Consider the following 56,945-nt stretch of genomic DNA (forward strand, 5'->3'; position numbering starts at 1 on the left):
TTTATCGGGTGCGGCGTAAGGCGGCTGCGGCCCCGGCCTAGGCCGGGGCGACGGCTCACGCATTCAGAGTTGCAAACGCCCAGTCGAGCCAAGGTGCAAGGGCCTCGATATCAGCTGTATCGACGGTCGCGCCGCACCAGATGCGCAGGCCCGGGGGGGCATCGCGATATCCGGCGATATCATAGGCCGCACCTTCGGCTTCCAGTAGACCGGCAAATTTCTTGATGAAATCGGCATCGGCGCCTTCGATCGACAGGCAGACGCTGGTTTTCGAACGAATGCCGCTGTCGACAGCCAGATGGTTCAACCAGACACGGTCTGCAACGATCTTGTCGAGCGCATGGGCGTTGGCATCGCTGCGCGCCTTCAGGCCTGAAAGACCGCCAATGGATTGCGCCCATTCCAATGCGAAAATGGCATCTTCAACTGCCAGCATCGAGGGTGTGTTGATAGTTTCACCCTTGAATATACCCTCAGCCAGCGCGCCTTTCGACATCAGGCGGAACAGCTTGGGAAGCGGCCATGCGGGGGTATATTCCTCCAACCGCTGCACAGCGCGGGGACCGAGGATCAGAACGCCATGCCCGCCCTCTCCGCCCAGCACTTTCTGCCAACTGAAAGTGGCGACGTCGATCTTGTCCCAGGGAATGTCATAGGCAAAAACCGCACTGGTTGCGTCGGCAAAGGACAGGCCTTCGCGGTCATCGGGAATCCATTCACCGTCCGGTACGCGCACACCACTGGTGGTGCCATTCCAGGTGAAAAGAACATCGTCATTCCAGTCGACCTTCGACAGGTCGGGAAGCTGGCCATAATCCGCGCGATGCACCTTGGGCTCAAGCTTCAACTGCTTGACTGCATCGGTGACCCAGCCTTCTCCGAAGCTTTCCCATGCAAGCGCAGTCACGCCGCGCGCGCCAAGCATCGTCCACATCGCCATTTCAAAGGCACCGGTATCCGATCCCGGTACGATACCGATGCGATGGGTTTCCGGAAGGTCGAGCATCTCGCGCATCAGATCGATGCAATATTGCAGGCGCGTCTTGCCGATCTTGGCACGATGTGAACGGCCAAGCGATTCGGTTTTCAGTTTTTCGGAGGTCCAACCCGGCGGCTTTGCGCAGGGACCGGAAGAAAAATAGGGGCGCGCCGGTTTGGCGGCTGGTTTACTCGTCATGTCATTCTCTCCTTGCAGAGAGCTCGCGCGGCGTTGGGACCGCGTGGCCCGGAGCCGCGTTTAGGCGCAGCCCCGGGAATGTCAACGACTGTTTAGTAACCTTGCTTGCGGAACAGCACCTCGCCGCGGCGCGCGACATAAAGCTTTTCTAGCGTGACCGGGTGGAAATAGGCCTCGACGCGATCGCCTTCGGGAGTAGTGCCATATACTTCATAGCAACCGCCATCGACCTTGGACTTGCGGACAGTCCAACCTTCCTTGACGAGCTTTGCCTTGAGCGCGTCCTGCGACTTCCAACTGGCCTGCGGCGTCGGCTTGCACTTGATTGCGCCCGTGGCAGAGGCGGGCGATGTCGGAACGAGGGCAATAATGGCGCCGGCAAGCGCGAGGGGCAGCAGATTACGCATATTCATACTCCTTGGGGTGTCAGGGGGATAAGTGGTTTTTTGATAAAGCGGGCCAACAGCACAAGGCCCAGCGGCACGAAATGCGCCAAGGCAGCGGTGTAGCTGTTATGCACCCAGATCCAGTGCAGCAATGTCAGGACGGCGGCCGGATAGACAAGCCGTTGCAGTTTTTTCCATCCTGCCCGCAGCAAACGCATCGACCTGTCATTACTGGTCAGTGCAAGCGGCAGCATGAGAAGGAAGGCGGCCCATCCGGTCCAGATACCCGGCGCCAGCCACTCGGCAAGGATATCGTCCAGATTACCCATGTCGATCAGGTAAAAGACCAGATGCAGAACCGCATAGATAAAGGCGGCAACACCAATGGCACGGCGGCGGACAACCAGCCATTGCAGCCATTTCTGCGCGCCCAAAAGCGAAACGAGCGGAGACAGGATCATCGCGAAGATCATCAGCCGCGCCGACCATTCTCCGGTGGGGTGGATCATGTCCATCATGTCGATCCGGCCCAGCGAAAATTCAAACAGCAGCGCCAATGCCGGCAGACCCAGCACTATCCAGAACAGAATCCTATTATTGATAATCGTTCTCATTAGCGCATCGCTAACCCGCTCCCGCCTTGCGATCAAGCCTTTTTCGGCATTTACCATTTGTTAACCAAGAATAGTGCAGGAATGCCGTCATGTCGCGTAGCATCGCCATTCTTTTGCTCGCCCTTTTGGTCACCGCTTGCGGCGGCCGTTCAGATCGCGAAACGGTCCGGCGCGACAATGATGCTTTCCGCACTGACTTGTCCCGACAGTGCCTTGCATCATTGAAAGCGGCAGAAGTGCGTTTCACGCCGCTTCCAAACCAGAACTTCGCCGGTGGATGCCGCACGATCGACACGATCAAGCTCATGTCCTTTTCGCCCGAAGCGACCAATTTGGGTCCAATGACCTGCCCTTTGGCTGCCAACTTCGCGGCCTGGGCAAAACATGCTGTCCGCCCCGCCGCCCAAGCCTATCTGGGCAGTGAGGTCGTGCGGATCGAAACCATGGGAACCTATAACTGCCGCAACGTCAATGGCGGCCGCAGCGGCAAGCTTTCCGAACATGCTTTTGGCAATGCCGTGGACATTTCCGCCTTCATATTGCGCGACGGCCGGCGCGTTTCTGTGCTGAACGGATGGAACGGCCGCAGTGACGAACGCGCATTTCTGCGTCGTTTGCATCAATCCGCCTGCAAGCGCTTTGGCACGGTATTGGGGCCCGATTATAACAGCGCGCATGCCAACCATTTTCATTTCGACATGGCGCAATCCATGAATGATGGCAGTGCTTATTGTCGATGACAGGGTGGATATTGCCAACCAAAGCGCTTATCTCAACCAAAATGACACAAAAAGATTTGCAAGATCGCCGCTTCTACAAAGCGAAACAAGAAGCCAAGTTTGCCAAAGACCTAACGCCGGAAACTCCGCAAACCCTCAGTAAATCCTACAAGCTGGCATTTCAGGACAGTGAATTTCTGCTCCGCGAAGAATTGAGGCCGGTGCGCTTTCAGCTCGAGTTGCTGAAACCCGAAATGCTTCTGGATGAAGCGGCTGTTGCCTCCACCCTCGTGATTTACGGGTCCGCCCGCATCCCCGCGCCCGATGCTGTTGATGCACTTTTCGTCAACGCGACCGATGACCGCGAACGGACCATCGCAGAGCGCATGAAGGAAAAGTCACAATATTATGAAGAGGCCCGAAAATTAGCCCAATTGGCGAGCAGCAGCCACATCAAGGACGAAGATGGCAAACGCCATTTCGTAGTCTGTTCCGGCGGAGGGCCGTCAATCATGGAAGCTGCAAATCGCGGCGCGCGCGATGTGGGCGCAGACACGATCGGGCTAAACATCGTCCTGCCGCACGAACAGGCACCCAATGAATATGTGACTCCGGACCTCAGCTTCCGTTTCCACTATTTTGCGCTGCGTAAGATGCACTTCCTGTTGCGCGCCCGCGCCGTCGCGGTCTTCCCGGGCGGATTTGGCACCTTTGACGAATTTTTCGAACTGCTGACACTGGTCCAGACTGGCAAGATCGAACCGATGCCGATCCTGCTGTTTGGCAAGCAGTTCTGGGAACGGGTGGTGAATTTTGAGGAATTGATGCTTGAAGGGGTGATCAGCCCCAAGGATCTTGACCTTTTCCAGATGGTCGAAACCGCCGAACAAGCGTGGGCCGAAATCGTAGCGTTTTACGATCTGGAGGAATGCGACTGATCGCAATCAATACCCTCCCCCATAAGGGAGGGGGCAACGCTTATTTTTGCGCGGCCAAATAATCGATCAAGATTTTGCGCTCTTCGGCATTGTTGATGCCGGCAAATGCCATCTTCGTCCCCGGAATCGCCTTACGCGGATTTTCCAGATACGCATCGAGCGTAGCAGCATCCCATACGCCGCCATGCGTCTTCATCGCCACGGAGTAATTATAGCCGTCTGCGGAACCGACTGCCTTGCCGACAATGCCGTGCAGGTTCGGGCCAACACCATGCAGTGCGTCCTTCTGAACCTTGTGACAGGCGGCGCATTTGGCGAAGCTCTTTTCACCCGCCATTGCTGTCGACGCAGCAGGATCGGCGCCGGCGGTTGCCGACGCACCGCCTTCAGGCGCTGCGGCTTCCTGCTGACCGCCACCGCCACAGGCCGCAAGAGCCAGTGTGAGTGCGACGACCGTCAGCCGGACCTTCATTTCGCGGGAGCCTCTGCAGCAGCGGGAGCGGCAGCAGCAGCCTCGGCTTCACCCTCGGCAGGAGCAGCGGCAGCCTCACCTTCAGCAGGTGCAGCAGCCGGCGGCGGCGGGAGTGGCAGGTTCGAGCCCTGCGCGTTCAGATACAGCAAGAGTGACGCGCGCTCTTCAGGATTGCCGAGGCCGGCAAAGCTCATCTTGGTGCCGGGGGCATATTTTTTGGGGTTGGCCAACCACCTGTCCATATTTTCCCAGTCCCACATGCCGGGTGCCTTCAGCAACGCTTCGGAGTAAGCGAAACCGGCAATATGACCATGCTTCTGTCCCATGACAGCGTAGAGGTTGGGACCGATGCCATTGGCACCGCCTTGATTGATTGTATGGCAGGCCATGCACTTCTTATAAATGGCTTCGCCTTTCGCTATGTCGGCAGAGGCGAGCAAAGTGGCCAAAGGCACGGCAGCTTCACCGCCGCCTTCACCGCTCTCGACGCCCTGGATCACATAACCCTGCTTGCCCTCACCGGGCACATCGCCGTGGATGATCTTGCCGAACAGGATGGAACCACCGAGTGCCACGATGCCCGCTGCCAGCACCCAACCTGCGATGGTATTGTTGCGATCTGCCATATGAGAATTACCCTGATTTTCCGATATGGGCCCCGCGAAAAGCGGCCCTGATTGATTCCCTCGCTCCTCTAGTGCGCCAACCCCGCGCGTGCAATAGGCCAAATCCCGCTTGCCCGCCTGTTATTGCTCGCCTATCGGCCTGCCATATCATGGAAAGCTATCCAAAGAGCGCTCTCAACCTTGTCCGCGAAATGACGGCAGAGGCAATTGCAACCCCGGCGCGCGCAGTTGCGTTTCAGGGTGCGCCAGGGGCAAACTCGCATCTAGCGGCACTTGAAGTTGATCCGGATTGCCTTCCCTTACCCTGTTTTTCGTTCGAGGACGCCATTGACGCAGTGAAGGAAGGCCGCGCTGATCGCGCTGTCATCCCCATTGAAAACTCGCTGCATGGCCGCGTTGCCGACATCCATTTCCTGCTGCCGGAAAGCGGGCTTTCGATCATAGGCGAGCATTTCATGCGGATACGCCACTGCCTTCTGGCTAAAAGTGCGGATGCCAAACTCACCACAGCGATGAGCCATCCGCAAGCGCTGGGCCAATGCCGCCATTATCTTCGGGCAAAGGGGATCACGCCTATTGCCTATGCCGACACAGCTGCGGCCGCCGCCTTTGTTGCCGACGGCGATGATCTGGGCGCTTCGGCTGTCGCTCCGCCCATCGCGGCCGAATTATATGGCTTGCACATGATCGAGCATGGCATCGAGGACGATGATCGCAATACCACCCGTTTTGTTGTGCTATCGCGCGACGCCGCTGTACCAGATCAAGATGCGGGCCAGTTGATGACGACATTCATCTTTGAGGTGAAGAACATTCCCGCCGCACTCTATAAAGCAATGGGCGGCTTTGCGACCAACGGCATCAATATGACCAAGCTGGAGAGCTATCAGAATGGCGCGAGCTTTTCTGCAACCGAATTCTTCGCGGATATCGAAGGTGCGCCCGGGGACCCAGCGGTTGACCGCGCGCTTGATGAATTGCGTTTCCATTGCAACAAGGTTCGCCTGTTAGGCACCTATCCGCAGGCCCGCAAAAGGGGCTAGGCCACCAATTCGTCCGCCTTTGTCTGCGCCTTTTCCGGTTCGGCAAAGGCCATCACCGGCTTCCCGACCATCTCATGCGGCTCAGGAAAACCGGCAGGGCGATTCTTGTCGCGTTTCTGGACGTTCCAGACCAGCCCCATCTTGCCCAGCGTTTCGATCGTCCAGCCGTTGAAATCCAGTTCCCACCAGCCGACCCGATTGGAGGCCGCGCGGGGCTGTGCGTGATGGTTATTGTGCCAGCCATCGCCCAGTGTGAGGATGGTGATGAACCAGTTGTTCGTGGCCTTGCCCACATCATGATAGCGGCGATAGCCGAAATAATGCGCAAGGCTGTTGGTGCCCATCACCCCGTTCAGGAAAATGAAGGTGCGTAAAAACCCGCCGATCAGCACGGTGCCGACGACATGTTCCGGTCCGCCAAAGGCAAGTGCCCATGCAGCGGGCAGAAGGACCAGTGAGAAGGCAACCCAGAACCAGCGGGTGCGATGACAGAACTCTACGACGGGATCGCCGACCAGACCCTTACCATAAAGACGCATGTCGGTGTGGGCATTATCCCATAACCAGCCGAGATGCGAAATCAGCAATCCCTTGAACGGGCCCATCCGCCTACCATGGCCGTCAACATGCGGGCTGTGCAAATCGCCCACTTCATCGGAAAAGGCATGGTGCCGCCTGTGGTCGGCGGCCCATTTCTTGACAGACCCCTGACAGGCCATTTGCCCGCAAATGCCGATCAGATAGCGCATCCACAGGGATGTTTCGAAGGAGCGGTGTGTGAAATAGCGGTGAAAACCGCAGGACAACCCATAATTGATGATCAGATAGCCGGAAATGAAGGCCGACCATTCCACCCACCCGCTTGGGTTTGTGAACAGCCACCAGACCGCCGCCAAGGCACCTCCAACCTGCAAGATCGCAAGAATGCTATATTCAAGCTGTTTGGATCGCGCAGTAGGGCCGCCAATCAATACGCCCGGATGGGGCTGCCCCTTGTCGGCAAGTTCCCACTGCCGATCAGTCGGATAAAGTCCCGTGGTGCCTTTCGGCATGAGCAAACCCCCCATTTGAGACGCCACCAACGTCTAAAGTGCTATACAAGCAGCGCTTTTGTCAATCCTATTCACATATGACGACGGTCGAACCGATATTGACTGAGATGGCAAGCTGTATTATACAGATAATACACATGGAGGTAAGGCTTGTGAAAAAATGGATCGCTATTCTCCCGCTAGCGCTCTGCCTGGCAGCATGCAGCGGATCGGATGAACCGGAACAGGGCACGTCGTTAAACGTCGACGCCACGACCGAAACAGGTTCGACAGTCGAGATTTCCGCCGATGGAAAAACAGGGAATGTCGGCGTCAAGGTTCCCGGCTTCGATGCCAATATCCGCCTGCCCAAAAAGCTGCTCAACGACAGTGATTTCGACATTGACGGGGTGAAGCTCTATCCTGGATCGACGGTCGAAACCGTCAATATTGCTGCCCATGAAAAGGGGGACAAGCGGCAATCCGATGTACGCGTCGGCTTCACATCACCTGCCGAACCGGCGAAGGTGGCCGGCTGGCTGCGCGAACAATTTGCCAAGCAGTCGATCCCGGTTTCAGGCGATGCGGCAAGCCTTTCGGGCAAGACGAAAGACGGCGAAACCTTTACAATCGACCTGGAACCGTCGGACAACGGCAAGACCAGCGGGACGGTGAATATCCGCGAATGATCAGTTGGCGCCTGGCTGTTGCGTCACGCGCAACAAATTGACGTCATAACCCAAGGTCGCGGCCCGCTGCTTCATCGCATCAAGCGCAGCCTCGCCCGGTTTTGGCTGGCGATGCAGCAGCCACAAATAGCGCCCGCTCGGCTCTCCAACGATCGCCCAGCTATAGTCATCAGCCCGGTCGAGTACCCAATAATCGCCATAAAATGGGCCAAAAAAGGAAACGCGCAATTTGGCATTGCCCGATCCTTCGACGATTTTGGCCTTGCCTGTCGCGCTCGTCAGCTTTCCGCCAAGGCCGTTCTTGCGACAGCTGTTGAGAACCTTGATCTGCCCGGGGCCAGACAGGCTGTAATCCGCCGTCACGCCTTCGCAGCCTTTTTGAAAGCCGGCCTCATAGCGGGCAAGTTCGTACCAGCGACCGAGATAGCGATCGAGGTCGACTGCCTTGGCAGGCTGCGGCACGGCCGTGTTGCCGACTGGCCCAGCCTCCAGCGTTGAACAGGCAGCGAGAGGCAAGGCAAGGAGCAGAAACGCGAGGATTTTTTTCATCATGGCACAACCTGCGCCGCCACCATAGGTTCCGCGATAGCGGATTTATCCCTAATGGGCCGCGCCCCAGCTCGGCCCTGTCCCGATCTCGACACCCAGCGGGACGGTCAGTTTGACCAGCGGTTCGGCAGCATTGGACATCACCGTTTCAATCAGCTTGCGCGCAGCAGGCACATCGCCTTCAGGCAGTTCAAACACCAGTTCATCATGCACCTGCAAAAGCATCTTTACATTGGGAAGGCCTGCTTCGATCAGCGCCGGCCCCATTCGCACCATCGCCCGCTTGATAATGTCGGCGCTTGTTCCCTGAATCGGAGCGTTGATCGCCGCGCGCTCGCTGCCCTGCCGTTCGGCCTGGTTCGGCGACGTGATCCGCGGGAACCAGCATTTGCGACCAAACAAGGTCGTCGTGAAGCCGTTTTCCTTCACGTCGGCCAGTGTTTCCTGGATATAGGCGCTGATTCCGGGGAAGCGGGCGAAATAGGCGTCGATCAATTGCTGCGCCTCTTCGGGCGTCGATTCCAACCTTTTGGCAAGGCCCCAGCGCGAAATGCCATAAAGGATCGAAAAGTTGATCGTCTTTGCCCGGCCGCGCGTGTCACGATTGACCTCTCCAAACAATTCGCGCGCGGTACGGGCGTGGATGTCCTCGCCTTCGGCAAAGGCTTCGCGCAATGGCCCGACATCAGCGATATGCGCCGCCAGCCGCAATTCGATCTGGCTATAGTCAGCCGACAGAATGACATTTCCCGGCTCGGCGACAAAGGCGTCGCGGATCTGCCGACCCATTTCGGTGCGGATCGGAATATTCTGCAAATTGGGGTCGGTCGACGAAAGGCGACCGGTCTGCGCGCCGACCAGACTGTAGCTAGTGTGCACGCGCCCGGTGCGCGCGTTAATCTGTTCCTGCAGCGCATCGGTATAAGTCGAGCGCAGCTTCGATAGCTGCCGCCATTCGAGCACTTTGCCGGCAATCGTCACCCCCTGCCCTGCCAGATCTTCGAGCACGGTGACATCGGTAGAATATTGCCCTGACTTTCCTTTCTTGCCGCCCTTCAGTCCCATTTTATCAAACAGGATCGCTCCCAGCTGCACCGGGCTGCCAATCGAAAAGGGCTGGCCGGCAAGCTCGTGAATTTCCTTTTCGAGCGCCGCACCCTGATCAGCAAATTCACCTGAAAGCCGGGCCAACACCGTCTTGTCGACCTTGATACCGGCACATTCCATCGCCGACAGTATCGGCACCAGCGGCCTGTCGACCATTTCATACACCTTTGTGACCTTTTCTGGCGCCAGCCGCAATTTGAAATGGTGCCAAAGGCGCAAGGTGACATCGGCGTCCTCGGCCGCATAACGTGTGGCCTCGACCAAGGGCACTTCGGCAAATCCGATTTGGCTTTTGCCGGTGCCAGTGAGCGATTTGTAGGTGATCGGTTTGTGGCCGAGATAGAGTTCGGACAATTCGTCCATACCATGGCCCTGCCGCCCGGCGTCGAGCGCGAAGCTCATCGCCATGGTATCGTCGAAAGGTGCGATGGTGATGCCATGCTGGCGGAGCACCGACATATCATATTTGAGATTCTGCCCGACCTTCAGGACGCTTTCGTCCTGCAACAGCGGTTTCAGCCGCGCCAAAGCGGCTTCGGTCGGGATCTGATCCGGACGCTCTGCAAACATATCCGTCCCGCCATGGCCAAGCGGGACATAGCATGCCTTGCCAGGTGCGGTTGCCAGACTGAACCCAATCAGCCGCGCGGTTACGGCCTGCAAACTGTCGGTTTCGGTATCAAAACCGACCATACCGGCACTGCTGGCCTCTGCAATCCAATGATCCAGCCGTTCGATCGTGGTGACGCATTCATAGGCATCAAGATCCATCGGCGGCATTGCCATAGGAGATGCAGCCTTGCCCGCTTCGGGCGCGGCGACGGCGCCATTGCTGCTGCGCTCCATTTTCGGCTGACCCGCAATCGCCTTATTGGCAGCAGCCGTATCGCTGGTTTTTCCGATACGGTTCAACAACCCTCGAAAGCCATGCTCCTCCAGAAAGGGACGCAAGGGGCCTTCGGGGATCGGGCGCAATTCCAAATCGTCCAATGCAATGGGCAAGGGACAATCGTCTTTCAGCGTCACCAATATCTTCGAAAGCCGCGCCATGTCGGCTTGCTCGACCAGATTGTCGCGCATTTTCGAAGGCTTCATCGATGACGCAGCGGCCAAGGCACTTTCCAGATCGCCATATTCGGTGATCAGCTTGGATGCCGTTTTCGGGCCAATCCCTGCGATACCCGGAACATTATCCGCAGTGTCACCCATCAGCGCCAATACGTCACCGACCTTTTCAGGACCAACGCCGAACTTCTCCATCACCTCGTCGCGACCGATGCGCTTGTCTTTCATCGTGTCGAACATGTCGACGCGATCACCAATCAACTGCATCAGATCCTTGTCTGACGAGATGATAGTTACGTCCCATCCCTGTGCGCGCGCTTCCTTTGTATAGCTGGCGATCATGTCATCCGCCTCAACATCGGGTTCCTCGATCATCGGCAGCGAGAAAGCACGTGTCGCATCGCGGATCAGCGGGAATTGCGGACGCAGGTCTTCAGGCGCTTCGGGACGGTTCGCCTTATATTTGTCATAGATCTCGTTGCGGAAACTGGTGCCGGACTTGTCCAATATCACCGCCATGTGCGTCGGCCCGTCGGCCGCATGCAGGTCGTTCGCCAGTTTCCACAGCATGTTGGAATAGCCGGCGACCGCGCCCACGGGCACGCCTTGCGGATTGGTTAGCGGCGGCAGGCTGTAATAGGCCCGAAAAATATAGGCGGAACCATCGACCAGATAAAGATGCTTGTGATCAGACATGCAGGTCGGATAGCAGCGAGACAGAGCGAAGTCTCGCCAAATTGAACCGGAAGAACCGGCTATATAGGCAAAGACAGCTGCATCAGCGGCCGGGCCCCGCGATCAATCCGCACAAGCTTTGGCCGACCCTGCGCCATGAACTGCCACGGACCCACACGGAAAATCATGATGTGGCCGACGACCTGCGATTGCATGCGTTTGTGCGAGAGCAGCGATGGCAGATTATAATCTGCAATCCAGCTCATCGACCATTGCCGGCCATGGGCGTGCAGCCAGTCTGCAGTTCCCGCCCACAATGCCGAAAATCCTCGACCCAGCCTATGCTCTGGCGGTATCCAAAGGCCGGTATCCCAGGCGGCAGCCTCTGGCACTGCAAAGCGCAAATGCACCATGATCTCGTCAAAGGGCCCGGGCCCGAGCCAATTGGCCCCGACGCATTCATCCTTGGAATTAAAAGCAACCAGACATTTCATGCCTTGGGCGAACCAACGCTCCTGCTCTTCCTTGCGCACATTGATCGGCAGGTCACCAAGCTGATCAAGCGACATATTCTCCACCCGGTAACCGCGCGGCATTTTGGGCATGCCTGTCACCGGCACAGCAACCAGCGTGTATCGGCTGTAACCAATCAGCCCTGTCTTGGCGACGAGCCGCGCCGCGCCATAAGACAGCAGCCCAGCAAGGCCCAGCAACTGCAAAGTGGTGATGGCTGACAATTTCTACTCCATTCGGTTATCGCGAAATACAACCAAAGTAGGAAAGAAATAGTGAAAGCCCGGATGGCCAAATAGACGGATTAAGGGGCCTCCTCGCCCCAAACCCGGCTGGCTTCAATATATCCGATGCGACCTGTGATATCGAGGCGGCACCAGCCCTTTTGGCAATCGTCGATTTTGCCGATCACGCCTTTTTCTACGCGCCAGGATATGCGCGCCGTTCCCGACGGGGCATCACGCAATTCCGAAATGCCCGGCGCAATCACGATGGCCGTGCGCGTCGGGCTTAACAGACGGACATGCATCCAACCCTGATCGCCATCCGGATCTTCGACCTTTCGCCAGACTTCGTGCACAGAGATCACCTTCACGGGCAAATCCTGACGCTTATACACCCATTTCACAGGAAATTCCGTACTGGGGCCAGTGCGCATACGCGCCTCCGGTTCCTCGATCGAGGCCCAGTAAGGCGTCTTGCGCACGGTCTGAGCTGCAACGGCTGATGCTGCCAGCGTCAATGCTCCGAGTATGAGCAATTTTACATTATTTTTCATAATATTGGACCGCCTGTATCCAACCCCCAAGCCCCCTATAGTGTAAGCGGCATCGACAGTTCAAGACCGATGTCTTGACGCCCGCGCGTGAAGCGCCCTAGGGATTGCTGCATGACCCAATTCCAACGCATCGAACGTCCCCGCGTCGCCGTTACCCGCAAATTGCTTCCCCAGATTGAAGCGCGGATGAACGAATTGTTCGATTGCCGCTTCAATGCAGAGGATCGGCCGCTTTCAGCAGACGAAATTGCCGCATTGATGCAGGATGCAGATGTGCTGGTACCTACCGTAACCGACCGCATCGACGTTGCCCTTATAGAACGGGCACCACCCTCGCTTCGGCTCTTCGCCAATTTCGGCGCAGGCGTGAACCATATCGATCTTGCCGCTGCAAAGGCGAAGGGAATTCTTGTCACTAACACCCCGGGGGTGTTTACAGAGGATACGGCCGACCTCACCATGGCCTTGATCCTCAACGTTCCGCGCCGGCTGGGCGAAGGGCACAGGCTGATGCGGTCTGGCGAATGGCAAGGCTGGACGCCGACGGGCATGCTGGGCCACCGGATCGGCGGCAAAACACTGGGGATTATCGGGTTCGGGCGGATCGGAGAAGCCGTTGCGGTACGCGCCCGTGCCTTTGGCATGAACATCCTCTACAACAAGCGGCACCGCCTGCCCGCCAGCGTCGAAGAGGAACTCGGCATTGCTTTCGAGCCCGACCTGGATCGGCTTGTTGCGCGCGCAGACATCGTAACGCTGCATTGCCCGCTGACAGCGGAAACCAACCGGATCATGAACCGGCAGCGCATCGGCTTGATGAAACGGGACGGCTATCTGATCAACAGCTCGCGTGGCGAACTGGTTGACGACGATGCATTGATCGAAGCGCTTCAGCGCGGACGGATCGCGGGTGCGGGCCTCGATGTCTATAACCACGAACCCGCAATCGACCCGCGCTTCCTTTCAATCCCCAATGCCGTGCTTTTGCCGCACCTTGGCAGCGCCACTTATGAAGGGCGCGAGGCATCGGGCGAGAAGGTGATCGCCAATATCCGGATATTCAGCGACGGTCACAGGCCGCCCGATCAGGTACTCGATGGTTGGGCATGAACAGATGGCCAATATCGCCAATGCAGTCATTTAAGGTTTGAACACAGCAATTTGCTGGCTTAGACGACGACGTTCGCGGAGCGTTTTACGGGGGAAAAGAAGTCATGCGTCACGCAATCAAGGCTACAGCAATTTTTACGGCACTGGCACTTGCCGACCCGGCGCTCGCGCAGGAAGTGGTGGCAGAGGCCGCACCCGATAGCGGCGATACAGCCTGGGTGCTCACCGCATCCGCGCTGGTGCTGATGATGACGATCCCTGGCCTTGCGCTGTTTTATGGCGGATTGGTTCGCGCCAAAAATTTCCTCTCCGTGCTCATCCAATGCGGTGCGATTGCGGCGATCACGTCGCTGATCTGGATTGTTGTGGGTTACAGCCTCGCTTTTTCAACAACCGGTGGTTCGGTGATCGGCAACCTGCAGAATGTCATGTTCTCGAACATGTTCGCGATGCGCGACGGGCAGACAATCGGCGAACTGGTGTTCGGCCTGTTCCAGATGACCTTTGCGATCATCACCCCTGCCCTGATCGTTGGCGCATGGGTGGAACGGGCCCGCTTTGGCTGGGTCGTTGCGTTCAGCGCGCTCTGGTCGCTGCTGGTCTATGTGCCCGTCACGCGCTGGGTCTGGGGCAACGGCTTTCTTGCCGAACAGGGCGTGATCGATTTTGCCGGCGGCATCGTGGTCCACACCACGGCAGGCGTTTCCGCACTGGTAATCGCGCTGATGCTGGGCAAACGGATCGGCTTTCCCAAGACGCTGATGCTCCCGCATAGCCCCGCCTTGACGGTCGCTGGCGCTGGATTGCTCTGGGTCGGCTGGTTCGGGTTCAACGGCGGATCGGCGCTCGCAGCAAATGACGATGGTGCGGCAACCGCGATTATCGTCACTCATCTGGCCGCGTCGGTCGCTGCCCTTGTCTGGCTGCTGCTGGAAAAGATGAAAGTCGGCAAGGCAACTGCCGTCGGCTTTGCCACTGGCGCGATTGCGGGGCTGGCGACGATCACTCCGGCAGCTGGCTCCGTCGGGCCTTTGGGCGCGGTCATCTTGGGTGCGTTGGCCGGGCTTGTCTGCTTTTACGCGGTCCATTTTGTTAAGGGTCGACTGCAGATCGATGACTCGCTGGATGTGTTCGCCGTCCATGGTGTCGGCGGGATCATCGGATCGATATTGCTCGCCATTTTGGCAGCCCCGTCGTTTGGCGGCAACGGCTATGCCGAAGGCATGAGCATGGGCAGCCAGCTTTGGGCGCAGATCAAGGGCGTAGGCATTGTCGGCGTCTATTCCGCGGTCGTGACGCTGATCGTAGGCTATATGGTGTCGATGATCTTCCCGATGCGGGTCAGCGAAGAGGAAGAGCGCGATGGCCTCGACATTTCGAGCCATGGCGAACGCGCCTGGGACCTTGATTAACCCCGCATCAGCGTAAGCGAACGGAAGACGCTGCGGTCAAGCCGGCTGTCGAAACGACAGCCGAGCTTCCCATCGCGATGCCATATGACCGAAGCCCGGATCATCTCGCCAGCGGGGAGGCGCAGCGAGAGGCGGTCCCCTTCTACAAAATTGTCGGCGATTGCGAGGCGGCAGCCGTAAACCGATATATCTTCCAGCTCGGCCGTGATCGGTTTCCGGCCAGCACGGCTGACGCTCGCGCCTTTGACCAGTACCGATTGACGCGGAACGGCACGCTGCTCAAGCCGAGCAGGCTCGACGCGTCGATACGCTGTTGTTGCTAAACCCATGAAATGGCCCTCGCGGAGAGCCTTTGTATAGGGCCGCGAGGATCAATTTTTGGTAAATCAGTCGCCCGTCAGGATGCGGTCGATCAACTGCTTTACGGTCGGGACAAAGCCGTTCGAATAGAAAGGATCACGTCCGAATTCATAAGCCGAATGGCCAGCAAACATCAGATTTTCGTCGATCGGTTCGCCATGGGCAATATTCTGCAGGCTTTTCTGAATGCAGAAGCTGCGCGGATCGGCAAGCCGGCCCGTCGAATTATTGTCATGGTCTTTCCACGATGAAAAACCGCAATGCGACAGACAGCCCATGCACTCAGCCTGATCCTTGCGGATGACATTGGCTTCATCAGGGGCCGTGAACACCAGCGTGTTGTCCGGCGTTTTAAGTGCCGTGGTAAAGCCCCGTGCATCCCATTCACGCGCACGTTGCAGATCATGCGGCGTGACCCAGAAATTCTTGCCGCGAACGCCGCAATCGAGCTGCGCGGTGTGATCGCCTGCACGCTCCGTCGAATAGGGAATCTGCCGGTCAGACCGCGACTGCAAATGGCGCAGGAACGGGTTGATAACTGCACTGGAGTAGAAACCGGTTGGCGAAAATTGGTGCAAAAGCACGCCGCCTTCGGGGATCTTGGTAAGATGGTCTTTCCAGCCCTGCGGGATCGGGCTTTCCTGCGTCAACAGTGGACGGGTACCGAACTGGAAGGCAATCTGGCCAAGTTCCGGATTATCGACCCAGTCATTCCAGTCACGCAGATACCAGACACCACCGGCCATCACGATCGGCACTTCATCGCTGATCCCTTCAGCGCGCATCGTATCGCGCAGCGCCTTGACCCGCGGATAGGGATCTTCGGGCTTGGTCGGATCTTCGGCGTTCGACAGACCGTTATGGCCACCGGCAAGCCAAGGGTCTTCATAGACCACTGCGCCCAGCCATTCGGGAACCTTGTGATACGCACGCTTCCACAGCGCACGGAAGGCACGGGCCGAACTGATGATCGGCAGGTAATAGACACCATATTGCGCCGCGATTTCGGAAAGCTTGTAGGGCATGCCTGCGCCGCAGGTGACGCCGGTTACCAGCCCCTTCGTCTTTTCCAGGATACCGTGCAGGATGCGTTGCGCCCCGCCCATTTCCCAAAGCACGTTGATGTTGATCGCGCCGGCAGGGCCAGCAATGTCATAAGCGCGTTGCACTTGGGTGATGCCGCCGCGAATGCCATATTCGACCAGTTCTTCATGCCGTTCAGTACGGGTGCGGCCCTTGAATATCTGCGGAATGAAATCGCCATTATCGTCATAGCTGTCCGCATTGACAGCCGACACCGTGCCAATCCCGCCGGCAGCTGCCCATGCGCCACTGCTGGCATGGTTGGTGGCGGCAACACCTTTGCCGCCCTCGATCAAAGGCCAGACTTCGCGACCGCCATAGATAATGGGTTTCAGACCCTTGAACACTGCAGACTACCCCTAAACAAAAAAGCCGTCCCCCGACGGTCTCCCCTATAGCAGAATCGCTAGACGAATGCCTCAATCTTGTCGCGCAAAATCGGCGCGCCGCATCGTCGCCCCATATAATTGCTGGTATCGGGCAAGCATATCGCCCTCGCGATATTCGGCCAAGGCCCGCGCGAAATTCGCATGGCCCAGATCAATGCGCAGCGTTTCATTGGCTGCCAATGCGGCGATTGCCTGGGCCAATCCAGCCTCGTCACCGCGCTTCACAAGAAGAGGGCGATTTTCACGCGAAATCATGTTGGCGATATCACCCACATCGGTCGCCACAATCGGCCTGCCTGCCGCCATTGCCTCAATCATCGAGATCGGGAATTGTTCGCTGTCAGACGATAACGCGAAGATATCGAACAAGGCCATGAACCGCGCCGGATCCTTCAGAAAGCCGGGCATGATCAGCCGGTCGGCAAAACCCAGCCTTTCTGCCTCTGCCTGAATCGCCGCCCGTTCGGGACCGTCGCCGGCAATCGCAAGACGCATATTAGGCCCCGCGGCCGCAACCGCCCGGACCAACATCGGCAAATTCTTGACCGCGCGTAGCCCTGCAACGGTACCGACGACAATCTCACCCTCGCGCTTTACCCAACCGGGAAACGCCCCGCGCTGCGGCCTTTTCTGGTAACGATCGACATCAACGCCATTCGGAAAGCGGTAGATTTTTTCAGGTGGCTGATGCCAGGCCTGTTTCGCGATCTTTTCAAGCGTACGCGACGGCACAACGATACCAGCCGCGCGCTGCAAGGCGATGATGCGGAACCAATTGCGTTTCCAGTTCAGCGTTTCGGCCTCATCCTCGTTAAACCCATCCTCATGATGGATTAACGGCGGCAGCCCCATTGACGCGCCGAGCAGCGTCCGCGCCATCACCCCGTCCATCGCGCCCCAATTATAGCTGAGTATGAGGTGGAAGCGTTTCATATATTGGCCAAGCCGGCGGTAGCGCCCCATGCTAGGCCTGCCGTAAAGCGCGGGGGCATCCTCTCCGGGAAAATCTACCTCGATCCGCTTATCGATCGCCTCGCGAGCGCCAATCGCGGTGGGCATCGCCGTAAGGATACTATGCTTTGCCTTGTCCCCGAAATGGTTGATCAGCCGCACTGCCCGGGCTTCCTTGCCGCCCAGATCAAAACTGCTGAAAAGATGGAGAATACGGACTTTGCTCATCGTCATTTGATCGTTTTCAGAAACTGCAGGATTGCCTCTTGCGCATCAGGCTCATCAAGCGATGGCGCATGGCCGACGCCTTTCACCGTCGCTAGCGCGGCCTTTTCCGACTTTTTGATCATTTTGGTTCCAACCGTCTTTTCAAGGATGTCGGATTTCTCACCGCGCATGACGAGCAATGGAACATCGGCAAGCGCGGCAAAGGCAGGCCAAAGGTCAACGCCAGCTTCGCCGCCGGGAAGCTTGAAAGGCTCCGCAATTTTCATGTCATAGTCAAAGGTTATGCGCCCATTTGCACCCAGCTTGCACGCACGCTTCGCAAATCGCAGCCATTCTTCCAGTCCATAGGCGGGATAGATATCCCCCTGCGCTTCGGCCATCGCACGCGCAGCGTGCATCCATGTTTCAAAACTGCGCCCCTGGCCAATATAACTACGAATGCGTTCTGCACCCGACTGGCCGATTTCCGGTCCTATATCGTTCAGGATCAGCCCGGAGAGCCTTTCCTTCCACGCCCCGGCCAGCAACATTGAAACGATGCCACCCAGCGACGTGCCGAGCAGAATGAAATTTTTGAGGTCCAGTTCGCGCAGCAGTACATCGACATCCTGCACATAGCTGAGCGGCACATAGCTCATCGGATCCTTGGCATAACCGCTTTCGCCGCGCCCCCGAAATTCCAGTGCCAGCATGCGGCGCTTGCCACCCAGCATTTGCGCAACCGGCTCGAAATCCCGGGCATTGCGGGTAAGGCCGGGCAGGCAAATGACAGGTGCCTTCGATTTCGGCCCCGGATAGTCGCGATAATGCAACCGGATACCGTCTCCCGACCACCAGTAGCCGTCAATATATTCGGCCATGCTTGCCTTTCCAGCGTTCCGCCTCCAGATCGGTGGCGATGAATCTCCAACCTTTACCTGCCCCCTACCTTGCCGATCCGAAAATCGCCAGCCTTGGCGCACAGATTGGCGATCCCGTTCGCGCCGCGTCATTCCCGAAGGCCGTTTTGCGGTTCCGCAATGATCGCTGGGCAGCAAGCGTCGGCCTCGACGACCTTTCAGACACTCAATGGATCGACCATTTCGGACGGTTCACTCCGCTGCCAGGCAATTTGCCCGAGCCGCTCGCGCTCCGCTATCATGGGCACCAATTCCGCGTCTATAATCCGAACATCGGGGATGGTCGCGGCTTCTTGTTCGCCCAGTTGCGTGACCATGAACACCGCCTTCTCGATCTGGGCACCAAGGGAACGGGGACCACACCTTATAGCAGGGATGGCGATGGTAAGTTGACGCTTAAGGGAGCGGTTCGCGAAATTCTGGCGACCGAAATGCTGGAAGCGCTGGGTGTCGAGACATCGAAGACTTTTTCGGTGGTCGAAACGGGCGAAGAGTTGTGGCGCGGCGACGAACCCTCGCCCACCCGATCGGCTGTCCTTGTACGACTGAGCCACAGCCATATCCGCATCGGCACCTTCCAGCGCATAGCCTTTGAAGATGATGCCGAACGAATGAGCGCGTTAGTGCATTATGTGCTGACCAATTTGTACGGTGCAACACCGGGAGAAAATCCGGCCGCGCAGTTGATGCAGCTCGCTGTCGGTCGCATCGCCGACCAAGCGGCCGCCTTCATGGTCGCAGGCTTCGTCCACGGCGTCCTCAACACCGACAATATCAACATCACCGGCGAAAGTTTCGATTATGGCCCTTGGCGGTTCAACCCGACATGGAACCCCCATTTCACTGCGGCCTATTTCGATCAGAACGGACTATATGCCTTTGCCCGCCAGCCAGAGGCGATGCATTGGAACCTAGCTCAGCTTGCCATTTCGCTGCGACTTATCTGCGATTCGGCGCCGCTGGTCGAGGCACTAGAAAGCTATGGTGCACGTTTCCAGGCAGCGCTGGTGCGGCGCTTCCTATGGCGATTGGGTGTGAAGACGAACGGCTTCGATGCCGACCGGGCGCTGGTTGAGGCAGCGGAAAAGGCGATGATCCATTCGGACATACCGATTGCCGAATTTTTCGCTCGGCATCGCGGCGGACATATTCCCGGCCATTGGAGCGGAGAATATTATGCAGGCTTCACTGCGCTGCTGGAAAGCTATCAGTCGAACATGACAGATGATGCAGACGGTTCACTTCCGACATGTTCGATGCTGATCGATGAGGTAGAAACAATCTGGGCAGCGATTGCCGAGCGTGACGACTGGACGCCGCTGCATGACAAGGTGAATGCCATTCGACAGCATGGCCGCGCGTTGCGCGAACGCTGATTTTACACGACTTTCCGCTCGGGAATTTACTTGATATAAAGCTGGTTGCAGCCATTTATGGTAAATGTGTCTCTCCACGGGCTCCAGACAGGGCAGTTAGCGCGTTGAACGAACTGGTTTCATATGAGCCGGCTACCGGCGCTGAGCTTTGGCGGGGAAAACCCAGCGACGTGGATGCAGCAGTTGCTGCTGCACGAAAAGCATGGCCACTTTGGGCGTCCAAGCCGCTAGGCGAACGCGTTGAAAAAGTAAGGCACTTCGCAAACCGCACACGGGGCGAATTGGAAAAATTCGCCGATCTGATCGCACGCGAAACCGGAAAGCCTCTATGGGAAGCGCGCACCGAGGTGGAATCGGTGATCAACAAGGTCGATATCTCGGTCAAGGCCTATGCCGACCGCACGTCGCAGCGCCGCTTCGAAGGAAAGCCCGGCACGCGAAGTGCGCTGCGCCACAAACCGCATGGGGTACTGGCGGTTTTGGGGCCGTATAATTTTCCGGCACATTTGCCCAATGGCCATATCATCCCTGCCCTGATCGCGGGCAACGCCGTCGTCTTCAAGCCTTCGGAAAAAACCCCTGCCGTGGGTGCGATGCTGGTCGATCTCTATCGCAAGGCGGGGATCAGCGAGGGCGTGATCAATATTGTTCAGGGCGGGCCCGAAACCGGCAAGGCGCTGTCGGCGCATGAGTGCATTGACGGCCTGCTGTTCACCGGATCGGCGACGACGGGCATTGCGCTCAACCGCCAGTTTGCAACGCGTCCAGACAAGATCCTCGCACTTGAAATGGGCGGAAACAATCCGATCATCCTGTGGGATACGCGCGATTTGCACAGTGCCGCGGTACTGGTGGTGCAATCGGCTTTCCTCAGCGCCGGACAGCGTTGCACGGCAGCGCGACGGTTGATCATCAAGGATGATATGTTCGACCAGTTCATGCCCGAACTGAAACGGCTGACCGACCGATTGGTGATTGGCGATCCACATGGCGAACCGCCCCCCTTTATGGGACCGGTGATAGATAATGAGACTGCCGACGGGCTGACCGAGAGTTTTCTGGCCATGATGAGCCATGGGGGGCGGCCAGTGCGCCACATGACGCGGCCGATCAAAGACCGACCCTTTATTTCGCCTGGCATCATCGACGTGACCGACATGGCCGAACGGCCCGATATCGAATTGTTCGGCCCGCTTTTGCAGGTCGTCCGCGTCTCCGATTTCGACAGCGCGATCCATGAAGCCAACAACACCCGCTATGGACTGTCAGCGTCGCTGATCGGCGGCACCACCGACGAGTATAACCAATTCTGGGCAAACAGCCGGGCCGGTATCGTCAATTGGAACCAGCCGACGAACGGTGCCTCTTCTGCAGCGCCTTTTGGCGGAATAGGCCTATCGGGCAACCATCGCCCCAGCGCCTATTACGCCGCGGATTATTGCGCCTATCCAGTGGTTTCGACAGAAGCGGAAAATCCCAAGGCCATGATCGGTATAGGCTTACGCGATGAAACCATATCCTTTTCGGGCGATGCCCCGGCACGAACAACCGAATAGCCAGCCCCAGTGAAATCCGCAGACATTTTCGAATTTTACCGGCGGCTTGCCGAAGCCAATCCGTCGCCGGAAACTGAGCTGGCCTATGGCAATGTCTATCAATTGCTGGTCGCCGTTGTCATGTCAGCGCAATCGACCGATGTCGGCGTCAACAAGGCGACCAAAAAGCTGTTCGAAACGGTCAAAATGCCGCAGCAGATGGTGGCATTGGGCGAAGACGGCCTGAAGCAACATATCAAGACAATCGGCCTGTTCAATTCCAAGGCCAAAAACGTCATCGCCCTTTCCGAAATCCTGATCCGTGACCATGGTGGCGAGGTGCCCGCGGACCGCGATCTTCTGGAGAAATTGCCCGGCGTCGGGCGCAAGACCGCCAATGTCGTGATGAACACCGCCTTTGGCGCAGAAACCTTTGCTGTCGACACCCATATCTTTCGCGTCGGCAATCGAACCGGCCTGGCTAAAGGCAAGACCCCGTTGGCGGTCGAAAAGGCACTGGACAAGAAGACTCCCGGTCCGTTCAGGCTGGGCGCGCATCACTGGCTGATCTTGCATGGCCGCTATATTTGCAAGGCGCGTACGCCTGAGTGCTGGCGATGCCCGGTTGCCGACCTGTGCCGGTACAAACCCAAAACCCCTGCGCCCTTTACCAAATCGGTCAGCGCGGGTTAAGCTGCAACCGCATATACATCGGGCCTCTCATAAAAGGACACAGCCATGAAACAGAAAATAGTCTGGGCCGCACTGGCAAGTCTGGCAATCGGCGGCGTTGCCACGGCAGCAATTTCGGGCGAAAGCGTGAGCGACCGGCGCGCCAAGGCGCTTGCTGCCTACACCCCCGTCGGCAAGGCGAAGGATTGCGTCACGATCAGCCAAATCCGCTCAACGCGCGTCATTGATAACAAGACGATCGATTTTACGATGGTCGGCGGAAAGGTCTATCGCAACACCTTGCCCTACAGCTGCCCCAGCCTGGGCTTCGAGCAGCGTTTTTCCTATCGCACCAGCACCAGCCAATTATGCAGCGTTGATACCATTCGCGTTCTGCAGGCATTTGGCGGCGGCGTGCAGGAAGGCGCAGGTTGTGGTCTGGGCAAGTTTCAGCCGATGGAAAAAGTGAAAAAGCGCTAAGCGCCCGTCCTACTTTGATCTTGCGCAAATAAAGGCCGCCATATTGGTGGCATGATCCCCTTGTCGAATAAACAAACGACAAACAGACAAGGACGGAAAATGACCCATGTTGCCCACGAACTTCACGACGCCTTCCCGCAAGACGGCACGATCCTGCACGATCTGAAAGTCGGCAACCCCCATTTCGGAAAACTGGCTGATCGCTATCATATGCTGAACCGCGAGATCCACCGGATCGAATCCGGGATCGACGCCGCATCAGATGCGCGCGCGGAAAATTTGAAGAAAGACCGGCTTTCAATCCTTGATGAAGTCTCGGCGCTGATCGCATCGGCCCGGACGGCGGGGGCCTGACCATGGCTAGCCACCCCAACACATCGGCTATACTTGCCGCACGGCTTTCCGAACTGGATAGTCGTTCCGCCCGGATCGAAGCCGATCTTGCCGAACCGTTGAGCGCGGATTTCGAAGAACAGGCAACCGAACGGGAAGATGATGAATCGCTCGCCCAACAGCAGGCTTTGCTCGCTACCGAAATCGCTGCGGTCAAAGCTGCATTGGCCCGCATTGACGAAGGCAGCTATGGCGAATGCGTAAGGTGCGGAAACCCTGTCGGCGACAAACGTTTGGCCGCCTTTCCTGAGGCTGCACTGTGCATTGATTGCGCGCGCGAGGCCGAGGCGCACTGACCTTTTTGGTCAGTGTCGATGCAGCCCACGGCTTTCAGCGAAAATTTCCCATGCGGAAATGAACATCGCAGCGATCACTGGCCCGACGATCAAGCCGTTAATCCCCATCACACTCAAACCGCCCAACGTCGAAATCAGCACGACATAATCGGGCATCTGTGTGTCTTGACCGACAAGGATCGGGCGCAGGACATTGTCGACCATGCTGATGATGAAAAAGCCGCACAGCAAAAGCACCATACCCTGCCAAACACTGCCGGTAACCAGCAGGTAGATGCCGACCGGAAACCAGACGAGCCCGGTCCCAACCGCAGGGATCAACGCCAGCAGCCCCATCACCACGCCCCACAAAACGGCGGCGCGAATATCAAGAATCGCGAATAGCAACCCGCCCAGCACGCCCTGCACGATTGCAACGATCACACTGCCCTTCACAGTGGCGCGGATCACCGTCGTGAATTTTTCGAACAACGCACTACGCTGCTCGGCGCGCAGCGGCACGACTTCACCGATACGGCGGGTCAGATAACGCCCATCGCGCAAGAGAAAGAATGTGAGATAGAGCATGACGCCGAGCGCGAGCGCGAAGTTGAAGGCTTGCTGGCCAATACTCACCGCTTGTTGCGCGATGATCTGCAAACCGCCGGTCAACACCGAACTCAGCCGTTGTTGCAGACCGGAAATGTCGGAGACAACATAGCGCTCGAAATAGCCTTGCCATTGCACAGGGATGATCGACTGCACGTTGAGCAGCAGTCGGCCGAGGTTTATTTCCTGCGACTGCAGCGAGTTATACGTCCGCAGCGCCTCTTCGACCATCAGCGTGCCCACGGCAAAGGCAGGTACAATCACCAGCGCCACCACCATCAAAAGCGTTGCCGAAGCGACGCTGTTACGCCGCGCCGGGTTGATCAGAAGCAGTCGGTCATGCACCGGCGCAAAGGCGATGGTTACGACCAGCGCCCACAGGATCGCGCCGAAAAACGGCCAGCTGATCCACGCCATTGCAATCGTCGAAACGATCACAAACCCAAGCAGGACCCTGTCTTCGAACAGCGTCGATTCCGGTGGTGTGGTTTTGCGTTTCCGGGCTGCAGACTTTACGGGATCGCTCATAACCCGAGGATATAGCGCCGTTTCAATGACCTGTCATGCCGAGAGTGCGGCCGGCCTAACCGCCGCCATGATAATAATCATGCACCGTCTGGGCGACCGCCGCAGAAACCCCCGGCGCTTTCTGAAGATCCTCAAGGCTCGCAGAACGTACCGCACGGGCGGTGCCAAAATGCAGAAGCAGCGCCTTCTTGCGCGCAGGACCGATACCGGGCACTTCATCAAGCGGGCTGGCCGTGATCGCCTTAGCGCGCTTGCTTCGATGCGCGCCAATTGCAAAGCGGTGCACCTCGTCACGCAACCGTTGAAGATAGAAAAGCAGCGGCGAATTGACCGGCAAGGTCAACTCACGGCCATCGGGGAAGTGGAAAACCTCACGCCCTTCGCGGCCATGATCGGGGCCTTTGGCAATGCCGATGAAAGGAACATCCTCGATGCCGAGCCGGTCGAGCACCCGCTTGACTGCACTAACCTGCCCCCTGCCACCATCGATCAGGATGAGGTCGGGCCAGCTTTCATCGCGCTCGGCATTATCGTCTTCCAATAATCGCCCAAACCGGCGCTCCATCACTTCGCGCATCATCGCAAAGTCATCGTCGGTGGCGGCCTGCTTGATATTCCACTTGCGATACTGGCCCTTGATGAAGCCTTCCGGCCCGGCAACGACCATCGCCCCGACGGCGCTGCTGCCTTGGATGTGGCTATTGTCATAGATTTCGATCCGCTGCGGCGGCTCGGCAAGGTCGAACAGATCGGCAATTTCGCGGAGCAGCCTGCCCTGCGTTGTCGATTCTGCCAAGCGCCGGTCGAGCGCCTCAACCGCATTGCGTGACGCCTGCTTTACCAAGCGCACCCGGTCACCCCGTTGCGGTACCGAGATTTCAACCTTCCGCCCGGCTTTTTCCGACAGCGCCTGCTCCAGCAACGCAGCTTCTGGTAGGCCGCGATCGAGGAGGATGCTGCGTGCAGGGGGCACCTCTTCGTAAAATTGCGCGAGCACCTGCATCAACACTTCTTCCTCGCTCGCCTCCGCAGTGTGGCTGGGGAAGAAGGCACGATGCCCCCAATTCTGGCCGCCGCGAATGAAGAAAGCCTGGATGCCGACATGACCCTGCTTCGCAGCAAGCGCGAAGATATCGGCATCGCCAAGACCTTGCGCATTGATCGCCTGACTGCCCTGTATGAAGGTCAGCGCCTTCAGCCGGTCGCGTAAAAGCGCCGCACGTTCAAAATCCAGCTCCTCTGCAGCCGCCTCCATTTCCTTTGCCAGCTTGGCCTGTACGGCGATGGACTTGCCTCCCAGAAAGGCTTTGGCGTCGGCAACCAGTTCATCATAGCCGGCCGTGTCAATCTTGCCCACACAAGGCGCCGAGCAGCGCTTGATTTGGTAAAGCAGGCAGGGGCGGTCGCGATTGTTGAAAAAACTGTCGGTGCAACTGCGTAACAGAAACAGCTTTTCCAGCGCATTGAGCGTGGTGTTGACCGAACCGGCGCTGGCAAAGGGGCCGTAATAGTCACCCTTGTGACGGCGCGCACCTCGGTGTTTCTGAATGCGCGGAAAATCATGATCCGCCCGCAACAGAATAAAGGGGAAGCTTTTGTCGTCACGCAACAGGACATTATAGGCCGGGCGATACCGTTTGATCAGCTGCGCCTCGAGCAGCAGCGCCTCTGCCTCGCTATTGGTTGTGACAATCGTCATGCTGCGCGTCAGCGAAACCATACGCCGCAAGCGGTTGGGCAGACGCTCGACCTGCGTGTAATTGGTCACCCGATTGCGCAGCGCCCGCGCCTTGCCAACATAAAGCACATCGCCGCGCGCATCGTGCATACGGTATACGCCTGGTTTTGTACGTAGCGTGCGCAGGACGTTGCGGATCGCAGCGACGCCCGTTTCCAGATCGGGCTGGTCAGCGCCGCGCACGGCAAAGGTCTGCGCCTCTTCGTTGAAGCGCGATGCGGCATTGGGCAGATCGGGGCGGTCAGCTTTGGACATAGGGAATGTTTATGGTAACGGGCTGTAGCTGGGCGAGAGAGAGAGTAAATGCAAGTAGCGGGAAAAACGATTTTATTGACCGGTGGCACCGACGGTATCGGCCGCGAACTGGCAGAGCAATTGCGGGCCAAGGGTGCGCAGCTGATTGTCAGCGGGCGAACGCCGGAGCGCATAGCCGCAGCCAAGGCTGCTGGCTATGAGGTAATAGCAGCCGACCTTTCAACGGCTGCGGGCGCGGATATCGTCCTAGACGCAGTCAAGGGACGCACTATCGACATTTTGATCAACAATGCGGGTTTGGGCAGCGATCATGATTTTCGCGTGGGTGCGCCTGATCTTGGCGACAATGATCGCTGCATCTTTGCCAACCTAAACGCCCCGATCCACCTTATCGCTGGGTTGATGCCGTTGCTAAAGGCGCTGCCAGAGGCGATGATCGTCAATGTCACATCAGGCCTGGCGATTGCTCCGCGCTCTGGCGGGCCGATCTATTGCGCAACGAAGGCAGGGCTGCGCAGCTACACGCTGGCGCTGCGCGAACAGATGAAGGGCAGCAACGTCCACGTTCTGGAAGTGCTGCCGCCGGTTGTCGAGACAAAGCTGACTGCTGGGCGCGGCAGCCGCAAAATGAGCGTAAAGGCCTGTGCTGCGGAGATCGTCCAGGCGATGGAGAATAATGCCAAAGAGGCGAATGTTGGCATGACAAAGCTGTTGCGGATTGTTGAGAGCATCTCGCCTGCGCTGGCCCGGAAAATCATGATCCGGTTCTGATCGCTGATCGTTGCTGTTCGACCCTGGAAAATCAGCAGGGCGACATTTGTATATCACTTAATTGAAAAAGGCGCGTCCCTTGCGAGGCGCGCCCTTTCAATCCCTCCCGCAATCGGGAAGCGTATAAGCTCAGTTCAACTTGGCGATCGTTTCGTTCACCAGGTTCGCATCGGTCTTCGCATCATGATGGACTGCGATCAGCGCGGCAGCTGCGGCAGCTGCGGCCTGGGCAGCCGAAGCGCGGACGTCTGCAACAGCAGCGCGCTCTGCAGCGGCGATCTTGTCTTCGGCTGACTGGGTGCGGCGTGCGATCAACGCGGTCGCATCGGCCTTTGCTTTGGAAATGATGGCCTTAGCCTCTTCCTCTGCATGGGCTTTCATCGCTTCGGCATCAGCAGCGGCCTGTTTGGCCCGCGCTTCATATTCCGACTTGATGGCTTCGGCTTCCTTGCGAAGATTGGTCGCCTGATCGAGTTGCGCCTTGATGGCGGCGATCTGACTGTCAAGTGCCGCGCCAATCATGGCTGGCACTTTCTTCCAGATAGCAAGGCCGATCACAACAAGCATTGCGACCGCGACCCACATGGTCGCGTCAAGGCCGAGCGCCTTGGGCTTTGCATGGGCTTCCGCACCAGGCACTTCGGTCGTGGCGTGCGTCTTTTCAGTCGCGGTCTGTTCGACCGGAGCGCCATCCACCGTCGTGTCATCGATAATGGCCTTTTCGGCGGCCATTGCATTGGGGGCTGCAGCCTGTGTCATCAGCTCATTACCGCTTTCACTGCAGACGCTGCCTGCGCAGCGCTGACTTTTGCACCCGATACCTTGGCAACAATGTCTGCTGCCGCTTCAGCTGCGACAGTTTCAATGCCTGCCATTGCCTTATCCCGCGCCTTGGCGAGGCTGGTTTCGGCTGCGGCAAGCTTTGCCGAAATCTCCTCGTCCGCCTTTGAGAGACGGGCCTCCGCCTCCTTGGCACCCTTGGCCTTCGCCTTAGCTGCCTTGGCCTGCGCATCACTGCGCGCAGCATTCAGGGCATCGCCACCTCCGGCAACCAAACCTTCTGCCTCGGCCCGTGCCTTTTCGGCAGCAGCCAGGTCTTCGGCGATTTTCCGGTCACGAGCTTCGACATTGGCATCAATCTTTGACACCATGCCACGGCCGATCACGAAATAAAGTAGGCCGAAAACCAGCAGCAGCCAGAAAAACTGCGACGCATAGGTTTCCAGAATCTGGGCAATCTGAGGCATTGATTCCGCTCGCTTGAAGGAGGGTTTCGGATACTTAAAAGATCAGGGGGGGTGCCCCCGGCGTCAATGCGCCGGGGTGTCCTCCCCTAAGCTCGAAATTAGGCGACGAAGATCAGGATCATCGCAACGACGAACGCCAGCAGGCCGAGAAGCTCGGCAGCGGCGAAGCCGATGAACAGGCGGCCCTGCTGGCTGTCAGCAGCCGCGGGGTTGCGCAGCGCGCCCTGAAGGAACGAACCGAAGACGTTACCAACGCCGCCAGCTGCAAGGCCTGCACCGATAGCTGCGAGACCGGCGCCGATCAATTTTGCTGCTTCTGCTTCCATTTTACTAACTCCTGTCAAAATTCAGATTATGTTGAAAAAACTCTTGGAAATTCAATCAGTGCAGATTGACCGCGTCATTAATGTAGAGCGAGGTCAAAAGCGCAAAGACATAGGCCTGGATCGCGCACACCAGCAGTTCGAGCAGGGTGATGCCGATCATCAGGATGAACGAAGGCAGGGCGACAAGCGGTGCAACCCACAGCGCCTCTGCATTGAGGCCGTTGATCACAAAGCCTGCGAGAACCTTCATCAGAACGTGACCTGCGGTCATTGCGACGAACAGTCGAAGCGCGAGGCTGAACGGACGGATGAGAAACGAGAACAGTTCGATCAGCGGGATCAGCCACAGCAGCCACCAGGGCGTGCCATGCGGAACAAACAGGCTGAAGAAATGGAGGCCATGGCGCCAGAAACCGACGACCAGAACGGTACCAAAGCTGAGCAGCGCGAGTACCGCAGTGACTGTCAAATGGCTGGTCACGGTAAAGGCATGCGCGCCGGGAACGATACCGATGGGCATCATGCCCATGAAGTTGGCGAAGAGGATGAACATGAACAGCGAGAATACGAGCGGGACATATTTCTTGCCCTCGGGACCGATGCTCGAGCTCATCATGTTGTTGATGAAGCCAGTGACACCTTCGACTGCCATCTGCCAGCGGCCAGGCACAAGGTCACGCTTCATGCCGCCAGCCATGAAAATCCAGATCGCGGCGAGCACGACCAGCATGAACAGCGAGGAGTTGGTGAAGGAAATGTCGAACTGGCCAAGTTGCAATTGAGCGATCGGCTCAATCTGGAACTGGTGCATCGGATCGATTTTGCCGCTTTCGCCTGCCACTTTTTGCCAACCCTGCTTATACCAAAAGCCCCGAAAGCGGGGCCGCGTCAATATAACCGAAGCGCCCAACCAAACACCAAGGGTGTTATTCCGGACGCTCCTGCGAAATCCTGTAAATATTCCTGAAGGCGACCGCTATTCCAAGGAACATGCAGACCAACAGAAGCGCTGGCGCGGTATCCAACAACTGGTCGAACAACCAGCCGACAAGGGCACCACCCGCAGGACCGGCGATCAGTTCGGTTAAGACGCGATTTCCCTGCCGCATTCCTTTGGCCGGGGGCACATCTGAGCCCGTTCTTTCCGCCTCGGCCTTCCTGACCTGTCTCAGCTGCATGTCTAACGAATCGAGCCGAGGGTCATTTTTGCCGTTGCCATCCTGCGCGGGATCGTTGGAAGCCATGCAAATCCTCCATTTTAAATGGGGAGATCCGCTTGGTACCGAGCCAACCCCGCCAAGGCACCGGCGCTTTAGGCGGCACCACGGGCCAAGTCAACCAGCCGCGATGGCTTTTGTTGCGACGCAGTATTTTGGAGTCGCTGCAACGCGGCCACATCCTACCCGCACTACATCGAATAGGCGCCGACACCCTCCCCCAGAAAGGCATTGTTCGCCTGGCGCACCTTGGCGCCGGCCTCATCATAGAGAAAAGGCAGGAATGCAAAGCGCTGCCCGCTGGTAACGGGCAATGCTTGATGGAGCAGCGAACAAGAAAAGACAATCGCCCCACCTTTAGGCGCGACATAGGCGCGCTGTCCAAATTCGGGAAAGACCAATCCACCGCCTTCATATTCGCCGGTGTTGAGATTGATCGTGACCGCAAAACGCCGATGCGCGGTGCCCTTGGTCGTATTGTCGCGATGCGGCCGAAAATGACCGCCGCTTTCGGCATCATAACATGCGACCAGATATCGCTCCATCCGCGTAACCTCGAACTGAAAGGCACGCGCGATCATGGGGTTCACTCGGTCATGGATGCGGGACTGCAACCGGTCCCGAAGCGTGGGATCTTCGATGATAACGTCGCTGCGCCGCTTATGGCCATGATCGATAATCTGTACGGTCTTGCCGTCAATATCCCGCATGAATCCCGAATCTACGCCGCCATGTCCGTGATAAAGTTCGACCAATTGGTCGCAGAGTCCATGTTCCAGAACATTTGGCACTTCAAGGACTGGTGCCCAGCTATCCTCGGCCGCCCGTGCGATTTGCATGCGCAAATTGGCAAAGGCACGATCCTGTTCGTCCAACCGATAACGACCAACCAGCCGCAACTGGCGATCAAGCACCAGCCATTGCGGTTTGTAATGCGACGGTTCTGCGTGGCTCAACGCACCGAGCAAAATACTCAGGCTGCGGTCATAATCGATGAAGTAGCGAATGCCCGGGATACGCGGCACGACGCGTTTCTGCGCGGCATCCTGTGGGTCGACGGTGACGCCGTAAAAACAGCAATTCTGGTCATCGAACATGTCAGCATGGCGCAACATAACGTCAAGCGCAGCTCGCGCTCGCGGGTCGGTCGCGCTACCAAAGAGAAGGAACAGCATCGGACGGCCGGCCGCGGTGCTGATGGCATAATTGGCATTGCCATCCAGAATTGGTGCCTTGAACCATGGAATGGGCTGCCCCGGACGCGGCGGCATTACCCGTTCTTTTGCGCGATCAACTGCCTCCATGAAAACGCCCCTCCAGCTAGGCCGAAGGGGCGATTATGCGCACGTCTGATCGGTGCACAATTCTACCTAAAGGGTTAGACCATCAGGCTGACAGGCCGAGACACGCCTTCCGATTACGGGCATCGCGGATCAAGCGCCGGCGGGCTGGAATCGCGGGTTTTCCAACTGCGATCAGGTGCCTGATATTTCTCACCGGGAACCGTACGTTCACGGATCAGGCGGCAACCATTGGTAAAGGCGAACTCCTCCACCGTCGAACCATTTGCCACGGCCTGCTCGGTGTAGAGTTCCTTGCGCTTGATGTTGATGTCATCAACCAGTGCCTTGATTGCAGGCGTCGGCGGCACGACAAAACCCAGATAGCCGTCGGTCTTTTCACCAACGAGCCCCTCGCTGCGCGCCTGCTGATAGGCTGGGTCGCGCTGCGCATGCACCGCGCTTGTCGCGGTTGCGCCGATCAGGATGGCGGCAAGAAGCATTTCCAACCTGTCCCGCATCTTTTCACTCATGGCCATCAGAACACTTCCTCATTCTCTTCCACCAGCTTTTTCGACGGTGCATCCAGCTTGACGAGAACGTCTTGCCGGATCGCGATGTTCAGGTTGATCACGATCGGTTTGTCAGGCGCAGTGACCTGCACGCAACCGGCGAGAACCAAACCCGTCAAGGGCAGCAGAAAGAAGCCTTTCTTCATGATAGACCGAATCGCACCATTGCGACCGGCCGTCAATCTGTTGAACATATGCACCCCTTCCGCTTTCGCGATGCTGAACAGGGAATCGCGCCTCCCTATCACCTGATGAGATTCGATCATTTAGGCGGCGCCTCCTCTCCGGTCACCGGCGCGGCATCGAGAACCTGACTGCCAAAACGCTGCGCCGCATATTCCCCGTCATAGACAGAACGGAGATTTGCGATGAGCGAGAGGAATTCGGCGGCAATACGCACATTAAATTCGATTGGCAGCTTAGCCAGCTGGCGGGTGATATAGTTGCGCTTCGCAAGACTGCCCTGTTGCAGCCCACGGAAACGCACTTCAGTCACCACCTCACCGCCCAAATTGCCATCGACGCCAATCTGCATTTCTTCAAAGCGAATTGATCGCAGAGCATCAAAGGCAAAGTTGGCCATGACGCCCATATCTTTATAGCTGATCTCGCCGAGATAGCTGAGTTCGCCACCGCCCGGACGCGATACCAGCCAGCCGCCGACGATGCGTCCGCCTTCCTGGTCGAAGACCATTGGAAGAGTGCCGTCAAACACGCCCGCAACCCGCAGATTTTCAATGTCATAATTACCAAGAAATTTTTCCGCGTCGAGCCCCACCATCCGGAAGGTCAGCTCGCGCTTTGCCTCTACATCGAAGTCAAGGATCGTCGGTTCAAGGATCAGTTCGCCTCCATAAAAAGGCCAGCGCCCCTCCTCTATCTTCACCTTCTGATCGGGCAGCAACTGGTAACGGATCACGCCATCAAACGCCGGAATGCCGGGATTGACCAATGCTATCCGCGCCACCTGCCCCGGCGCGGTGACCATTCCCAGCAGATCGGTAAAGGCAATTTCGGTGCTAAGCCCGTCGACAGGCCCAAAGGCTGCAGCAAGATCGGTGCGCTCGACCGTGAAGCGCCCCGAGCTGGTCACGGCCTCACCATTCCAATCGATCCGACCATCACCGCTCAGCCGCCCTTGGACATTTGCAATGCTGCCCAATGTCAGCGGCGTGATCTGTTCGGGCTGCAACCGGTCATTGAACTGCAAGTTATCGACCGACAGCAGCGCATTGCCAATGCTATTTCCCAAATCATGCTGGATCTGGGCATTGGCCACGGTAACGCTGCTTTCAGGCTCGGCCAGATCACCAATCGCCACGATCTTATTGTCGGCCAGCGTCAGTTGGAAATTGGGTACGCGCAACCGGTTAAACCGATCAACTTCAGCGGCATCCGAGACGAACAACGTTGCATCCAGGCCTAGCACGCCATCCTGCCAACGCCATTGCCCTTCGGTTTCGCCGATCAGCAGCGGCACATTGCCTATCTGCCCTGCACCGCCGATTAAGCTGCCGGCCACGCCGTCACCTGTCATACGTCCATCAATCCGCGCGACGGTAAATCGGCTCAAACTTTCGCTCACCCCCAAATCGACCGCGACCTGATTGGCAGCAAAGCCCCGGTCGAGATCGAAACTGATCGCGCTGCCACTGGCGCGCAGCGGCGATGAACCCAAAGTGCCGACGACCGAAAGCCTCGGGATGTTAAGCGCGAACTTTGTTTGCCCGCCTCCAACCCGCAGCATCGACCCACGCTCGGGACAGGCGCGCAACCGGCCAGCGGGTAAGCGCAACGCACCCGTTTCAAGCCCCTGGTAACGGACATCTGTGCAACTGCCATTCATCGCCAGAACGCCTCCGGCAAATGTGCCGCTCACCGGCAGGCTGAGCCCGCTGATCCGACCACCCAGCAAGGGCCCGGTCATGGTCGCCTGCCCGGAAAAGCGCCAGGTACCGCCTGCCTCACTGCTGAAGGCCAAGGCCGGTATGGCAAAACTGCCCCCTCGCGCATCATAGGACTGAAGCGCGAGCGTTCCTTGCCAGCCGCTTCCGCGCTGTCGCAGACTGAGGTCACCTGTTGGGAGATCACCGCCGCGCAAACCGATTGCAAAGGGTTCGACTGCATTGCCACCCGACATCGCAAAACTGCCCTGTTGACGCAGAGTCGCCCCGCTTTGCGATCGCACGAACAGCTTTTCGAGCCGGGCTGTGGAACCATCAGGCCCCGCTGCCAGATCAAATCCAAGGGTCGCGTCAAAAGCAGAGGCAGCGCGCTGCAACGCCGGCGCAAGCCGCGCAACAACCGGCCCGATGGGCGTCGCGCTTGTGCCGTCGACCAGACTGGCTGTTGCAGGGAGCATGGCAGGCGACAGTGCAGCCCCTTCTAATGCGGCAGAGCCGCGCGCCGAAATCTGCATCCCTGCCTTGCCACTCACCAACATACCCTCGGCTTTGCCGGACACGGTTCGCACGGAAAGTTCGGGCATGTGCAATGCCAGCTGGTCAAGATCGATTGCATAGCGCGTGCGGCGGGCGCTCCCATCAAAATCAAGGCGTGCCAAAAGCTCGCTCGCCCTCATATCGTCTGACCGGATCGACGTCGCCGCAACGCCGACATCCCCCAGCCAGCGGTCGAAGGATTCGGTAAACTGGACCTTACCGGCAAAAGCAGGCGCCATTGCTGCCAGATCTTGATCTGGACAATCCGCACGGGCAGCGCTGGCCGCCCCCTCAAATGCCGGACGGGCGTTGCGGATGCTTACCTTCCCGTCATAGCGCAGGCGCTTGGCCGTGCAGCCACCGCCGCCTAGCTGCGGCGATCGCACCCATAGCCTTCCGTCGAAACGGCTGCGCAAATGGCCGCTGCCCTGGGCGGCGATGCCCACGCCGCCCCATGACGTCTCCAATGATGCAATTGCATCACGCAGTCCCAAACTGATATCGGGAATGCTGATCGGTTCCTTGCTTTCCAGATCACGGAACTTGTCGAGTTCGCCTAGGCGCAGTTGCCCGTCGACCACTCTGCCCCGCAGGCGGACGCCATTGGCACGAATGGCCGATAAGCGCGGCTGGCCAAAGCCGATAACGGTGTCGATCTCTACGGCTTTTGCCGTCAGGTCAGGATTTGCAGGATCGCCCAGCACCACGTTGCGCAGCCGTTGCGTGCGAAAGCCAATGTCCTGAATCTCGTAACTTGCCCGGACATCATATTGTTCAAGCTGCCCCTGGACGAACCGGTCCGCAATGTCGGTGCGTTGCCACCAAGCCGCCAGCAACAATATCACCAGGAAAAGCAATACTGTGCCGAACACATGGCGCTTGCCCCAGCGCCGTTTAGGCCCAGCATCCGGAAGGTTGTCCTCCATATCTGCACAAATGCGCCAAAGGCCGCTTTGTTGCAACGGCGATTCCTTCAAATGTCTTGAAGCGGCGGCAAATTTACGTGACAAGCTGAGAGAGATGGCGGCATCACGCGAAAATGAAGGGCATTATGGCGCAGGCCATCGCGAGCGATTGCGCGAACGGCTGCTTGGCAAGGGCGGCGACGCCCTGCTTGATCATGAATTGCTCGAATATCTGCTGATGCTTGCGATTCCCCGGATTGATACCAAACCGATCGCGAAACAATTGCTCGCACATTATGGCAATCTATCCGCGATTTTTGCCGCCGACAGTTACAGCCTCCTGCACCAAAAAGGTGTCGGCGAAAATGCGGTATCTGCGATCAAGATCGTGCAGGCGCTCGCCTTGCGGATGGCGTCCGAACCGGTGCGCGAACTGCCCGTCCTTTCAAGCTGGCAGGCATTGCTCGATTATCTGCGGCTCGACATGGCGCATCTTACCGTGGAGCGCGTCCGCGTGCTGTACCTCAACAGCAAGAATATGCTGATCCGGGACGAAATAGCGAGCGAGGGTTCGATCGACCAGGCGCCGATTTACACGCGCGAAATCGTAAGGCGTTCGATCGACTTGGGCGCAGCGGCAATCATCCTTGTGCACAATCACCCGAGCGGAGACAGCGCACCAAGCCGCCAGGACATTTCCATGACCCGCGAAATTATCGATGTCGGAAAAAAGCTTGGCATTGCCGTTCACGATCATGTGATCATCGGCAAGGACGGGATAACCAGTCTGCGCAGCGCGGGCCTGCTTTAACCGCAGGCCGCACCGTTATTGCACCGCTATATCAGTCGCCTTGACCGGGCTCGGTCGAGAAATATTTGTCAAACTTGCCATCAACGCCCTTGAATTCGTCGGCATCGGCCGGCGGTTCACGGCTGGTGGTGATGTTCGGCCATTCAGCGCTGTAGGTCGCATTGAGTTCGAGCCACTGTTCGAGGCCGCTTTCGGTGTCAGGAAGAATTGCTTCTGCCGGACATTCAGGTTCGCACACGCCGCAATCGATGCACTCATTCGGGTTGATGACGAGCATATTCTCGCCTTCATAGAAGCAGTCGACCGGGCAGACTTCTACGCAATCCATATATTTGCATTTGATGCAGGCATCAGTGACGACGTAGGTCATTGAACAATATCTCCCCTAAGCGGTGCAGTTTATGCACCAGTGCCTATTGTTTCTTTTGCTGCGAAGTCAACGGGGGAAATTGCCCAAGGTATCAAATTTCGAGGTAGCAAGCCTGCGCCTCTGATGCGGGGCCACGGCGCGGCGGGATGGCAACAACCCGGATGGCCAGCACGGCATCACCTCGGGGAATGGTCAGCGCGTCGCCAACTTTCACCTCAGCGCTGGGTTTTTCAACCCGCCGCCCGTTCAACCGGATATGCCCTTCCGCCACAAGCACCTGTGCAAGGCTGCGCGATTTCGACAGGCGCAAATGCCAGAGCAACTTGTCGATCCGCAGCGAAGCGAGCGCCAAGCCTAACCGCCCATCTTTTCCTTGAGCGCAGCAAGCTGCAACGCAAGCGCGGTAGGAGCAGCGGGTGCCGAGCGGGTTTGCGGAGCCTTTTCACGCGGCGCGTGCGGCTTGCGCCCCTCGCCGGGCTTGCCCCTGCCCTTCGGCTTGCCGCGCATTTGGCCCTGGTCTGGCCGAGATGCTTGCGGCCGTGGCTTGCGGATACCAATCCAGCGCCAATAAGTGAGGTTTGCCGATGAAACAGGCGCAGCCAATTCAGTTGCGGCGCTATCCGTTTCCAAAACCGGCAGGCTGTCGGGGGTTTCTGCCTCGATAACCGGCGGCATATCCTGTTGTACTTCGACGGTGTCCGCTGCCTCTTCTTCGAAGACCAGCGCTTCTTCAATGGCAGAATCAGACGCTGCGGTTTCGGCAGCTTCACCGGCATTTGCATCGTCACCGTCCGCTGCAGGCAATTCTAACGATGGTGCCTTCATCTTTCGGAAGCCGGCATCACGCATCAATGCTTCCAGCCCTTCCTCGCTGAGCCCCAGCGAAGTGGCAAAGGCCATGTCCAAACCGAAATCATTCTTGTCGCCGCGCGTCTCATGCGCCTTACGAACTACACGTTCGGCAAGGTCGATACGGACATACTCGCTTCCAACGCGGCGGTAGCCCGCATTCCGGCAGTCGGCGGCCGAAGCAAATTCCCAATCCTTCAGATGCACCGCGCTTTCGGGCGGAAGATCGGGCATCGGCTTTTCAGTCAGCGCAGAAAAAAGTGCCGCGCGCCAGCGGGTGGCCGCCGGCTTCAATATGGCATGATGATAAACGTCGAGCGCGCCGAAGACTATCCCCGCCTTGCGCGCCGCGCCGCGCGCTTCCTTGGGCAGGGCCGTCAATGTGTCAGCCAGAAATTGCCGCCCTGCAATTCCGCCTGCATCGGCAAGCCGGGCAGCAAGCGCGCGGACGACGCCATCGGTTGCAGCATCAGCAGCGAGCTGGTTCAGCGCGATCAGACCGCCCATATGCTTTGCCAATTGCGCTTGCACCCAGCCATCGGCCTTTTCAACGATAGCACGCAGGTCCTCACCCTCAAGCCCGGCAACAGCGCGCACCGGCTTGAACAGTGGCTGCAACAGGCTGCGGCCCTTTACCAGATGCCCCAACATGGCACCCTGCCAGAACAGCGCGGGCCGACCCTCAGCGTCGCGTTCGAGTGAAAATTCCTGCGTTTCGGCCATTGCCACCGCCCTCGCCCTTTGTTTCAAATATGCTGCCAGATGCCGCTCAGCGGCTGCAAGCAACAGTTTACGTTCCCCAACCCTCGCCAACGGATCGACCTTGAAAGCGAAGCCGTCAAGCGCGCCAATATGTTCGCCGTCAACAAAAACCTGATTATCGGCATCGACCTCCACCGGCAAAAGGGCATCGTCGCGCGTCGCCTTACGTAGCAGAATCGATGTCCGCCGGTCTACAAAACGCTGACGAAGCGCATTGTGCAACGCATCGGACAGCTTTTCTTCAAGCGCCCTTGTCCGCTCGGCCATGGCGACCGGATCAGCCACCCAGTCGCCGCGATGCGCGACGTAAGACCATGTGCGCACCGCCGCGATCCGCGCCGACAGCGTATCGACATCTCCTTGGATGGTATCGAGCCGCGCCAGTTCTCCAGCCACATAGCTATGGGGAAGCACACCGCCCACCAGATGTTCCCACAAGGACGCGACAAAACGGCTATGATGTTCGGCTCCGGTCTGGCGAAAGTCCGGAAGGCTTGCGACCTCCCAAAGCCGGGCAACGCTTTTCGGGCCAGCAAGCTTTGCGGTGACCTGCGACATTTCTGCAAGCCGTTTCAACACGGCAAGGTCGATCGCTTCTGGCGCGGCGCGCAGCGGCGGCCCGTCTGGCTTTGCCTCAAGATCGGCGATCAATTGCGACAGGCTTGAAAAGCGGGGCGCTGCCTCTCGCCAGTACATCCAGTCGAGCGCGGGGAAATTGTGTCCCTCGATCGCCAGCAATTCCTCTGCGGTCATCTCGCCCGCCTCGCCAGCGACAGTACCGAAGGTGCCATCGCGCTGATGACGGCCGGCCCGCCCTGCAATCTGCGCCATTTCCGATACGGTCAGGCGTCGTGTGCGATGTCCATCAAATTTGGAAAGACCTGCAAAGGCAATGTGTTGAACATCAAGATTGAGACCCATTCCGATGGCATCAGTCGCCACCAGATAATCGACCTCTCCCGACTGGAACATCGCCACCTGTGCGTTGCGCGTGCGCGGGGATAGCGCGCCCATCACCACCGCCGCGCCGCCGCGCAATCGGCGCAGCAGTTCGGCTACCGCATAAACCTGCTCTACAGAAAAGGCGACGATTGCCGAACGCGGCGGAAGGCGGGACAGCTTTTTGGGGCCAGCATAGCTCAATGTCGAAAAGCGTGGACGCGAGATGATCTCGGCATCGGGCAGCAAAGCCTTCACCATCGGGCGAAGCGCCTCTGATCCCAATATCATCGTTTCCTCGCGGCCGCGCACATGCAGCATCCGGTCCGTAAAGATATGCCCGCGCTCAGGATCGGCCCCGATTTGCGCCTCGTCGAGCGCGGCAAAGGCGAACTGGCGTTCCACCGGCATTGATTCGGCGGTGCACAAATACCAGCGTGCGCCCGGCGGTTCGATTCGCTCCTCGCCGGTGATCAGCGCGACCTCCTTGGGTCCCTTGATCGCGACCACCCGATCATAAATCTCCCGCGCCAGCAGGCGCAACGGAAACCCCATCACACCGCTGGAATGCGCGCACAGCCGCTCGACCGCAAGATGCGTCTTGCCGGTATTAGTCGGGCCGAGGACTGCTTTGATCGGGGCTTGGGGGGAGGACATTGTGCGCGGTGCCTAACAGCGGTTGTTTGAAGCTGCCAGTGCCGATTGTTTTGGCACGCCCGGGGCAGACCATAAATGGTTGCAACCGCAACCGCCGCAGGGCATTTGCCTGATGATGAGCAACCTTCCTACACTTGACTTCGCGCTTGGCGAAAATGCGGAAATGATCCGCGAAACCACCTACCGCTTTGCGACCGACAAGATCGCCCCGCTTGCGGCAAAGATCGATGCTGAGGATTGGTTCCCCCGAAACGAGCTTTGGCCGGCAATGGGCGAACTTGGCCTGCACGGCCTGACGGTTGAAGAACAGGATGGCGGGCTTGGCCTTGGCTACCTGGAACATGTCGTTGCGGTCGAAGAAGTCAGTCGGGCATCGGCATCGATCGGGCTCTCTTATGGGGCGCATTCCAACCTCTGCGTCAACCAGATCCGCCGCTGGGCCAATGCCGAGCAGAAGGCGAAATATCTTCCCCGGCTCATCAGTGGCGAACATGTCGGCAGCCTCGCTATGTCGGAAGCGGGCGCAGGATCCGATGTCGTGTCAATGAAGCTGAAGGCCGATGCTGTGCAGGGCGGATTCGTGCTCAATGGCACCAAATATTGGATCACCAACGCGCCTTATGCCGACACGTTGGTTGTCTACGCGAAAACCGCGCCCGATGCCGGATCGCGCGGCATCACTGCCTTTCTGATCGAAAAGGGCGACGAAGGATTTGGAATCGGACAGAAGATCGACAAGGTCGGCATGCGCGGTTCGCCAACAGCAGAGCTTGTCTTCAACGACTGCTTCATTCCTGAAGATCGCATCATGGGCCCGCTGCACGGCGGTGTCGGTGTATTGATGAGCGGGCTCGATTATGAGCGCGTCGTGCTCGCCGGGCTTCAGCTTGGCGTGATGCAGGCCTGCCTTGATGTTGTCCTGCCCTATGTCCGCGAACGCAAGCAGTTCGGCAAGGCAATCGGCAGTTTCCAATTGATGCAGGGCAAGATTGCCGACATGTATGTCGCGTTCAATTCTGCGCGCAGCTATGTCTATAATGTCGCACGTGCTTGCGACACCGGGCAGACCACCCGCTTTGACGCAGCAGGCGCGATCCTTCTCGCCAGCGAAAGCGCGGTAAAGGTTGCCGGTGAAGCGATCCAGGCGCTGGGAGGCGCCGGCTATACCAAGGATTGGCCGGTGGAACGCTTTTGGCGCGATGCAAAATTGCTCGACATCGGCGCCGGCACCAACGAAATCCGCCGGATGCTGATCGGGCGGGAACTTATCGGGGGGGTATGACCACTCGCCCCGTCCTTGGCGTCATCGCCTGCAACCGGCAGGTCGGCACTGAACCGGCACAGGCGGTGATGGAACGCTATATTCGCGCGGCTATGACCTATGCTGATGTCGCGGCTTTGATTATCCCCTCACTGCCTGACCTGATGACCGCGGCCGAGGTGGCACCGAGGCTTGACGGCATTTTGCTCACCGGCAGCCCGTCCAATGTCGCCACCGCACGCTATGGTGACGATGGAGGCGACGGCCCGTTTGACGAAGGCCGCGACGAAATCGCGCTGTCGATGGTCGAGCGGATGATCGACGCGCAAAAGCCGGTGTTTGGCATCTGTCGCGGCTTTCAGGAAATCAATGTCGCACTGGGCGGAACGCTGCGCCGCGATGCCAGCGCCAATGACGATCTCATCCGCCACCATGCGCCTGATGATGTATCCTTCGACGCGATGTTCGACCATCGGCACCCGGTAGAACTGGAGAGCGGAGGCTGGCTGGCCAGTGCCTATGGCAAGCCGGCACTCGATGTGAATTCGGTGCATTATCAGGGAATCGGCAGGCTGGCCGACGGCCTTTCGATTGAAGCCCGGGCACCCGACGGGCTGATCGAGGCCTATAGCGCAAGGCCCAATGGCGCGCCGCTGCTGGCAGTGCAATGGCACCCCGAATGGGGCACCGAAAAGGATCTGGATTCGCAGACCTATTTTCACTTGCTCGGAAAAGCGTTAAGAGGCGCGTTATGAACCGCTGCATCACCCGTTATAATCGCTACCAAGCGCGGATCGGCTTTTCGCCCTGACGGTCTCGTCGTACCTGCGAAGGCAGGGACCACAACAGGTTTAAGCCATTCTGGCTGCATAAACCGCCAACGGCCCCTGCCTCTGCAGGGGCGACGCTCAGTATCAGGAACGACTACATGCCCCGCAATTACGACATCGCCGAACTCCGTCGCCTCGACATCGCCCACCACCTTCCCGCCCAAGCTGACTGGCAGGAAATTGAGGATCTGGGCGGCAGTCGCATCATCACCCATGCCGATGGCTGCTACATCCATGATGGCGATGGCAACCGCATCCTCGACGGAATGGCTGGTCTGTGGTGCGTCAATGTCGGTTATGGCCGCGATGAATTGGCCGATGTCGCCGCCGAACAGATGCGCGAGCTGCCTTATTACAACAGCTTCTTCAAGACGGCGAACCCGCCAGCCGTATTGCTTGCCGACAAAATTGCCAGCCTGACCGGTGGTCGGCTGCCGCATGTGTTTTTCAACAGTTCGGGTTCGGAAGCCAATGACACGATCCTGCGGATGGTCCGCCATTATTGGCAAGTGAAGGGCGAAACCAGCCGAACAATCTTCATCAGCCGCCACAATGCCTATCATGGTTCGACCGTAGCGGGCGTCAGCATGGGCGGGATGAAGGCGATGCACAGCCAGGGATTCCCAGCACCGGGAATCCTGCCGCTTGCCGGGATCGAACATGTCCGCCAGCCTTATTGGTACAATGAAGGCCGGGACATGAGCCCGGAAGATTTCGGTACAGCTTGCGCGCAGGCCATCGAAGACAAGATCCTTGAAGTCGGCCCCGAAAATGTCGCGGCCTTCATCGGTGAACCGGTGCAGGGTGCTGGCGGCGTAATCATCCCGCCCGCCAATTACTGGCCACAGGTCGAGGCTATCTGCCGCAAATATGGTATCCTGCTGGTGTGCGACGAAGTTATCTGCGGCTTTGGCCGTACCGGCAATATGTGGGGCCATGAAACGATGGGTGTAAAGCCCGATATGATCGCGATGGCCAAGGGTCTGTCGTCGGGTTATCTGCCTATTTCTGCCGTCGCGGTTAGCGCCGAGATCATCAAGGTTCTGAAAAGCGGTGGCGATTTCGTGCACGGATACACCTATTCGGGCCATCCGGTAGCGGCGGCCGTGGCCCTCCGCAATATTGAGATCATGGAACGCGAAGGACTGGTCGAGAAAGTCCGCAACGAAACCGGGCCTTATCTGGCCAAGGCTTTGGCGAAGTTAAATGACCATCCGTTGGTGGGCGAGGCCCGCTCGGTCGGGCTGCTCGGCGCGGTTGAAATTGTCGCCGACAAGGCAAGCGGCGCGCGTTTCAACGGAGCCGAGGGCACTGCCGGGCCAATGGTGCGCGACATCTGCATCCGCAATGGCCTAATGGTCCGCGGTATCCGCGATAGTTTGGTGATGTGCCCACCGCTGATCATCTCGACACAGCAAATCGACGATCTGGTCGGGATCATCCGCCAATCGCTTGACGAAGCCGAACCATTACTCCGCGCGCTATGAAGGGTTGACGGCGAGTCCCCCCTCTCCCATCTTGGGGGCATGAGCGATATTCCCGACGACACACCGCCCGACAATGAAACAATGCGCGAAGTAAAGCGCGCCAAGGCCAGCAAGGAAGCCGCAGACAAGAGCGGCGGGCTGGGCTGGAAGACTGCTGCCGGGATCGGGATCGGTTCCGCAGCGCTTGCAGCCGCGCTGATCTATGCGAGCAAGGCACGCAAGAAAGACAGTTGACGGCTGCAAAGCTGCACTGGACTTTTGCGCCGCTTCGCCTACCTCTGGCGATCATGAACAGCCTGTTTAGCAGCGCCGCGCTTGGCGGCATATCACTGGCGCTTCTTGCGCTTCCCGTGACCCCGGTTCGCGCTGCGCAAGCGAAGCCTGCAGCGCCGGTTTTGACCTGTAAGGTGAAAGCCGCTGATGGGCTTTCCTATACAGTCATCAAGCCCGGCAGTGGCGAAAAGGCGGCGGTCAATTCCCGCGTAGAAGTGAATTATACCGGACGGCTTGCATCCGACGGCAGCGAATTTGATAGCGGCAAGTCGATCAAGTTCAAGGTTGGCGAGGTGATCCCCGGATTTGCGCAGGGGCTGCAGTTGATGCAGCCAGGCGGCAGCTATCGCCTGTGCATACCGGCAGCGCTTGGCTATGGCGCAGAGGGCGCAGGCACTATTCCGGCCAATGCCGACCTGGTGTTCGAGGTCGATCTGCTATCCTTCACAACACCGCCGCCCAAGCCAGTGATCGCGCCTGCCGATCGCAGTTGTCCGCAGACCACGGCGTCGGGGCTGGGCTACGCGATCGTCACCCCCAGTCAGGGCCGCACCCCGACCGATGCGGACATGGCGCTGGTCGACTTTTCGCTGTTTGATGCCGCGACTGGCATTGTTGACCAACAGCGGCAATGGGAAAAAATCCCGCTGGCAATGGCAACGCCGATTTTTGCAGAGGCGCTGAAGATGATGCCGCTGGGTTCGACCTACCGTTTCTGCATGCCGGCCAATGCAGATGCGCCTGCAGATCCGGTCACCAACATCATCGTAACGCTGATCGACCTGCGCACTGCGCCGCCGACCGACGAGTGATGCTTAACTCAGCAGCACCACCGGGCTGTCCGCCCGCCAGTGCATGCTGACGCGGTCATCCCAGGTGAAATCCTCCTGATCGTGGCGCGACATGTTCGGCCTTGAAACGCGGATCATGTCGCCGCTGTCGAGGCGGATTTCATAAAGCGTGATGTCGCCGAGATAACTCATCCCCTTGATGACGCCGCGTGCGAAATTATGCCCTTCAGGGGCATCCTGCGCGGCAGCGCGTACTGCCTTTCCTTCGCCGGGAACATGCAGGTAGATTTTTTCAGGACGCAGCGCGATCCAGACGTCGGCTCCGTGCGGGCCGGTGACGCCATGGTTCAGATAGACCTTGCCGACGCCGGGGCAGTCGACCGCTGCTTTGTCGGGCTCATCCAGCGTCAACTTGCCTTCGAAGATATTCACCGAGCCGACAAAATCGGCAACAAAGCGGTTGGCCGGATATTCATACAGGTCTGATGGCCCAGCGAGTTGGGCCACTTCGCCCTTGTTGATCACCGCTATGCGGTTTGCCATCGACAATGCCTCGTCCTGATCATGCGTCACCGTGACGAAGGTAATGCCGACCTGATCCTGAAGGTCCGATAGTTCGAACTGCATCTGTGCGCGCAGCTTGGCATCCAAGGCGGAGAGCGGTTCATCAAGCAACAAAACCTTGGGCCGCATGACAAGGCTGCGCGCAAGCGCCACGCGCTGCCGCTGGCCGCCCGACATCTGGTCAGGCATGCGATCCTCAAATCCGCCCAGCTTGACCAGTTCGAGCGCCTCGCGCACACGGTCCTCACGCTCGCCGCGACCGACGCCGCGGATTTTCAGGCCATAGGCGACATTGTCCGCCACCGACATATGCGGGAAGACAGCATAGCTCTGGAACACCATGTTGACCGGTCGTTTGTTCGGCGGCACATCGCTCATGTCCTGACCATCGATCAGGATCTGGCCTTCGGTCGGCAGTTCAAAGCCAGCGATCATCCGCAGCAATGTTGTCTTGCCGCAGCCCGATGGACCAAGCAGCACGAAAAATTCGCCCGCCATGATGTCGAGCGTGACATTGTCCACCGCGGTCACTTTGCCAAAACGTTTGGAAACGTTGCGGATCTGGATAATGGGTTGCTTGTCGGTCATGTATGGCTTCCGGCAATGGCTTTGACGCCCTGCAGTTTGAGGGCGATGGCGGTCAGAACGATGGTGAGGATGATGAGGATGGTGGAGGCCGCATTCACCTCTGGCGTCACCGAAAAACGGACCATTGAATAGACCTTCACAGGGAAGGTTATCGTATCCGGCCCGCTGGTGAAGAAGGTGATCACGAAATCGTCGAGACTCAAGGTGAAGGCCAGCAATGCGCCAGCGATCAGCCCAGGCTTCATGTGCGGCAGCAATATGTCACGGAAGGTCTGCCATTCGGATGCGCCCAGATCCTTGGCCGCCTCCTCTTCCTCGCGATTGAAGCTCTCGAGCCGCGATCGCACCACCATCGCAACAAAGGGGAAGCAAAAGGTGATGTGCGCAATCGTGATCGCTGACAGATTAAGCGGCCATGGCAGCCCTGTCGGCCAGTCGATACGCGCGAAGAAGATCAAGAAGGCGACGCCGAGACAGATTTCCGGAACGATGATCGGCAGAGACATAGTGCCTTCAACCGCGCCCTTGAACGGGAAGCGGAAACGCCAAAGCATAACCGCCGCCAGCGCGCCGAGCACCAGACTGAACGCTGTCGCCAGCCCGGCAATGGTCAGTGAATTGACCATCGCCTCTACCAGCGATTCATTATTGAACGCCTTTTCATAATATTTGAGTGTGAAGCCCTTCCAGACGACATTGCGCTTTGAATCGTTGAAGCTGAAAATCATCAGGATCAGCAACGGCGCATAGAGGAAGAACATCGTCGCGCCGACCCATCCGCGCATCCATGCCTTGCGAGTATATTCAAGCGGGGCAACTGGGGTACGGTTAAACAGCGGCATCAGCGCGCCTCCCCGCTTTTTTCGCGCCGCATCGATTGCAGTGCGATCAGAATGAACATCGCGTAGATCAGCAGGAAGGAAAGCGCCGCGCCAAACGGCCAGTCATTCGCGCGCTTGAATTGCCGCTCGATCACATTGGCGATCATCTGGCTTTCGGTGCCGCCCATCAGGTCAGGCGTCAGATAGGCACCCAGTGCAGGGATCAGCGTGATCATCACTCCCGCCAATATGCCCGGCCCGGCAAGCGGAACAACAATCTTCATCAATGTGCGCAAATGCCCTGCGCCAAGATCAAGGCTTGCCTCAATCAGGGATTTGTCGAGCCGGTCCAGCGCGGCATAGAGCGGCAACACCATGAAGGGCAGATGGACATAGACCAAGCCCAATACCACCGCGAAATTATTGTACAGCAGTTGCACCGGCGTCCATGCCTCCAGCGGCTGCATGCCGACAACAACGCGCAGCCAGCTTGCCCCCTCCCACAAGGCGCCCAACCCCATATTGGCATAACCGTTGGTGCCCATCAGCATCATCAGCGCATAGGTGCGGATCAACAGGTTGGTCCAGAAGGGCAGCATGATCCCCAGCAGCAGCCAAGGCCGCCATTTGGGAGAAGCGAAGGTGATCGCCATAGCCACCGGAAAACCGATGATCAGGCAGATCAGCGTGACCAGTGCCGCAACAGCAAAACTTTTTAGGAAGATTGAGATGTACAGCCATTCGGTCGCCCGTTTGTAATTTTCGAGCGTTCCTGAAATAGCAATGTCGGCAGGGCCAGCATTTTCCCCGAAACTGTAAAGCCAGACGATCGCCATCGGAACGATGAAAAACAGCGCCAGCCAGAATAATGGCACGCCGGCAATCGCGGCGAAGGGCCGCTTATATGCTTTCCAGTCCTGTAGAGGGCCGGCCATTATGTCTCCCACTTCCTCGCCCAGCCTGCCAATGCCGGGAAACTTGTAAAATGGCCGCCGCTATAGTGTCAGCTAAAACAGCGGCGGCCGATATTCTGCCGATCAGGCCGCGCGGACACGGGTGAAGGCCGCCTCATATTTGGGCTGCAGATCGGGGTTATATTTCGCATATTCACATTTGGCGAGAATGTCTGCCGGCGGGAAAATCACCGGATTATTCTTGTAGCTTTCGGGCATCAGCGCCTTGGCCGCCGCGTTGGGCGTCGGATAGAGGATCGTCTCAGTTATCTTCTTGCCGGCTTCTGCATCCAGCAGATAATTGATGAAGGCATGGGCATTTTTGGGACGCGGCGCGCCCTTTGGAATGCACAGATTGTCCGAATTGAGTTGGCTGCCTTCCTTGGGAATGGCAAAACCAATATCTTCATCCTCGGTCATGATCTGCGCGATATCGCCATTATATTCGAGCACCAGGTCGACCTCGCCCTTAAGCAGCAGATCCTGGCCATTATCTTCATGGAAAGCTTTGATGTTAGGCTTTTGCTTGATCATCATGGCTTCGATCATGGCGATATCGGCGTCAGTCAGGGCGTTCACGGATTTACCAAGATATTTGCCGTATAGGCGGAACATATCCCCCGCCTCTGAGAGCAGCGCGATGCGGCCCTTATACTCGTCGCTGTCGAACAGCACCTTCCAGCTATCCGGCACGCCTTTGACCTTGGACTTGCGATAGCCGATACCCAGCGCCAGCCAAGTATAGGGCATCGAATATTTCCTCTTCGGATCGTAGGGCACGTCCTTGAATTCGGGGGCAATATTCTTTTCGAAATTAGGGATCAGGCTGTGATCAAGCGGCATCAGCATGTCGGCAGCCGCCATGCGCTCGACAAAATCATTTGACGGGACAATTACGTCATAGCCCTGGTTGCCGGCTTTCAGCTTGGCGAACAGTTCGTCATTGCTGGCGAACAGGGTCATGTTCACATCAACGCCGCTCGCACCCTTGAAATCTTCAAGCGTCGTTTCGCCGATATAGGTATCCCAATTGTAGAAGTTCAGCTTGCCATCTTCGCCATTGGCAAGCTTCTTTGCTTCTTTCTCTCCGCAACCGGAAAGCGCACCTGTAAAGGTCAGCCCAACAGCCGCGACGCCCATGCCTTTCAGCAGCGAACGCCTGTTCTGTGCGTTATCGAGAAGTGTTTTGAAATCCATGCTTTTGCTCCACCTTCTTTAGGGCTCCCTCGAGTCCTGATGCTGGCGCAAAAACCGCGTTTTTCCAAGCGCTTTTTTGTGTCAGGCGTTGCGCAGATACCAGTCATAATCGAGCCGGGGAACTTCGCTGAAATAGCGGTCCTGTTCGACACGTTTAACGATAGAATACATGTCGACGAAACGCTCACCCAGATAGTCGCGCATCACCTTTGACCCATGGAAACGATCAACCGCCGCAAACCAGTTGCTCGGCGGCTTGTCATCCCCAGAAGAGTCGCGATCATAACCATTGCCGACGACGGCCGGACCGGGATCGGACTTGTTCGTCATGCCGTGATGCATCCCTGCCAGAACCGCCGCGACGGCCAGATAGGGGTTTGCGTCGGCCCCGCAGGCGCGATGCTCCACATGGCGGGTTTTGGGTGCGCCGGCAGGTATGCGGAATGATACCGTTCGGTTATTGACGCCCCAGGTCGGAGCCACGGGCGCATAGCTGTTGGCCTTGAACCGGCGATAGCTGTTGGCATTGGGCGCAAAGATGGCAAAACTATCCCCCACATTGGCGATCATCCCGCCAATGGCATGGCGCAGTTCGGGCGAGCCTTCGGGGTCTTCGCTGGCGAAGATGTTGTTGCCAGCGGCATCGTTGACCGAAACATGGATGTGCATGCCGCTGCCTGCCTGGTCGGCAAAGGGTTTGGCCATGAAAGTCGCCTCCAACCCATGGCGCTGGGCGGTCGCCTTCACCAGTCGCTTGTACATGATCGCATCGTCACAAGCGCGCAGCACGTCGGGCTTGTAGCAAAGCGTCAGTTCAAATTGCCCGGGTGCAAATTCGGAAATCGCGCTTTCCAGCGGCAGCCCCTGAACATCGGTAAAGGCGTATAGATCGTCGAAAAAGGGACGGAAATCTTCCAGCTCGCGCAGTCCATAAACCTCGACATTGCGCGGGCGATCATTGCTGTAGCCTGGAGCAGCCGGGCGAACACTGCCGTCACGCGCACGCTTCGGATCAACAAGGTAAAACTCCAGTTCGACGGCAACCGCGGGGGTCAGACCGTCGGCGGCAAAACGATCGGTGACCAGGCCCAGCACATGGCGCGGGTCAAGATCGTGGGGCGTTCCGTCTAGTTCATAGAAATCGACAAGGAATTGCGCGCTCCCTTCCCCCGCCCATGGCGTGGGCACAAGCGTGCCCGGAATCGGCTTCATCGACCGGTCGGCATCGCCGTCTTCCCAGACAAGGCCGGTTTCCACCGTGTCCTGTCCGGTAATGTCCACAACCGTAATCGATCCCGGGAACATGCGGCCCGTTTCATAAACAGCGAGCACTTCATGCTGACGCAACCGTTTACCGCGCGGCACCCCACCCATGTCGGTATAGATCATGTCGATCGCATCGATATGCGGATGGGTCGCAAAAAAGGCTTCGGCTTCGCTCTTCGGCGCAATGACTGCCGAGGATTTGGCACGCTGTATCAAGATAACTACTCCAGTAACTCGCCGACGGCTTCGTTCAGGACAAGGACCAGCCGGTCGACCTGCCCCTCCTGCGTCACGGGCGACAGCAACATCATATTGTGGAACGGCGCAAGCAAAATGCCGCGATTGGCCAGATAGAGATGAATTGCCGCTTCCAGCTTCGGGTGCATAGCCGCCCGCGCCTCATTGCCATTTATCGGCGGCCTTTCGGCACAGACAAACTCAACACGTGCACCGATATTCGTCACATGCCAAGGCAGTTGGTGCGCCGCGATCACGCCTGCAATCCCGTTCACCAACCGCTGCGCAAGCAGAAGCATATGGCCATAAGCATCATGGCTGATCACCTTGCCGACCATGGCGTGCATCGCGCTGATCGCGAGGGCATTGGCCGAAAGCGTCGTGCCGATACCGCTGTGTCCTGCAGGACGGCTGGCATTCACCTGAGCCATGCGCCCCGCAATTTCATCACTGAAGCCATAGACCGCGCAGGGCACCCCGCCACCAATCGACTTGCCGATCACCATCATGTCAGGCTTGGGGCCGAATGCGTTACTGTGTCCGCCATAGCCAGAGGAAATGGTGTGGGTTTCATCAAAGACGAGGATTGTGCCGGTTTCGCTGCACAATTGGCGTAGCGTTTCGAGATAGCCCGGTGCGTCACGCACCATACCGACATTGGTCATCACTGGTTCTGCCAGCACGCAGGCAATGTCACCGCAGCGCAATTCGCGCTCCAATGCGACGACATCATTGAACTCGATCACGCTCGTCGTCGGCAGGATATCATGAACCTGCCCGATCAGGCTGGCGCGAATCCTAGGTTCCCAACCTGCAGCATGCGCGCGCAGATCGACAAACACATCATCGACCGCACCATGATAACAGCCATTGAAGATCAGTATCTTCTTTCGGCCAGTCATCCCGCGGCACCAACGAATGACCGCGCGATTGGCTTCGCTGGCAGTTGTGGTCACCTGCCAGCGTGGCAGGCCGAACATCGCGCTGAGCATTTCGCCCAATTCGACGCCTTTTTCGGTGGGCAGCATATAGCTAAGCCCCTCACCTGCCTGCATGGCGAGCGCCTCGGCAAGCGGGGCAGGCGAATGGCCGAACATGCTGGCAGTATCGCCGAGGCAGAAGTCGTCGAGTGTACGGCCATCAACCGTGGTCAGCGTTGCGTCCTTGGCCCCGGCGGCAACCAACGGCACCGGACTGGGCCAATCGAGCATCCAATGAAACGGCACGCCCTGAAACCAATTGGTGGCGGCGCGCTTTGCCAGTCCAAGCGATTTGGGATTGGCAGTGCGAAAAGCCTGCGCCTCGCGCGCGGCGATCCTTTCTATGGCTGCTTCGCTGATCATAGCCGGTCTCTTAGCGCGTACCAGAGCAACCCCAAAGTCGCGAGTGGCTGGGCGAACAGCTTACCGCCTGGAAAAGGCCGGTGCGGCAGTTTTGCAAAGACGTCAAACCGGTCCATCGTCCCCGTCACCGCCTCTGCCAGCAATTCGCCAGCGAGTGTCGTCACCAGCGCGCCATGTCCGGAAAAACCATGGGCAAAGAAGACATTTCCTTTGCGTCCGATATGCGGCAGCCGGTTCATCGTTACCCCGACTGCACCGCCCCAAGCATAGTCGATGGATGCATCGGCGAGAGAAGGAAAGACCTCAATTATATGTTTCCGCACGAATGCGGCGATGTCAGCGGGCGGCGCTTGCACATATTTCTCCCCGCCGCCGAAGATCAGCCGCTTGTCGGCGGACAGGCGGAAATAGTTAAGCACGAAACGGCTGTCGGCGACAGCGGCATCGCTGGGTAGATAATCCTGCCAATTGGTCAGTGGCGCAGTGGCGATGTTATAGTTCATGATCGGGATGGTGTAGCGGCCCAATGCAGGATCAAGATCTTGCATCCAGTTGTCGGTCGCCATGATCGTATAGCGTGCATTGGCATCGCCGAGCCAGAATGGGCTATGTTCGAATATCTCGACACCCGCATCCTTCGCCACCCGCGCCAATCCCAGCGCATAATTCAGCGGATGGAAATGCCCCCCTTGCGCGTCATAAATCCCGCCATGATAGCCGCCGCCGTTGATATGGCGCCCTATATCCTTGGGCTGCACAATCTCACTTTCCCAGTCAAATTCCTTTGCCAGAAATTCCGCATCGCGCTGCATCATATCGAAATGGGCTGGTTTGTAAGCCGCTTCCAGATGCCCAGCCTTCAAGTCGCATTGAATGTCATGCTTGGCGATCCGGCCTTTCACCTTTTCTACCGCACCATAAGCCAGATCGAAGATTGCCTGCGCGCGTTCGCGGCCAAACTCCTCGTCAATCTCGCGCATCGACCAGCGCAGGCCAGGGATCAGCTGCCCGCCATTGCGGCCTGACGCGCCGAAACCGATTGTCTTGGCCTCCACCAACGCGACCTTCAGTCCCTTTTCCGCGCAGGCCAATGCAGCAGACAACCCCGTAAACCCACCGCCGATGACCGCGACATCATATTCACCCTCACCTGCAAATGCAGGCTGTGTATCCCACGCATTGGCGGTGGCGGCGTAATAGCTGTTGTTGAGCGGGTCGGGCATCACACCCGCAGCAGCAAATGCTCGCGTTCCCAACTGCTGACCACCGACTGGTAATTGAACAGCTCATGATCTTTCACGGCATAGTAAATGTCGAAAAACTCCTCGCCCAAAAGGTTGCGTACCGGCTTACAACTGGAGAAGCGGTCGAGCGCCGCCTCCAGCGTCCGCGGCAGGGTACGGGCACGGTTATAGGCGCTGCCTTCGATGGGTTTAGGTGGGACCATGCGATCGACCATGCCGACATAGCCGCACACGAGCGATGCTGCGATCGCCAGATAGGGGTTGGAATCCGCCCCTGGCAGCCGGTTTTCAACGCGGCGATTGCTGCGGTCAGACACGGGCACACGAAAACCGCAGCTGCGGTTGTCGACGCCCCATTGCACGTTGATTGGCGCCGCGCTGTCGGGTCGCATACGACGGAAGCTGTTGACATTGGGAGCCCAGAGCGGGGCAATTTGCGGCATGTAGCGGGTAAGACCGGCGACATAACTGCGGAACAGAGCACTGTCGCGGCCATTGGCATTGGCGAACAAATTTTTGCCGGTTGCCGCATCGACCACCGACTGGTGGATGTGCATCGCGCTTCCCGGCTGGCCCGCCATCGGGTTGGCCATGAAGGTCGCATAGACGCCATGCTGGCGTGCGACATTGCGGACGACCCGTTTGAACAGAAACACCGAATCGGCGAGTTGCAGCGGGTCGCCATGAATGAAGTTCACCTCCAACTGCGCGGCACCCATTTCGTGGATCATCGTATCGATATCGAGCCCCATCAACTCGCAATCGTCATAGATATGGTCGATGATCGCCTCATATTCGTTCATCGCTTCCAGGCCGTAAGGCTGGCTGGCGGTTTCGGCCCGGCCGCTCGACCCCGTCGGCGGAACAAGCGGAAAGTCGGGGTCGACATTCTGGCTAACCAGATAAAATTCAACCTCTGGCGCAATGATCGGTTTCCAGCCTTTCGCTTCATAAAGGCTGAGCACTTTTTTGAGGATGGCGCGCGGGGCGATTTCAACAGGTGTACAATCGCCATGCAGCGCATCTGCGATCACGAACGCGGTCGGTGATTTGAAGCCGGGCGCGACGCAGATCGTATCGAGATCTGCAATCAATGTCTTGTCGGGATCCTTGTCCCAGATATCGGCAATGTCTTCGGGATAATGTCCATCGATCGTGCAGATGAAAACGCTTCCCGGAATGCGCAGCGATTTGTCCCGCACTGATGACAGAAACTTCTTGGCGGGCAATACCTTGCCGCGCTGCACCCCGTTAATGTCGGGTACGATACATTCGACTTCGTCGATGTTATGCTCGGCAAGCCAGCTCGCCAGATTAACAGCCATTGTTTTTCACCGGTTTAGGGCCGGAATTGGTCCGCTCATATAAGGACATGCCGGGCTTGATCCGTCAAGCCCGGCATGTCGAATGGATAGTCCGGCGCGCGGCCGGAACCTGATCAGAACGTATAGCTGATCGAGAAAATCGCGCCGGCTTTGCCGAGTCCGCCGACGAAGCGGTTGGTATCGACATAGGAGGCACCAAGTGTGAAGCCCGAAACCTGAGCCGTCATGCCGAGCGACCAGTCGAGCTTTTTATCGCCAAACGCGCCATCTTCAAATCCGAGCGAGCCGGTGAAGGTAATCGGCGAATCCGGAACGGCGACCGAAGCGGTAGAGCCAACATAGACATTGTCTGTGTTGCCAGTGCCATCCTGGCTGGGTGCATAAGCAAAGATGCCGCCTAATGTCACAGGGCCGACAGTCGTGCCAACCTTGCCAATGATTTCAGCATAATTGGCCGAAGAAAGGCCCGGATAGGCATAATAAGTGACGCCCAGATCATAGGTGACCGCATCACCGCCTGCGAAACCGGCATAGAGGTCAACCTCAAGGTCATCGCCCGCATTATCGGCAATGTTGGAGCCCCAGGCACCGACATAGAAACCCGATTCATGGCTGATGGTGATGGTCGGCTGGAACGCGAAATCCTTGTCCGAAAGCGATACGCCGCGGAAGCGATAGTCGGAAACCACTGCTACGCCGCCGGTTACGCTGATCGGCCCTTCAGCCGCTTCTTCTTCCTGAGCAAAAGCAGGTGCAGCTACTGACAGGCTGCCCATTACTGCGCATGCTGCCGCAAGCTTGAGAATCGATTTACGCATGATTTTTTGACCTTTCTTCACGTTAACTCGCTGACAGCCGGCGCGATGGCCAGTGCCCCAAAATTTGCTGTTCGTTCCCGCGAGTTCTGCCAGCTAGCTCTTTATTTTTTTGATGCTGCCAACAGTGTGCAGGTGCACAAAATCATCAAAGCGCAGCGGTGACAAGCAATTTTGTGACAGCTTGGCTGTCGTTTTTTAAACCTGTGACAATATGAACACAGTTGCCGCGATGGCACCGCCCAGACGGCCAGTTTCCGTGACGCGCAGAAATGATCCGTCCGCCACCCTTTCGATGCCATTCACAGCCAATCTCAATGACTAGACGCATCTCCGGCAACGCGTCGCCGCACAAGACAGGTAACAGCAGGGAATGGAAGGTTGCCGGAAACACAATCTTCGACGGCACGCATTGTCTTTGGTTTAGCAATGCGGAAAAGCATGGCGCCAATGTTTCGGCCCTTATGCCTACGCCCTCGGGTGGCACATACCCTGAGGTTCCAATCCTGCGGTCATCCTAATAACCGCGGCGGTACCGTCCGGTTTACGACTTCGCGCAACGCAAAGGCGGTTTCGATCCGGGCGACACGCGGCAGGCGGGCAATTTCCTGTCGGTGGACATGTTCATAATCCTCGATAGAGGTCGCCCGCACAGTGAGCAGATAATCATTACGTCCGCTCATCAAATGGCAACGAAGGATGGACGGGCTACCGCTGACCGCCGCTTCGAACGCTTCCATCGCTTCTTCGCTTTGGCTGTCGAGCGTGATTGTCACCATTACTGTCGCACCCATGCCAAGCCGCGTCAGGTTGATGTCAGCCCGGTAGCCCCGCAATATGCCTGCATCCTCAAGCGCCTTTTGCCGGCGGGCTGCAGCGCTTGGTGAGAGCCCGGCAGCCTCGCCTAGTTCATGCTGGGTCGCACGGCCATTTGCGACCAGCATGGCCAAAATCTTCCGGTCGATCCGATCGATTTGCACAAAATCCTCATCCATAAACAAAACTACGCGGAATATCTGCGCCAATCACGGCATCAAGTCCACCCTTTGCGCACAATATGCGCCTTGTGCATGCTAAATTCGGCCCAACATTGGAAGAGGAGAGTATCTGATGCGCATTGGCGTCCCAACCGAAATCAAGGTCCATGAATATCGGGTCGGGCTCACCCCCTCCGCCGTGCGCGAATATGTTGCCCGGGGCCATGAGGTGATGGTTCAGTCCGGTGCCGGCGCGGGCATCATGGCCGGCGACGAAGCCTATGAAAAGGCAGGGGCGACGATTGTGAAAACCGCCGAGGAAGTTTTCGCTAAAGCCGACATGGTTGTGAAGGTAAAGGAGCCCCAGCCCAATGAGTGGGTCCAGTTGCGCGAAGGGCAGCTGCTATTCACCTATCTGCACCTCGCGCCCGATCCGGAGCAGGCCAAGGGACTGGTCAACTCGGGTTGCACCGCAATTGCCTATGAAACCGTGACCGATGACAAGGGCACCCTGCCACTGCTCGCCCCGATGAGCGAAGTCGCGGGCCGCCTTGCGATCGAGGCTGCAGGCGAAGCGATGCGCCGGTCCGAAGGCGGCGCGGGCATCCTGTTGGGCGGAGTTCCCGGCGTTCCGGCCGGCCGTGTTACCGTATTAGGCGGCGGCGTTGTCGGCACCCATGCAGCGCGCATGGCCGTTGGCCTTGGGGCCGAAGTCACGATTGTCGACCGGTCGATTCCGCGTCTGCGCCAACTTGATGAACTGTTCCATGGCCGCGTGCGCACCCGTTACTCGACACTTGATACCATTGATGCAGAAATCAGCGTCGCTGACGCGGTAATCGGTGCGGTACTGATCCCGGGTGCAAGCGCGCCAAAGCTCGTCACCCGCGCGATGCTGAAGCACATGAAACCCGGATCGGTGCTGGTCGATGTCGCAATTGATCAGGGCGGCTGCTTTGAAACGTCAAAGCCCACAACCCATGCAGAGCCGACCTATGTTGTCGATGGTATCATCCATTATTGCGTCGCCAATATGCCCGGCGCGGTCCCGCAGACCAGCGCCGCTGCCCTGAATAACGCAACATTGCCTTATGGCTTGGCGTTGGCCGACAAAGGCCTTGCTGCATTGCAGAACAATAGCGAAATCGGGC

General features: G+C 58.1%; 58 protein-coding genes (1 of these 58 only partly in view). 20 read left to right on the forward strand and 38 right to left on the reverse strand.

Going from position 1 to position 56,945, the window contains the following annotated elements:
* Nucleotides 1–55 precede the first annotated feature (55 nt).
* From RSE16_12890 to RSE16_12900, 3 genes are all read right to left on the reverse strand, one after another.
* Nucleotides 56–1,177, reverse strand: a complete 1,122-nt coding sequence (locus RSE16_12890) for a phosphoserine transaminase (protein ID WRH75588.1) — start codon at nt 1,175–1,177, stop codon at nt 56–58.
* 92 nt (nt 1,178–1,269) lie between these two features.
* Nucleotides 1,270–1,584 (reverse strand): PepSY domain-containing protein, encoded by a 315-nt coding sequence (locus RSE16_12895; GenBank protein ID WRH75589.1) that lies wholly within the window; start codon nt 1,582–1,584, stop codon nt 1,270–1,272.
* 2 nt (nt 1,585–1,586) lie between these two features.
* Nucleotides 1,587–2,177, reverse strand: coding sequence for a ferric reductase-like transmembrane domain-containing protein (locus tag RSE16_12900; protein ID WRH75590.1), 591 nt, complete (start codon nt 2,175–2,177; stop codon nt 1,587–1,589).
* 89 nt (nt 2,178–2,266) lie between these two features.
* Here RSE16_12900 and RSE16_12905 point away from each other — a divergent pair, with 89 nt between their 5' ends.
* Both RSE16_12905 and RSE16_12910 read left to right on the forward strand, forming a co-directional pair.
* A complete protein-coding gene (locus RSE16_12905) occupies nt 2,267–2,917 on the forward strand; it encodes an extensin family protein (GenBank protein ID WRH75591.1) in 651 nt (216 codons plus the stop codon).
* A 41-nt stretch (nt 2,918–2,958) separates the two neighbouring features.
* A complete protein-coding gene (locus tag RSE16_12910; protein WRH75592.1) occupies nt 2,959–3,834 on the forward strand; it encodes an LOG family protein in 876 nt (291 codons plus the stop codon).
* A 40-nt stretch (nt 3,835–3,874) separates the two neighbouring features.
* On the opposite strand, the gene RSE16_12915 is transcribed toward RSE16_12910, so the two are convergent.
* Nucleotides 3,875–4,306, reverse strand: coding sequence for a cytochrome c family protein (locus RSE16_12915; protein ID WRH75593.1), 432 nt, complete (start codon nt 4,304–4,306; stop codon nt 3,875–3,877).
* Nucleotides 4,303–4,932: a cytochrome c family protein gene (locus tag RSE16_12920; GenBank protein ID WRH75594.1), complete on the reverse strand. Its 630-nt coding sequence runs from the start codon at nt 4,930–4,932 to the stop codon at nt 4,303–4,305. Before RSE16_12920 ends, RSE16_12915 begins: the two co-directional genes overlap by 4 nt.
* A 149-nt stretch (nt 4,933–5,081) precedes the next feature.
* Here RSE16_12920 and RSE16_12925 point away from each other — a divergent pair, with 149 nt between their 5' ends.
* On the forward strand, nt 5,082–5,975 hold the full coding sequence (locus RSE16_12925; protein WRH75595.1) for a prephenate dehydratase: 894 nt from the start codon (nt 5,082–5,084) through the stop codon (nt 5,973–5,975).
* Here the strand turns inward: RSE16_12925 and RSE16_12930 are convergent.
* The gene (locus RSE16_12930) at nt 5,972–7,027 is read right to left on the reverse strand and encodes an acyl-CoA desaturase (GenBank protein WRH75596.1); all 1,056 of its coding nucleotides are present in this window, start codon (nt 7,025–7,027) and stop codon (nt 5,972–5,974) included. The two genes, RSE16_12925 and RSE16_12930, sit on opposite strands and share 4 nt — an antisense overlap.
* Before the next feature lie 152 nt (nt 7,028–7,179).
* Here RSE16_12930 and RSE16_12935 point away from each other — a divergent pair, with 152 nt between their 5' ends.
* Nucleotides 7,180–7,695 (forward strand): hypothetical protein, encoded by a 516-nt coding sequence (locus RSE16_12935; GenBank protein ID WRH75597.1) that lies wholly within the window; start codon nt 7,180–7,182, stop codon nt 7,693–7,695.
* Here the strand turns inward: RSE16_12935 and RSE16_12940 are convergent, their stop codons facing one another.
* From RSE16_12940 to RSE16_12955, 4 genes are all read right to left on the reverse strand, one after another.
* Nucleotides 7,696–8,247 carry a lipocalin family protein gene (locus tag RSE16_12940; GenBank protein WRH75598.1) on the reverse strand — a complete coding sequence of 184 codons (552 nt, stop codon included), beginning with the start codon at nt 8,245–8,247 and terminating at the stop codon, nt 7,696–7,698.
* Nucleotides 8,248–8,295: 48 nt separating this feature from the next.
* Entirely contained in the window at nt 8,296–11,112 is a 2,817-nt protein-coding gene (polA, locus tag RSE16_12945) for a DNA polymerase I (GenBank protein WRH75599.1), read from the reverse strand.
* A gap of 59 nt (nt 11,113–11,171) precedes the next feature.
* Complete coding sequence (locus tag RSE16_12950) at nt 11,172–11,828, reverse strand: hypothetical protein (protein WRH75600.1); 657 nt, start codon at nt 11,826–11,828, stop codon at nt 11,172–11,174.
* 80 nt (nt 11,829–11,908) lie between these two features.
* The gene (locus RSE16_12955) at nt 11,909–12,382 is read right to left on the reverse strand and encodes an SH3 domain-containing protein (GenBank protein WRH75601.1); all 474 of its coding nucleotides are present in this window, start codon (nt 12,380–12,382) and stop codon (nt 11,909–11,911) included.
* Nucleotides 12,383–12,493: 111 nt separating this feature from the next.
* On the opposite strand from RSE16_12955, the gene RSE16_12960 reads away from it, so the two are divergent.
* On the forward strand, nt 12,494–13,492 hold the full coding sequence (locus tag RSE16_12960; protein ID WRH75602.1) for a D-glycerate dehydrogenase: 999 nt from the start codon (nt 12,494–12,496) through the stop codon (nt 13,490–13,492).
* A 104-nt stretch (nt 13,493–13,596) separates the two neighbouring features.
* A complete protein-coding gene (locus tag RSE16_12965; GenBank protein ID WRH75603.1) occupies nt 13,597–14,904 on the forward strand; it encodes an ammonium transporter in 1,308 nt (435 codons plus the stop codon).
* On the opposite strand, the gene RSE16_12970 is transcribed toward RSE16_12965, so the two are convergent.
* The 4 genes from RSE16_12970 to RSE16_12985 all read right to left on the reverse strand — a co-directional run bounded on the left by RSE16_12970 (nt 14,901) and on the right by RSE16_12985 (nt 18,775).
* Nucleotides 14,901–15,233, reverse strand: coding sequence for a PilZ domain-containing protein (locus RSE16_12970; GenBank protein WRH75604.1), 333 nt, complete (start codon nt 15,231–15,233; stop codon nt 14,901–14,903). The two genes, RSE16_12965 and RSE16_12970, sit on opposite strands and share 4 nt — an antisense overlap.
* Before the next feature lie 57 nt (nt 15,234–15,290).
* A complete protein-coding gene (locus RSE16_12975; protein ID WRH75605.1) occupies nt 15,291–16,694 on the reverse strand; it encodes a nitronate monooxygenase in 1,404 nt (467 codons plus the stop codon).
* A gap of 72 nt (nt 16,695–16,766) precedes the next feature.
* Nucleotides 16,767–17,915: a glycosyltransferase gene (locus RSE16_12980; protein WRH75606.1), complete on the reverse strand. Its 1,149-nt coding sequence runs from the start codon at nt 17,913–17,915 to the stop codon at nt 16,767–16,769.
* A 2-nt stretch (nt 17,916–17,917) separates the two neighbouring features.
* Entirely contained in the window at nt 17,918–18,775 is an 858-nt protein-coding gene (locus tag RSE16_12985) for an alpha/beta hydrolase (GenBank protein ID WRH75607.1), read from the reverse strand.
* 38 nt (nt 18,776–18,813) lie between these two features.
* Between RSE16_12985 and RSE16_12990 the strand changes: the two genes are divergently transcribed.
* The 6 genes from RSE16_12990 to RSE16_13015 all read left to right on the forward strand — a co-directional run bounded on the left by RSE16_12990 (nt 18,814) and on the right by RSE16_13015 (nt 23,566).
* Nucleotides 18,814–20,190, forward strand: coding sequence for a YdiU family protein (locus RSE16_12990; GenBank protein ID WRH75608.1), 1,377 nt, complete (start codon nt 18,814–18,816; stop codon nt 20,188–20,190).
* A 104-nt stretch (nt 20,191–20,294) separates the two neighbouring features.
* Nucleotides 20,295–21,746, forward strand: coding sequence for a succinylglutamate-semialdehyde dehydrogenase (gene astD / locus RSE16_12995; GenBank protein ID WRH75609.1), 1,452 nt, complete (start codon nt 20,295–20,297; stop codon nt 21,744–21,746).
* A 9-nt stretch (nt 21,747–21,755) separates the two neighbouring features.
* Complete coding sequence (nth, locus tag RSE16_13000) at nt 21,756–22,418, forward strand: endonuclease III (GenBank protein ID WRH75610.1); 663 nt, start codon at nt 21,756–21,758, stop codon at nt 22,416–22,418.
* Nucleotides 22,419–22,463: 45 nt separating this feature from the next.
* Entirely contained in the window at nt 22,464–22,877 is a 414-nt protein-coding gene (locus RSE16_13005) for a hypothetical protein (GenBank protein WRH75611.1), read from the forward strand.
* A 99-nt stretch (nt 22,878–22,976) separates the two neighbouring features.
* Entirely contained in the window at nt 22,977–23,231 is a 255-nt protein-coding gene (locus RSE16_13010; GenBank protein ID WRH75612.1) for a DUF465 domain-containing protein, read from the forward strand.
* 2 nt (nt 23,232–23,233) lie between these two features.
* Nucleotides 23,234–23,566 (forward strand): TraR/DksA family transcriptional regulator, encoded by a 333-nt coding sequence (locus tag RSE16_13015; protein ID WRH75613.1) that lies wholly within the window; start codon nt 23,234–23,236, stop codon nt 23,564–23,566.
* A gap of 9 nt (nt 23,567–23,575) precedes the next feature.
* Here RSE16_13015 and RSE16_13020 read toward each other — a convergent pair whose 3' ends face one another.
* Both RSE16_13020 and uvrC read right to left on the reverse strand, forming a co-directional pair.
* On the reverse strand, nt 23,576–24,682 hold the full coding sequence (locus RSE16_13020; protein WRH75614.1) for an AI-2E family transporter: 1,107 nt from the start codon (nt 24,680–24,682) through the stop codon (nt 23,576–23,578).
* Between the two features lie 55 nt (nt 24,683–24,737).
* Entirely contained in the window at nt 24,738–26,675 is a 1,938-nt protein-coding gene (gene uvrC, locus RSE16_13025; GenBank protein ID WRH75615.1) for an excinuclease ABC subunit UvrC, read from the reverse strand.
* A gap of 48 nt (nt 26,676–26,723) precedes the next feature.
* On the opposite strand from uvrC, the gene RSE16_13030 reads away from it, so the two are divergent.
* Entirely contained in the window at nt 26,724–27,446 is a 723-nt protein-coding gene (locus tag RSE16_13030) for an SDR family NAD(P)-dependent oxidoreductase (protein WRH75616.1), read from the forward strand.
* A gap of 129 nt (nt 27,447–27,575) precedes the next feature.
* Here the strand turns inward: RSE16_13030 and RSE16_13035 are convergent, their stop codons facing one another.
* From RSE16_13035 to RSE16_13075, 9 genes are all read right to left on the reverse strand, one after another.
* Entirely contained in the window at nt 27,576–28,205 is a 630-nt protein-coding gene (locus RSE16_13035) for a F0F1 ATP synthase subunit B (protein ID WRH75617.1), read from the reverse strand.
* Nucleotides 28,205–28,693, reverse strand: a complete 489-nt coding sequence (locus RSE16_13040) for an ATPase (protein WRH75618.1) — start codon at nt 28,691–28,693, stop codon at nt 28,205–28,207. Before RSE16_13040 ends, RSE16_13035 begins: the two co-directional genes overlap by 1 nt.
* A 98-nt stretch (nt 28,694–28,791) precedes the next feature.
* A complete protein-coding gene (locus RSE16_13045; protein ID WRH75619.1) occupies nt 28,792–29,019 on the reverse strand; it encodes a F0F1 ATP synthase subunit C in 228 nt (75 codons plus the stop codon).
* Between the two features lie 55 nt (nt 29,020–29,074).
* Entirely contained in the window at nt 29,075–29,830 is a 756-nt protein-coding gene (locus RSE16_13050; protein WRH77360.1) for a F0F1 ATP synthase subunit A, read from the reverse strand.
* Between the two features lie 115 nt (nt 29,831–29,945).
* Nucleotides 29,946–30,263 (reverse strand): AtpZ/AtpI family protein, encoded by a 318-nt coding sequence (locus tag RSE16_13055; protein ID WRH75620.1) that lies wholly within the window; start codon nt 30,261–30,263, stop codon nt 29,946–29,948.
* Between the two features lie 164 nt (nt 30,264–30,427).
* On the reverse strand, nt 30,428–31,540 hold the full coding sequence (locus tag RSE16_13060) for a 2OG-Fe(II) oxygenase (GenBank protein WRH75621.1): 1,113 nt from the start codon (nt 31,538–31,540) through the stop codon (nt 30,428–30,430).
* A 113-nt stretch (nt 31,541–31,653) separates the two neighbouring features.
* Nucleotides 31,654–32,055, reverse strand: a complete 402-nt coding sequence (locus RSE16_13065) for a YdbL family protein (GenBank protein WRH75622.1) — start codon at nt 32,053–32,055, stop codon at nt 31,654–31,656.
* Nucleotides 32,055–32,282 carry a YnbE family lipoprotein gene (locus tag RSE16_13070; protein ID WRH75623.1) on the reverse strand — a complete coding sequence of 76 codons (228 nt, stop codon included), beginning with the start codon at nt 32,280–32,282 and terminating at the stop codon, nt 32,055–32,057. The genes RSE16_13065 and RSE16_13070 overlap by 1 nt, the downstream gene beginning before the upstream one ends.
* 68 nt (nt 32,283–32,350) lie before the next feature.
* Nucleotides 32,351–35,491 carry a YdbH domain-containing protein gene (locus RSE16_13075; GenBank protein WRH75624.1) on the reverse strand — a complete coding sequence of 1,047 codons (3,141 nt, stop codon included), beginning with the start codon at nt 35,489–35,491 and terminating at the stop codon, nt 32,351–32,353.
* 58 nt (nt 35,492–35,549) lie between these two features.
* On the opposite strand from RSE16_13075, the gene radC reads away from it, so the two are divergent.
* Complete coding sequence (gene radC, locus RSE16_13080; GenBank protein ID WRH75625.1) at nt 35,550–36,245, forward strand: DNA repair protein RadC; 696 nt, start codon at nt 35,550–35,552, stop codon at nt 36,243–36,245.
* A gap of 31 nt (nt 36,246–36,276) precedes the next feature.
* Here the strand turns inward: radC and RSE16_13085 are convergent, their stop codons facing one another.
* From RSE16_13085 to RSE16_13095, 3 genes are all read right to left on the reverse strand, one after another.
* Entirely contained in the window at nt 36,277–36,615 is a 339-nt protein-coding gene (locus RSE16_13085; protein ID WRH75626.1) for a ferredoxin family protein, read from the reverse strand.
* 91 nt (nt 36,616–36,706) lie between these two features.
* Nucleotides 36,707–36,967 carry an RNA-binding S4 domain-containing protein gene (locus RSE16_13090; protein WRH75627.1) on the reverse strand — a complete coding sequence of 87 codons (261 nt, stop codon included), beginning with the start codon at nt 36,965–36,967 and terminating at the stop codon, nt 36,707–36,709.
* A 2-nt stretch (nt 36,968–36,969) separates the two neighbouring features.
* Nucleotides 36,970–39,822: a helicase-related protein gene (locus RSE16_13095; GenBank protein WRH75628.1), complete on the reverse strand. Its 2,853-nt coding sequence runs from the start codon at nt 39,820–39,822 to the stop codon at nt 36,970–36,972.
* A 115-nt stretch (nt 39,823–39,937) separates the two neighbouring features.
* Here RSE16_13095 and RSE16_13100 point away from each other — a divergent pair, with 115 nt between their 5' ends.
* The 5 genes from RSE16_13100 to RSE16_13120 all read left to right on the forward strand — a co-directional run bounded on the left by RSE16_13100 (nt 39,938) and on the right by RSE16_13120 (nt 44,485).
* Nucleotides 39,938–41,104 carry an isovaleryl-CoA dehydrogenase gene (locus tag RSE16_13100; protein WRH77361.1) on the forward strand — a complete coding sequence of 389 codons (1,167 nt, stop codon included), beginning with the start codon at nt 39,938–39,940 and terminating at the stop codon, nt 41,102–41,104.
* Nucleotides 41,101–41,838, forward strand: a complete 738-nt coding sequence (locus RSE16_13105; GenBank protein ID WRH75629.1) for a gamma-glutamyl-gamma-aminobutyrate hydrolase family protein — start codon at nt 41,101–41,103, stop codon at nt 41,836–41,838. The genes RSE16_13100 and RSE16_13105 overlap by 4 nt, the downstream gene beginning before the upstream one ends.
* A 173-nt stretch (nt 41,839–42,011) precedes the next feature.
* A complete protein-coding gene (locus RSE16_13110; GenBank protein ID WRH75630.1) occupies nt 42,012–43,400 on the forward strand; it encodes an aspartate aminotransferase family protein in 1,389 nt (462 codons plus the stop codon).
* A gap of 39 nt (nt 43,401–43,439) precedes the next feature.
* Entirely contained in the window at nt 43,440–43,634 is a 195-nt protein-coding gene (locus RSE16_13115; protein WRH75631.1) for a hypothetical protein, read from the forward strand.
* A complete protein-coding gene (locus RSE16_13120; GenBank protein WRH75632.1) occupies nt 43,631–44,485 on the forward strand; it encodes an FKBP-type peptidyl-prolyl cis-trans isomerase in 855 nt (284 codons plus the stop codon). Before RSE16_13115 ends, RSE16_13120 begins: the two co-directional genes overlap by 4 nt.
* Nucleotides 44,486–44,488: 3 nt before the next feature.
* Here the strand turns inward: RSE16_13120 and RSE16_13125 are convergent, their stop codons facing one another.
* The 10 genes from RSE16_13125 to RSE16_13170 all read right to left on the reverse strand — a co-directional run bounded on the left by RSE16_13125 (nt 44,489) and on the right by RSE16_13170 (nt 55,812).
* Entirely contained in the window at nt 44,489–45,616 is a 1,128-nt protein-coding gene (locus tag RSE16_13125; protein ID WRH75633.1) for an ABC transporter ATP-binding protein, read from the reverse strand.
* A complete protein-coding gene (locus RSE16_13130; GenBank protein WRH75634.1) occupies nt 45,613–46,458 on the reverse strand; it encodes an ABC transporter permease in 846 nt (281 codons plus the stop codon). Before RSE16_13130 ends, RSE16_13125 begins: the two co-directional genes overlap by 4 nt.
* On the reverse strand, nt 46,458–47,372 hold the full coding sequence (locus tag RSE16_13135; protein WRH75635.1) for an ABC transporter permease: 915 nt from the start codon (nt 47,370–47,372) through the stop codon (nt 46,458–46,460). Before RSE16_13135 ends, RSE16_13130 begins: the two co-directional genes overlap by 1 nt.
* A gap of 102 nt (nt 47,373–47,474) precedes the next feature.
* Entirely contained in the window at nt 47,475–48,587 is a 1,113-nt protein-coding gene (locus RSE16_13140; protein ID WRH75636.1) for a spermidine/putrescine ABC transporter substrate-binding protein, read from the reverse strand.
* Nucleotides 48,588–48,668: 81 nt separating this feature from the next.
* Nucleotides 48,669–50,069: a glutamine synthetase family protein gene (locus RSE16_13145; GenBank protein WRH75637.1), complete on the reverse strand. Its 1,401-nt coding sequence runs from the start codon at nt 50,067–50,069 to the stop codon at nt 48,669–48,671.
* Between the two features lie 5 nt (nt 50,070–50,074).
* Nucleotides 50,075–51,433 carry an aspartate aminotransferase family protein gene (locus tag RSE16_13150; protein WRH75638.1) on the reverse strand — a complete coding sequence of 453 codons (1,359 nt, stop codon included), beginning with the start codon at nt 51,431–51,433 and terminating at the stop codon, nt 50,075–50,077.
* The gene (locus RSE16_13155; protein ID WRH75639.1) at nt 51,430–52,656 is read right to left on the reverse strand and encodes an FAD-binding oxidoreductase; all 1,227 of its coding nucleotides are present in this window, start codon (nt 52,654–52,656) and stop codon (nt 51,430–51,432) included. The genes RSE16_13150 and RSE16_13155 overlap by 4 nt, the downstream gene beginning before the upstream one ends.
* Nucleotides 52,656–54,002 carry a glutamine synthetase family protein gene (locus tag RSE16_13160; GenBank protein WRH75640.1) on the reverse strand — a complete coding sequence of 449 codons (1,347 nt, stop codon included), beginning with the start codon at nt 54,000–54,002 and terminating at the stop codon, nt 52,656–52,658. Before RSE16_13160 ends, RSE16_13155 begins: the two co-directional genes overlap by 1 nt.
* Nucleotides 54,003–54,115: 113 nt before the next feature.
* Complete coding sequence (locus RSE16_13165) at nt 54,116–54,820, reverse strand: TorF family putative porin (GenBank protein WRH75641.1); 705 nt, start codon at nt 54,818–54,820, stop codon at nt 54,116–54,118.
* 509 nt (nt 54,821–55,329) lie between these two features.
* Nucleotides 55,330–55,812, reverse strand: a complete 483-nt coding sequence (locus RSE16_13170; GenBank protein WRH75642.1) for an Lrp/AsnC family transcriptional regulator — start codon at nt 55,810–55,812, stop codon at nt 55,330–55,332.
* Nucleotides 55,813–55,927: 115 nt separating this feature from the next.
* Between RSE16_13170 and ald the strand changes: the two genes are divergently transcribed.
* Nucleotides 55,928–56,945: the 5' portion of an alanine dehydrogenase gene (ald, locus tag RSE16_13175; GenBank protein ID WRH75643.1), read on the forward strand. 110 nt of this gene lie beyond the right edge of the window; the window shows 1,018 of its 1,128 coding nt (coding positions 1–1,018); it begins with the start codon at nt 55,928–55,930; the stop codon falls past the right edge of the window.

The organism is Sphingobium sp. (assembly GCA_035196065.1).
Taxonomy (GTDB): domain Bacteria; phylum Pseudomonadota; class Alphaproteobacteria; order Sphingomonadales; family Sphingomonadaceae; genus Sphingorhabdus_B; species Sphingorhabdus_B rara.

Bases quoted from the DNA above. Each gene is read 5' to 3' on its own strand.
- RSE16_13070 (WRH75623.1), bottom strand. From the start codon at position 32,282: ATGTTCAACAGATTGACGGCCGGTCGCAATGGTGCGATTCGGTCTATC.
- RSE16_12890 (WRH75588.1), bottom strand. From the start codon at position 1,177: ATGACGAGTAAACCAGCCGCCAAACCGGCGCGCCCCTATTTTTCTTCC.
- RSE16_13030 (WRH75616.1), top strand. From the start codon at position 26,724: ATGCAAGTAGCGGGAAAAACGATTTTATTGACCGGTGGCACCGACGGT.
- RSE16_13125 (WRH75633.1), bottom strand. From the start codon at position 45,616: ATGACCGACAAGCAACCCATTATCCAGATCCGCAACGTTTCCAAACGT.
- RSE16_13130 (WRH75634.1), bottom strand. From the start codon at position 46,458: ATGCCGCTGTTTAACCGTACCCCAGTTGCCCCGCTTGAATATACTCGC.
- RSE16_13115 (WRH75631.1), top strand. From the start codon at position 43,440: ATGAGCGATATTCCCGACGACACACCGCCCGACAATGAAACAATGCGC.
- RSE16_13140 (WRH75636.1), bottom strand. From the start codon at position 48,587: ATGGATTTCAAAACACTTCTCGATAACGCACAGAACAGGCGTTCGCTG.
- RSE16_13035 (WRH75617.1), bottom strand. From the start codon at position 28,205: ATGACACAGGCTGCAGCCCCCAATGCAATGGCCGCCGAAAAGGCCATT.
- RSE16_13015 (WRH75613.1), top strand. From the start codon at position 23,234: ATGGCTAGCCACCCCAACACATCGGCTATACTTGCCGCACGGCTTTCC.
- RSE16_13135 (WRH75635.1), bottom strand. From the start codon at position 47,372: ATGGCCGGCCCTCTACAGGACTGGAAAGCATATAAGCGGCCCTTCGCC.
- RSE16_13065 (WRH75622.1), bottom strand. From the start codon at position 32,055: ATGGCCATGAGTGAAAAGATGCGGGACAGGTTGGAAATGCTTCTTGCC.
- RSE16_12915 (WRH75593.1), bottom strand. From the start codon at position 4,306: ATGAAGGTCCGGCTGACGGTCGTCGCACTCACACTGGCTCTTGCGGCC.
- radC (WRH75625.1), top strand. From the start codon at position 35,550: ATGGCGGCATCACGCGAAAATGAAGGGCATTATGGCGCAGGCCATCGC.
- RSE16_12895 (WRH75589.1), bottom strand. From the start codon at position 1,584: ATGCGTAATCTGCTGCCCCTCGCGCTTGCCGGCGCCATTATTGCCCTC.
- RSE16_13150 (WRH75638.1), bottom strand. From the start codon at position 51,433: ATGATCAGCGAAGCAGCCATAGAAAGGATCGCCGCGCGCGAGGCGCAG.
- polA (WRH75599.1), bottom strand. From the start codon at position 11,112: ATGTCTGATCACAAGCATCTTTATCTGGTCGATGGTTCCGCCTATATT.
- RSE16_12990 (WRH75608.1), top strand. From the start codon at position 18,814: ATGAATCTCCAACCTTTACCTGCCCCCTACCTTGCCGATCCGAAAATC.
- RSE16_12985 (WRH75607.1), bottom strand. From the start codon at position 18,775: ATGGCCGAATATATTGACGGCTACTGGTGGTCGGGAGACGGTATCCGG.
- RSE16_12925 (WRH75595.1), top strand. From the start codon at position 5,082: ATGGAAAGCTATCCAAAGAGCGCTCTCAACCTTGTCCGCGAAATGACG.
- RSE16_13005 (WRH75611.1), top strand. From the start codon at position 22,464: ATGAAACAGAAAATAGTCTGGGCCGCACTGGCAAGTCTGGCAATCGGC.
- RSE16_13055 (WRH75620.1), bottom strand. From the start codon at position 30,263: ATGGCTTCCAACGATCCCGCGCAGGATGGCAACGGCAAAAATGACCCT.
- RSE16_13155 (WRH75639.1), bottom strand. From the start codon at position 52,656: ATGCCCGACCCGCTCAACAACAGCTATTACGCCGCCACCGCCAATGCG.
- RSE16_12960 (WRH75602.1), top strand. From the start codon at position 12,494: ATGACCCAATTCCAACGCATCGAACGTCCCCGCGTCGCCGTTACCCGC.
- RSE16_12940 (WRH75598.1), bottom strand. From the start codon at position 8,247: ATGATGAAAAAAATCCTCGCGTTTCTGCTCCTTGCCTTGCCTCTCGCT.
- RSE16_12965 (WRH75603.1), top strand. From the start codon at position 13,597: ATGCGTCACGCAATCAAGGCTACAGCAATTTTTACGGCACTGGCACTT.
- RSE16_12900 (WRH75590.1), bottom strand. From the start codon at position 2,177: ATGAGAACGATTATCAATAATAGGATTCTGTTCTGGATAGTGCTGGGT.
- RSE16_13160 (WRH75640.1), bottom strand. From the start codon at position 54,002: ATGGCTGTTAATCTGGCGAGCTGGCTTGCCGAGCATAACATCGACGAA.
- RSE16_12930 (WRH75596.1), bottom strand. From the start codon at position 7,027: ATGCCGAAAGGCACCACGGGACTTTATCCGACTGATCGGCAGTGGGAA.
- RSE16_13105 (WRH75629.1), top strand. From the start codon at position 41,101: ATGACCACTCGCCCCGTCCTTGGCGTCATCGCCTGCAACCGGCAGGTC.
- RSE16_13045 (WRH75619.1), bottom strand. From the start codon at position 29,019: ATGGAAGCAGAAGCAGCAAAATTGATCGGCGCCGGTCTCGCAGCTATC.
- uvrC (WRH75615.1), bottom strand. From the start codon at position 26,675: ATGTCCAAAGCTGACCGCCCCGATCTGCCCAATGCCGCATCGCGCTTC.
- RSE16_13095 (WRH75628.1), bottom strand. From the start codon at position 39,822: ATGTCCTCCCCCCAAGCCCCGATCAAAGCAGTCCTCGGCCCGACTAAT.
- RSE16_12980 (WRH75606.1), bottom strand. From the start codon at position 17,915: ATGAGCAAAGTCCGTATTCTCCATCTTTTCAGCAGTTTTGATCTGGGC.
- RSE16_12920 (WRH75594.1), bottom strand. From the start codon at position 4,932: ATGGCAGATCGCAACAATACCATCGCAGGTTGGGTGCTGGCAGCGGGC.
- RSE16_12955 (WRH75601.1), bottom strand. From the start codon at position 12,382: ATGAAAAATAATGTAAAATTGCTCATACTCGGAGCATTGACGCTGGCA.
- RSE16_13085 (WRH75626.1), bottom strand. From the start codon at position 36,615: ATGACCTACGTCGTCACTGATGCCTGCATCAAATGCAAATATATGGAT.
- RSE16_12910 (WRH75592.1), top strand. From the start codon at position 2,959: ATGACACAAAAAGATTTGCAAGATCGCCGCTTCTACAAAGCGAAACAA.
- RSE16_13060 (WRH75621.1), bottom strand. From the start codon at position 31,540: ATGGAGGCAGTTGATCGCGCAAAAGAACGGGTAATGCCGCCGCGTCCG.
- RSE16_13170 (WRH75642.1), bottom strand. From the start codon at position 55,812: ATGGATGAGGATTTTGTGCAAATCGATCGGATCGACCGGAAGATTTTG.
- RSE16_13020 (WRH75614.1), bottom strand. From the start codon at position 24,682: ATGAGCGATCCCGTAAAGTCTGCAGCCCGGAAACGCAAAACCACACCA.
- RSE16_13110 (WRH75630.1), top strand. From the start codon at position 42,012: ATGCCCCGCAATTACGACATCGCCGAACTCCGTCGCCTCGACATCGCC.
- RSE16_12905 (WRH75591.1), top strand. From the start codon at position 2,267: ATGTCGCGTAGCATCGCCATTCTTTTGCTCGCCCTTTTGGTCACCGCT.
- RSE16_13010 (WRH75612.1), top strand. From the start codon at position 22,977: ATGACCCATGTTGCCCACGAACTTCACGACGCCTTCCCGCAAGACGGC.
- RSE16_13040 (WRH75618.1), bottom strand. From the start codon at position 28,693: ATGCCTCAGATTGCCCAGATTCTGGAAACCTATGCGTCGCAGTTTTTC.
- RSE16_12970 (WRH75604.1), bottom strand. From the start codon at position 15,233: ATGGGTTTAGCAACAACAGCGTATCGACGCGTCGAGCCTGCTCGGCTT.
- RSE16_13165 (WRH75641.1), bottom strand. From the start codon at position 54,820: ATGCGTAAATCGATTCTCAAGCTTGCGGCAGCATGCGCAGTAATGGGC.
- RSE16_13100 (WRH77361.1), top strand. From the start codon at position 39,938: ATGAGCAACCTTCCTACACTTGACTTCGCGCTTGGCGAAAATGCGGAA.
- RSE16_13050 (WRH77360.1), bottom strand. From the start codon at position 29,830: ATGCACCAGTTCCAGATTGAGCCGATCGCTCAATTGCAACTTGGCCAG.